Origin of the sequence: Bradyrhizobium arachidis, from assembly GCF_015291705.1 — a bacterium.
GTDB lineage: Bacteria > Pseudomonadota > Alphaproteobacteria > Rhizobiales > Xanthobacteraceae > Bradyrhizobium > Bradyrhizobium arachidis.
The window spans coordinates 7,823,678-7,880,322 of sequence record NZ_CP030050.1 but is presented as its reverse complement, the minus strand read 5'-3'; the positions used below and the strand labels follow the sequence as shown (position 1 = coordinate 7,880,322).

The 56,645-nt window shown below is 65.5% G+C and carries 50 protein-coding genes (2 of these 50 running past the window's edge); 34 read left to right on the top strand and 16 right to left on the bottom strand.

From position 1 onward, the window contains the following. The 18 genes from rsmH to recN form a co-directional block, all read left to right on the top strand. Nucleotides 1-544: the 3' portion of a 16S rRNA (cytosine(1402)-N(4))-methyltransferase RsmH gene (rsmH, locus tag WN72_RS37115; RefSeq protein WP_027560637.1), read on the top strand. Its footprint begins 446 nt before the window's first position; only the last 544 of its 990 coding nucleotides appear in the window; the start codon falls outside the window, past its left edge; its stop codon occupies nt 542-544. A gap of 3 nt (nt 545-547) precedes the next feature. Continuing rightward, nucleotides 548-940: a cell division protein FtsL gene (ftsL, locus tag WN72_RS37110; RefSeq protein WP_027560636.1), complete on the top strand. Its 393-nt coding sequence runs from the start codon at nt 548-550 to the stop codon at nt 938-940. Then, nucleotides 937-2,688 (top strand): peptidoglycan D,D-transpeptidase FtsI family protein, encoded by a 1,752-nt coding sequence (locus WN72_RS37105; RefSeq protein ID WP_027560635.1) that lies wholly within the window; start codon nt 937-939, stop codon nt 2,686-2,688. Before ftsL ends, WN72_RS37105 begins: the two co-directional genes overlap by 4 nt. A gap of 83 nt (nt 2,689-2,771) precedes the next feature. Then, nucleotides 2,772-4,226, top strand: a complete 1,455-nt coding sequence (locus WN72_RS37100) for a UDP-N-acetylmuramoyl-L-alanyl-D-glutamate--2,6-diaminopimelate ligase (protein ID WP_092212681.1) — start codon at nt 2,772-2,774, stop codon at nt 4,224-4,226. After that, nucleotides 4,223-5,602 carry a UDP-N-acetylmuramoyl-tripeptide--D-alanyl-D-alanine ligase gene (locus tag WN72_RS37095; protein WP_092212679.1) on the top strand — a complete coding sequence of 460 codons (1,380 nt, stop codon included), beginning with the start codon at nt 4,223-4,225 and terminating at the stop codon, nt 5,600-5,602. Before WN72_RS37100 ends, WN72_RS37095 begins: the two co-directional genes overlap by 4 nt. 171 nt (nt 5,603-5,773) lie before the next feature. Next, nucleotides 5,774-6,877, top strand: a complete 1,104-nt coding sequence (mraY, locus tag WN72_RS37090; RefSeq protein WP_027560632.1) for a phospho-N-acetylmuramoyl-pentapeptide-transferase — start codon at nt 5,774-5,776, stop codon at nt 6,875-6,877. Between the two features lie 10 nt (nt 6,878-6,887). Then, the gene (gene murD, locus WN72_RS37085) at nt 6,888-8,285 is read left to right on the top strand and encodes a UDP-N-acetylmuramoyl-L-alanine--D-glutamate ligase (RefSeq protein ID WP_092212677.1); all 1,398 of its coding nucleotides are present in this window, start codon (nt 6,888-6,890) and stop codon (nt 8,283-8,285) included. A 166-nt stretch (nt 8,286-8,451) separates the two neighbouring features. After that, nucleotides 8,452-9,603, top strand: a complete 1,152-nt coding sequence (gene ftsW / locus WN72_RS37080; protein ID WP_027560630.1) for a putative lipid II flippase FtsW — start codon at nt 8,452-8,454, stop codon at nt 9,601-9,603. Between the two features lie 183 nt (nt 9,604-9,786). After that, nucleotides 9,787-10,887, top strand: coding sequence for an undecaprenyldiphospho-muramoylpentapeptide beta-N-acetylglucosaminyltransferase (gene murG / locus WN72_RS37075; RefSeq protein WP_092212675.1), 1,101 nt, complete (start codon nt 9,787-9,789; stop codon nt 10,885-10,887). Nucleotides 10,888-11,037: 150 nt separating this feature from the next. Continuing rightward, nucleotides 11,038-12,441 (top strand): UDP-N-acetylmuramate--L-alanine ligase, encoded by a 1,404-nt coding sequence (gene murC / locus WN72_RS37070; RefSeq protein ID WP_092212673.1) that lies wholly within the window; start codon nt 11,038-11,040, stop codon nt 12,439-12,441. A gap of 263 nt (nt 12,442-12,704) precedes the next feature. Next, complete coding sequence (gene murB, locus WN72_RS37065) at nt 12,705-13,622, top strand: UDP-N-acetylmuramate dehydrogenase (protein WP_092212671.1); 918 nt, start codon at nt 12,705-12,707, stop codon at nt 13,620-13,622. Between the two features lie 125 nt (nt 13,623-13,747). Further along, the gene (locus WN72_RS37060) at nt 13,748-14,734 is read left to right on the top strand and encodes a D-alanine--D-alanine ligase family protein (RefSeq protein WP_027560626.1); all 987 of its coding nucleotides are present in this window, start codon (nt 13,748-13,750) and stop codon (nt 14,732-14,734) included. Nucleotides 14,735-15,082: 348 nt separating this feature from the next. After that, nucleotides 15,083-16,111: a cell division protein FtsQ/DivIB gene (locus tag WN72_RS37055; RefSeq protein ID WP_027560625.1), complete on the top strand. Its 1,029-nt coding sequence runs from the start codon at nt 15,083-15,085 to the stop codon at nt 16,109-16,111. Then, nucleotides 16,108-17,430 carry a cell division protein FtsA gene (gene ftsA, locus WN72_RS37050; protein WP_027560624.1) on the top strand — a complete coding sequence of 441 codons (1,323 nt, stop codon included), beginning with the start codon at nt 16,108-16,110 and terminating at the stop codon, nt 17,428-17,430. The genes WN72_RS37055 and ftsA overlap by 4 nt, the downstream gene beginning before the upstream one ends. A gap of 87 nt (nt 17,431-17,517) precedes the next feature. Continuing rightward, the gene (ftsZ, locus tag WN72_RS37045) at nt 17,518-19,308 is read left to right on the top strand and encodes a cell division protein FtsZ (protein WP_027560623.1); all 1,791 of its coding nucleotides are present in this window, start codon (nt 17,518-17,520) and stop codon (nt 19,306-19,308) included. A gap of 364 nt (nt 19,309-19,672) precedes the next feature. After that, on the top strand, nt 19,673-20,635 hold the full coding sequence (lpxC, locus tag WN72_RS37040; protein ID WP_027560622.1) for a UDP-3-O-acyl-N-acetylglucosamine deacetylase: 963 nt from the start codon (nt 19,673-19,675) through the stop codon (nt 20,633-20,635). 245 nt (nt 20,636-20,880) lie between these two features. Next, the gene (locus WN72_RS37035) at nt 20,881-21,768 is read left to right on the top strand and encodes an outer membrane protein assembly factor BamD (RefSeq protein ID WP_027560621.1); all 888 of its coding nucleotides are present in this window, start codon (nt 20,881-20,883) and stop codon (nt 21,766-21,768) included. 25 nt (nt 21,769-21,793) lie between these two features. Next, nucleotides 21,794-23,467 carry a DNA repair protein RecN gene (gene recN, locus WN72_RS37030; protein WP_092212669.1) on the top strand — a complete coding sequence of 558 codons (1,674 nt, stop codon included), beginning with the start codon at nt 21,794-21,796 and terminating at the stop codon, nt 23,465-23,467. Nucleotides 23,468-23,562: 95 nt separating this feature from the next. On the opposite strand, the gene WN72_RS37025 is transcribed toward recN, so the two are convergent. Then, nucleotides 23,563-23,850, bottom strand: coding sequence for a GIY-YIG nuclease family protein (locus WN72_RS37025; protein WP_027560619.1), 288 nt, complete (start codon nt 23,848-23,850; stop codon nt 23,563-23,565). A gap of 117 nt (nt 23,851-23,967) precedes the next feature. Between WN72_RS37025 and ligA the strand changes: the two genes are divergently transcribed. Further along, complete coding sequence (gene ligA / locus WN72_RS37020) at nt 23,968-26,121, top strand: NAD-dependent DNA ligase LigA (protein WP_092212667.1); 2,154 nt, start codon at nt 23,968-23,970, stop codon at nt 26,119-26,121. Nucleotides 26,122-26,289: 168 nt separating this feature from the next. Here the strand turns inward: ligA and WN72_RS37015 are convergent, their stop codons facing one another. Both WN72_RS37015 and WN72_RS37010 read right to left on the bottom strand, forming a co-directional pair. Further along, on the bottom strand, nt 26,290-27,570 hold the full coding sequence (locus WN72_RS37015; RefSeq protein ID WP_092212665.1) for a multidrug effflux MFS transporter: 1,281 nt from the start codon (nt 27,568-27,570) through the stop codon (nt 26,290-26,292). A gap of 342 nt (nt 27,571-27,912) precedes the next feature. Beyond that, on the bottom strand, nt 27,913-29,742 hold the full coding sequence (locus WN72_RS37010) for an aminopeptidase P family protein (protein ID WP_092212663.1): 1,830 nt from the start codon (nt 29,740-29,742) through the stop codon (nt 27,913-27,915). A gap of 188 nt (nt 29,743-29,930) precedes the next feature. Here WN72_RS37010 and WN72_RS37005 point away from each other — a divergent pair, with 188 nt between their 5' ends. After that, on the top strand, nt 29,931-30,116 hold the full coding sequence (locus WN72_RS37005; protein WP_027560615.1) for a hypothetical protein: 186 nt from the start codon (nt 29,931-29,933) through the stop codon (nt 30,114-30,116). 96 nt (nt 30,117-30,212) lie between these two features. Here WN72_RS37005 and WN72_RS37000 read toward each other — a convergent pair whose 3' ends face one another. Beyond that, nucleotides 30,213-31,100 carry a 50S ribosomal protein L11 methyltransferase gene (locus WN72_RS37000; protein ID WP_027560614.1) on the bottom strand — a complete coding sequence of 296 codons (888 nt, stop codon included), beginning with the start codon at nt 31,098-31,100 and terminating at the stop codon, nt 30,213-30,215. Between the two features lie 163 nt (nt 31,101-31,263). Between WN72_RS37000 and WN72_RS36995 the strand changes: the two genes are divergently transcribed. Then, entirely contained in the window at nt 31,264-31,419 is a 156-nt protein-coding gene (locus tag WN72_RS36995; protein WP_092212661.1) for a Flp family type IVb pilin, read from the top strand. A gap of 291 nt (nt 31,420-31,710) precedes the next feature. Here WN72_RS36995 and WN72_RS36990 read toward each other — a convergent pair whose 3' ends face one another. After that, nucleotides 31,711-33,321: a phytoene desaturase family protein gene (locus WN72_RS36990; RefSeq protein ID WP_092212659.1), complete on the bottom strand. Its 1,611-nt coding sequence runs from the start codon at nt 33,319-33,321 to the stop codon at nt 31,711-31,713. A gap of 283 nt (nt 33,322-33,604) precedes the next feature. Between WN72_RS36990 and WN72_RS36985 the strand changes: the two genes are divergently transcribed. Continuing rightward, complete coding sequence (locus WN72_RS36985; RefSeq protein ID WP_092212657.1) at nt 33,605-35,884, top strand: fused MFS/spermidine synthase; 2,280 nt, start codon at nt 33,605-33,607, stop codon at nt 35,882-35,884. A gap of 142 nt (nt 35,885-36,026) precedes the next feature. On the opposite strand, the gene WN72_RS36980 is transcribed toward WN72_RS36985, so the two are convergent. Continuing rightward, a complete protein-coding gene (locus WN72_RS36980) occupies nt 36,027-36,884 on the bottom strand; it encodes an alpha/beta fold hydrolase (RefSeq protein WP_143130530.1) in 858 nt (285 codons plus the stop codon). Between the two features lie 327 nt (nt 36,885-37,211). Here WN72_RS36980 and WN72_RS36975 point away from each other — a divergent pair, with 327 nt between their 5' ends. The 3 genes from WN72_RS36975 to WN72_RS36965 are packed head-to-tail and all read left to right on the top strand — an operon-like array spanning nt 37,212 to nt 40,586. Beyond that, a complete protein-coding gene (locus WN72_RS36975; RefSeq protein WP_231164105.1) occupies nt 37,212-38,171 on the top strand; it encodes an acyl-CoA desaturase in 960 nt (319 codons plus the stop codon). 47 nt (nt 38,172-38,218) lie between these two features. Further along, the gene (locus WN72_RS36970; RefSeq protein ID WP_092212655.1) at nt 38,219-39,601 is read left to right on the top strand and encodes an MBOAT family O-acyltransferase; all 1,383 of its coding nucleotides are present in this window, start codon (nt 38,219-38,221) and stop codon (nt 39,599-39,601) included. A 28-nt stretch (nt 39,602-39,629) separates the two neighbouring features. Next, entirely contained in the window at nt 39,630-40,586 is a 957-nt protein-coding gene (locus WN72_RS36965; protein ID WP_051377664.1) for a hypothetical protein, read from the top strand. Between the two features lie 6 nt (nt 40,587-40,592). Here WN72_RS36965 and WN72_RS36960 read toward each other — a convergent pair whose 3' ends face one another. After that, nucleotides 40,593-42,287 (bottom strand): fatty acyl-AMP ligase, encoded by a 1,695-nt coding sequence (locus WN72_RS36960; protein WP_092212653.1) that lies wholly within the window; start codon nt 42,285-42,287, stop codon nt 40,593-40,595. A 25-nt stretch (nt 42,288-42,312) separates the two neighbouring features. Continuing rightward, a complete protein-coding gene (locus WN72_RS36955) occupies nt 42,313-42,567 on the bottom strand; it encodes an acyl carrier protein (protein WP_027560604.1) in 255 nt (84 codons plus the stop codon). A 247-nt stretch (nt 42,568-42,814) separates the two neighbouring features. Between WN72_RS36955 and WN72_RS36950 the strand changes: the two genes are divergently transcribed. Next, a complete protein-coding gene (locus tag WN72_RS36950) occupies nt 42,815-44,071 on the top strand; it encodes a hypothetical protein (protein ID WP_092212651.1) in 1,257 nt (418 codons plus the stop codon). Nucleotides 44,072-44,109: 38 nt separating this feature from the next. On the opposite strand, the gene WN72_RS36945 is transcribed toward WN72_RS36950, so the two are convergent. Beyond that, nucleotides 44,110-44,889, bottom strand: a complete 780-nt coding sequence (locus tag WN72_RS36945) for a L,D-transpeptidase (RefSeq protein ID WP_027560602.1) — start codon at nt 44,887-44,889, stop codon at nt 44,110-44,112. A 360-nt stretch (nt 44,890-45,249) separates the two neighbouring features. Here WN72_RS36945 and WN72_RS36940 point away from each other — a divergent pair, with 360 nt between their 5' ends. Further along, nucleotides 45,250-45,573 carry a hypothetical protein gene (locus tag WN72_RS36940; protein WP_027560601.1) on the top strand — a complete coding sequence of 108 codons (324 nt, stop codon included), beginning with the start codon at nt 45,250-45,252 and terminating at the stop codon, nt 45,571-45,573. Nucleotides 45,574-45,630: 57 nt separating this feature from the next. On the opposite strand, the gene WN72_RS36935 is transcribed toward WN72_RS36940, so the two are convergent. Continuing rightward, nucleotides 45,631-46,392 carry an ABC transporter permease gene (locus WN72_RS36935; RefSeq protein WP_027560600.1) on the bottom strand — a complete coding sequence of 254 codons (762 nt, stop codon included), beginning with the start codon at nt 46,390-46,392 and terminating at the stop codon, nt 45,631-45,633. Then, a complete protein-coding gene (locus WN72_RS36930) occupies nt 46,389-47,312 on the bottom strand; it encodes an ABC transporter ATP-binding protein (RefSeq protein WP_092212645.1) in 924 nt (307 codons plus the stop codon). Before WN72_RS36930 ends, WN72_RS36935 begins: the two co-directional genes overlap by 4 nt. A gap of 287 nt (nt 47,313-47,599) precedes the next feature. On the opposite strand from WN72_RS36930, the gene WN72_RS36925 reads away from it, so the two are divergent. Next, on the top strand, nt 47,600-48,319 hold the full coding sequence (locus tag WN72_RS36925; RefSeq protein WP_027560598.1) for a hypothetical protein: 720 nt from the start codon (nt 47,600-47,602) through the stop codon (nt 48,317-48,319). A gap of 31 nt (nt 48,320-48,350) precedes the next feature. On the opposite strand, the gene WN72_RS36920 is transcribed toward WN72_RS36925, so the two are convergent. Then, nucleotides 48,351-49,529 (bottom strand): cytochrome P450, encoded by a 1,179-nt coding sequence (locus WN72_RS36920; protein ID WP_092212643.1) that lies wholly within the window; start codon nt 49,527-49,529, stop codon nt 48,351-48,353. Nucleotides 49,530-49,543: 14 nt separating this feature from the next. After that, a complete protein-coding gene (locus tag WN72_RS36915) occupies nt 49,544-50,752 on the bottom strand; it encodes an ABC transporter substrate-binding protein (protein WP_027560596.1) in 1,209 nt (402 codons plus the stop codon). A 113-nt stretch (nt 50,753-50,865) separates the two neighbouring features. Between WN72_RS36915 and WN72_RS36910 the strand changes: the two genes are divergently transcribed. After that, a complete protein-coding gene (locus WN72_RS36910) occupies nt 50,866-51,345 on the top strand; it encodes a MarR family winged helix-turn-helix transcriptional regulator (RefSeq protein ID WP_027560595.1) in 480 nt (159 codons plus the stop codon). 44 nt (nt 51,346-51,389) lie between these two features. Here WN72_RS36910 and WN72_RS36905 read toward each other — a convergent pair whose 3' ends face one another. Further along, nucleotides 51,390-52,241, bottom strand: a complete 852-nt coding sequence (locus WN72_RS36905) for an alpha/beta fold hydrolase (RefSeq protein ID WP_092212641.1) — start codon at nt 52,239-52,241, stop codon at nt 51,390-51,392. 128 nt (nt 52,242-52,369) lie between these two features. Here WN72_RS36905 and WN72_RS36900 point away from each other — a divergent pair, with 128 nt between their 5' ends. Further along, nucleotides 52,370-52,984 (top strand): CGNR zinc finger domain-containing protein, encoded by a 615-nt coding sequence (locus WN72_RS36900; protein WP_092212639.1) that lies wholly within the window; start codon nt 52,370-52,372, stop codon nt 52,982-52,984. Between the two features lie 42 nt (nt 52,985-53,026). On the opposite strand, the gene WN72_RS36895 is transcribed toward WN72_RS36900, so the two are convergent. Further along, complete coding sequence (locus WN72_RS36895) at nt 53,027-53,707, bottom strand: TetR/AcrR family transcriptional regulator (protein WP_027560592.1); 681 nt, start codon at nt 53,705-53,707, stop codon at nt 53,027-53,029. A gap of 172 nt (nt 53,708-53,879) precedes the next feature. On the opposite strand from WN72_RS36895, the gene WN72_RS36890 reads away from it, so the two are divergent. From WN72_RS36890 to WN72_RS36875, 4 genes are all read left to right on the top strand, one after another. Beyond that, nucleotides 53,880-54,743 carry a DUF3313 domain-containing protein gene (locus WN72_RS36890; RefSeq protein WP_027560591.1) on the top strand — a complete coding sequence of 288 codons (864 nt, stop codon included), beginning with the start codon at nt 53,880-53,882 and terminating at the stop codon, nt 54,741-54,743. A gap of 57 nt (nt 54,744-54,800) precedes the next feature. Then, the gene (locus WN72_RS36885; RefSeq protein WP_092212637.1) at nt 54,801-55,055 is read left to right on the top strand and encodes a hypothetical protein; all 255 of its coding nucleotides are present in this window, start codon (nt 54,801-54,803) and stop codon (nt 55,053-55,055) included. Beyond that, nucleotides 55,052-55,414: a hypothetical protein gene (locus WN72_RS36880; RefSeq protein ID WP_244553660.1), complete on the top strand. Its 363-nt coding sequence runs from the start codon at nt 55,052-55,054 to the stop codon at nt 55,412-55,414. The genes WN72_RS36885 and WN72_RS36880 overlap by 4 nt, the downstream gene beginning before the upstream one ends. Nucleotides 55,415-55,504: 90 nt before the next feature. Continuing rightward, on the top strand, nt 55,505-56,440 hold the full coding sequence (locus WN72_RS36875) for a LysM peptidoglycan-binding domain-containing protein (protein WP_167380611.1): 936 nt from the start codon (nt 55,505-55,507) through the stop codon (nt 56,438-56,440). Nucleotides 56,441-56,477: 37 nt separating this feature from the next. On the opposite strand, the gene WN72_RS36870 is transcribed toward WN72_RS36875, so the two are convergent. Continuing rightward, nucleotides 56,478-56,645, bottom strand: partial view of a VCBS domain-containing protein gene (locus WN72_RS36870; protein WP_244553659.1) — the 3' end only. Its footprint extends 3,153 nt past the window's final position; 168 of the gene's 3,321 nt are visible here — the last part of the coding sequence; the start codon falls outside the window, past its right edge; the stop codon is at nt 56,478-56,480.

Below are 56,645 nucleotides of genomic sequence, written 5' to 3'. Positions count from 1 at the left end.
CATCTATCTGTTCGGCGAGGAGCGGCATTCGCGCCGCGTCGCCCGCGCCATCGTCGCTGACAGGCAGGAGACGCCGTTCACGACCACGCGCGCGCTCGCCGATCTCGTCGGCAGGGTGGTGCGCTCAAAACCCGGCGACATTCATCCGGCGACGCGGACGTTCCAGGCGCTGCGCATCTTCGTCAACGAGGAGCTCGAGGAGCTCCAGACCGCGCTCGCCGCGGCTGAGCACGTTCTCAAGCCCGGCGGCCGACTCGTGGTGGTCTCGTTCCATTCGCTCGAAGACCGCATCGTCAAGAATTTCCTCGCCGAACGTTCGAAGACCGGCGGCGGCTCGCGGCATCTGCCGGAGGTGGCGCAAACCGCGCCGAGCTTCCAGCTGCTGACGCGGCGTCCCGTGGTCGCCGGCGAGGAAGAAGTCGCGAATAATCCGCGCGCGCGTTCGGCAAAGCTGCGCGCCGCCGAGCGCACTTCGGCGCCGGCACATCACGATAGCGAGCCGTCGTCCTGGCCAAAGCTCTCCGACGTGATGAGGGGCGGCTAGCGCATGCGCATCATCCACCTCCTCGTCATCGGCGCGCTGATCTTCGCGGCGGCCTATGTCTACCGGATCAAGATGGACTCCACGGCGCGCACCGAGAGGGTGCTGCGGCTGCATGCTGAGATCCGCGAGCAGCGCGACGCGATCGCAGCGCTCCGCTCCGAATGGGCCAAGCTCGATGCGCCCTTGCGCCTGCAGGGCCTCGCCGAGCGGCATCTGCCGCTCAAACCCGTCAACGGTACGCAATATGACTCCCTGAAGAACCTGCCGGAGCGTCCGCCGCGGATGTTCAGGCCGGGCGAGCCGGATCCGATCGGCGCCATGCTCAACACCATCGAAGCCGCGAGCGACCCCGATACCGTGACGGGCTCCGTGCCTCGCCGCGAGGACAAGCAATGAGCCCGGCGACGCCCGCAAAACCAATGCAAAAGACCGAGCCTTGGCGGCAGCGGTTGATCCGCAGCCTGCTCTACGGGCGCAATGTCGACCGTGCCGCGAAAGCGCGCGCGCGCGTCGGCCTTGCGATGCTCGCCTTTACCTCGGTCTATCTCCTGATCGGCGGCCGGCTCGTGATGTTCGCGATCGGCGCCGACGCCCACAGCGCGCGCCGGGCCGCCGCACAGGAGGTGGTCGCGACCGCACGCCCCGACATCGTCGACCGCAACGGCGCGATCCTCGCGACCGACGTCAAGGCCGCGAGCCTGTTCGGCGAGCCGCGCCGCATCATCGACAAGGACGAGGCGATCGAGCTTCTGACCGCCACCGTGCCCGACCTCGACGACGCCGAGGTGCGCGAGCGCCTGTCGGGACGAAAGGGCTTCGTCTGGCTCAAGCGCGAGGTCACGGCGAAGCAGCAGCAGGACATCCACAAGCTCGGCATTCCCGGCATCGGCTTCCTGCGCGAGAACAAGCGCGTCTATCCGACCGGCAACGAGGTCGCCCACCTCATTGGTCTCGTCAACATCGACAACCAGGGCATCGCCGGCATGGAGAAGTGGCTCGACAACCAGGGCCTCGCCGATCTCCACCGCGCCGGCTTTGCCACCGACCGGCTGCAAAAGCCGATCGAGCTCTCGATCGACCTGCGCGTCGAGCACGCGCTGCGCGACGAGCTGTTGAAGGCCAAGGAGAAGTACCACGCCAAGGCGGCGTCCGGCATCGTCTCCAACGTCAAGACCGGCGAGCTCGTGGCCATGGTCTCGCTGCCGGATTTCGATCCCAACAACCCGAAGGAAGCGCACGACCCCGACCGCATCAACCGCCTGACCACTGGCGTCTACGAGATGGGCTCGACCTTCAAGGCGTTCACGCTGGCGATGGCGCTCGATTCCGGAAAGATCAATCTGAACTCGTCGTGGGACGCGCGCGGCAATCTGCACTACGGCAAGTTCACCATCCACGACAGCCATCCGCTCGGCCGTTTCATCAACACCAAGGAAGTGTTCACCTACTCGTCCAACATCGGTGCGGCGCGGATCGCGCTCGGCCAGGGCGTCGAGGCGCACAGGGCGTTCCTCGCCAAGATGGGGCAGTTGACGCGGCTGCGCACCGAGCTGCCGGAGAGCGCGGCGCCGCTAGTGCCGCGGCGCTGGGGTGAACTGAACACGGTGACGATCGCGTTCGGCCAGGGCATCTCGGTGGCGCCGCTGCAGGCGGTGATGGGCATCAATGCGCTGGTGAACGGCGGCTACCTCATTCCACCGACCTTCATGAAGCGCACCGAAGAGGAAGCGGCGGCGATGGCCAAGCGCGTCATCAAGCCGGAGACCAGCGACAAGATGCGGTTCCTGATGCGGCTCAATGCCGAAATCGGCACCGCCAAGACCGCCGACGTCAAGGGCTACTATGTCGGCGGCAAGACCGGCACGTCCGAAAAGGTCATCAACGGCCGCTATGCCAAGAAGCGGGTGCTGAACTCCTTCACCGCGATCATGCCCTGCGACGATCCGAAATATCAGATCCTGATCATGCTGGACGAGCCGCAGGCGATCCCTGAAACGAAGGGTTTCATCACCTCGGGCTGGAACGCGGTGCCGACCGGCGGCAAGGTGATCGAGCGGATCGCCCCGCTTCTGGGCGTCGAGCCGCGGTTCGACCTGCCGCCGTCCGACCGCCTTATTCTTGCAGCATCCAGGACAACCCAGTAATCAACTGGGGTGGCCATCGCCGGTGCTGATTCGGCTTTTCCTGACGATTCGGCTCTCCGGCGCGGCATGTCGACTGGACGACCATGAAGCTGCGTGAACTTCTAGGCAATGACGCCGCAATCGAGCCCGCCGTTGCGGCGCTGGATGTGACCGGCGTTGCGCTGGACAGCCGCGCGGTCAGGCCCGGCGATCTCTTCTTTGCACTCGCGGGCAGCAAGACCGACGGCGCGCGCTTCATCGATGCCGCGATTGCCGCGGGCGCGGTGGCGGTGGTCGGGGAACATGCACCCGATGGCAGCAAGGTGCCGTTCATTGCGGTCGCCAATCCGCGCCGCGCACTGGCGCTGGCCGCGGCAAGATTCTTCCCTGCACAGCCCGCGACCATTGCCGCGGTGACCGGCACCAGCGGCAAGACTTCGGTCGCCGCCTTCACGCGCCAGATCTGGGAGCGGCTGGGTCATGCCTCCGCCAGCATTGGAACCATCGGTCTTGTCTCGCCGAAGCGCACCGTCTATGGCTCGCTGACGACGCCGGATCCGATCGCGCTGCACCGGCAGTTGGACGAGATCGCGCGCGAGGGCGTGACGCATCTTGCCTTCGAGGCTTCCTCGCACGGGCTCGACCAGTATCGCCTCGACGGCGTGCGCGTCGCCGCCGGCGGTTTCACCAATCTCTCGCGCGACCACATGGATTACCATCCGACCGTCGCGCACTATCTCGCCGCAAAACTCCGCCTGTTCCGCGAGCTCGTTCAGCCTGGCGGCGCTGCGGTGATCTCCGCGGATCATGATTGCTCGGCGGAGGTGATCGATGCTGCGAACTCGCGCGGCCTGCGCGTGATGGCGGTCGGCCGCAACGGCGACGGTGGTGAGGGCATTCGTCTCGTGGATGCGAAGGTCGAGGGTTTCTCACAGACGCTCGCGCTCGAGCATCGCGGCAAGCGCTACGCGGTTCGCCTACCGCTGGTCGGCGAATTCCAGATCGAGAACGCACTGGTGTCGGCCGGTCTCGCCATCGGCACCGGCAGCGACGCGTCCAATGTGCTCGCGAGCCTCGAGCATCTCGAAGGCGCCAAGGGCCGGCTCGAGCGCGTCGGCGAGCGCAATGGCGCGCCGATCTTCGTCGACTATGCCCACAAGCCCGATGCGCTGGCGAAGGCGCTGCAGGCGCTGCGGCCCTATGCGAAACGCAAGTTGATCGTGGTGTTCGGCGCCGGCGGCGATCGCGACGCCGGCAAGCGGCCGATCATGGGCGAGATTGCGGCCGAGAACGCCGACGGGGTCATCATCACCGACGACAATCCGCGCAGCGAGAAGCCTGAAGCCATTCGTGCCGAGATCCTCGCCGCGGCCAAGGGCGCCCGCGAGATCGGCGACCGCGCCGCTGCGATCCGCGCCGCGATCGAGGAGCTGCAGGATGGCGATGCGCTGCTGATCGCCGGCAAGGGCCACGAGACCGGACAGATCGTCGGCGGCGAGGTGCTGCCCTTCAGTGATCACGAGGCGGTCGCCGCCGCATTGACGTCGAGGACAGCATGAGCGCGCCAATCTGGACGGTGGCCGAGGTCGCGCGCGCGCTGGGCGTTGCCGGATCATTCCCGGACACGCCGATCGGCTTCGTCACGCAGGACAGCCGCCTGGTGAAGCCGGGCAGCCTGTTTGTCGCGCTGAGCGGCACGCCGAGCGGCGGCTTCGTCTCGGCCTTCGCCAGCGGGCGCGACGGCTGGGAGTTCGCCGACAAGGCGGAAGCTTCCGGCGCGGTGGCGATGATCGTGCCGCACGAGATCGCGGGCATCCGCATTCCGCAGATCATCGTGAAGGACACGCTGATCGACGGCCTCTGGGGCCTCGCGCGTGCCGCCCGCGCACGCTTCAATGGGCCCGTGATCGGCCTCACCGGCAGCGCCGGCAAGACCAGCACCAAGGAATTTCTGGCAGCTTATCCCAATGCCTATGCGAGCCCGGCGAGCTTCAACAATTTCTGGGGCGTGCCGCTGACGCTGTGCAACGCGCGGCCAGATGCCAGCCTCTGGGTCGTCGAGATGGGCATGAACCAGACCGGCGAGATCGCGCGGCTCAGCGAGCTGACGCGGCCGACGGTCGCGCTCGTCGTCAACGTCCAGCCGGTGCATCTGGAGAAGCTCGGCTCGCTCGAAGCCATCCGCCGCGAGAAGGTGTCGATCGCGCTCGGCCTGCCCGAGGACGGCGTGCTGGTGCTGCCTGCCGGGCTCAAGGCGTCCGAATGGAAGGGCAAGGTGGTGCGCTTCGGCGAGCATGCCGAGGTGCACGAGGTCGCGCACGCGCCGCATGGCGAGAGCTGGCAGATCGTCGCCATGATCGGCAAGAAGGAGATCGCCTTCAGCCTGACGCCGGGCGCGCCGCACCGCGTGCACAATGCGCTCGCCGCGCTCGCTGCGATCCGCGCCGCGAACCTCGATGCGGCGACGCTTGCGATCAAGCTCGACCGGGTCGGCATCATGACCGGCCGCGGCGTCGAGCAAATGGTCGGCGGCGTCACCGTGATCGACGACAGCTTCAACGGCAATCCGGCCAGCGTTGCTGCTGCGCTGCAAAGCCTGCAGGCGCGCAGCATGACCGGCGGCCGCCGCATTGCGGTGCTCGGCGACATGCTCGAGCTCGGCGATGACGCACCTCGCTATCACACCGGCCTTGCCGAGCATCTCGAAGGCATCGACGGCGTCTATTGCGTCGGCCCCTTGATGCGCCACCTCTACGAGCTGCTGCCGGCAGGAAAAAACCTGGGCTGGCACGACGATCCCGCCACGCTGAAGCCGGCCGAGGTCGCGAACCTGCTGAAGGCAGGCGATGTCGTGGTTGTCAAGGGCAGCAAGAAGATGTTCTGGGTCAACAAGTTTGTGCCGGGCCTAGTGGCCGCCTTGCAGGCAAAGGCGTAAACTGCTTGGAAGGCGCTGTTCCCGAATCCCACCTTTTGCGGCGCGGATCGTTTTCCCAGAGGTCGCCCGACCCATGAAGACCAGCGAATACGCGTGAGGCACGGTGAGTCGAGGTGAAGGGCCGAGAACAAGCTCAAGATCGCGTGCGCAAGGCCCCATAGGACCGTCTGAATGTTTTACTGGCTGATCGAGCTCTCCAACACATTTCCGAGTTTCGGTGCGGTGCGCACCGTCCTGAACGTCTTCCGCTACATCACCTTCCGCACCGGCGGCGCCATCGTCACCGGCGCGCTGTTCGTGTTCCTGTTCGGGCCGTGGATCATCGATCATTTGCGCATCCGCCAGGGCAAGGGCCAGCCGATCCGCACCGACGGCCCGCAATCGCATCTCAGCAAGAAGGGCACGCCCACCATGGGCGGGCTGATGATCCTGTCCGGCCTCACGGTCGGCACCGTGCTGTGGGCCAATCCGCTCAACCCCTATGTCTGGATCGTGCTGGCGGTGACGCTCGGCTTCGGCTTCGTCGGCTTCTATGACGACTACCTCAAGGTGACCAAGCAGACCACGACCGGGTTCGGCGGCAAGCTGCGCCTGCTGATCGAGGCGGCGATCGCGCTGGTCGCCTGCTATGCCTTGGTGCGGCTGAACCGCGATCCCGCCTCGACCGCGCTGACGATTCCGTTCCTGAAGGACACCGTACTGCATTTCGGCTGGTTCTTCGTCGTGTTCGGCGCCTTCGTCATCGTCGGCGCCGGCAATGCGGTGAACCTCACCGACGGCCTCGACGGCCTCGCCATCGTGCCCGTGATGATCGCGACCGCGAGCTTCGCGATGATCGCCTATCTCGCCGGCAACGCGGTGTTCGCCGACTATCTCCAGATCAAATATGTCGCGGGCACCGGCGAGCTCGCGGTGCTGTGCGGTGCGCTACTCGGCGCCGGTCTCGGTTTCCTCTGGTTCAATGCCCCACCAGCTTCGATCTTCATGGGCGACACCGGCTCGCTCGCGCTTGGCGGCATGCTGGGCGCGATCGCGGTCGCGGTGAAGCACGAGATCGTGCTCGCGGTGATCGGCGGCCTGTTCGTGCTGGAGGCGGTCTCCGTCATCGTCCAGGTGGTGTCGTTCAAGCTCACCGGAAAGCGCATCTTCCGGATGGCGCCGATCCATCACCATTTCGAGCAGCTCGGCTGGACCGAGCCGCAGATCGTGATCCGGTTCTGGATCATCTCCGTGATGCTGGCGCTCGCCGGTCTCTCGACGCTGAAGCTGCGGTGATGGAACCGCGATGATCCCCGCCACATCCTTCGCCGGCAAGACGGTCGCGGTGTTCGGCCTCGGCGGCTCGGGGCTCGCCTCCTGCCATGCGCTGAAAGCGGGCGGCGCCGAGGTGATCGCCGCCGACGACAATGCCGAGAACGTCGCCAAGGCGGCGCAGGCCGGTTTCATCACCGCGGACTTGCGCAACGTGTCCTGGGCGAATTTTGCCGCGCTGGTGCTCGCGCCCGGCGTGCCGCTAACTCATCCGGTGCCGCACTGGAGCGTGCTGAAGGCGCAAGAGGCAGGCTGCGAGGTGATCGGCGACATCGAGCTGTTCTGCCGCGAGCGCCGCCGCCATGCGCCGAACGCGCCGTTCGTCGCCATCACCGGCACCAACGGCAAGTCGACCACGACGGCGCTGATCGCGCATCTGACCAAGGTCGCGGGCTACGACACCCAGATGGGCGGCAACATCGGCACCGCGATCCTGTCGCTGGAACCGCCGCGCATGGGCCGCGTCCACGTCATCGAGATGTCGTCCTACCAGATCGACCTCACGCCCTCGCTCGATCCCTCCGTCGGCATTCTGCTGAATGTCAGCGAGGATCATATCGACCGTCATGGCACCATCGAGCACTACGCTGCGGTGAAAGAGCGTCTCGTTGCGGGCGTGCAGTCCGGTGGCACGTCGATCGTCGGCGTCGACGACGGCTATTGCCGCGACATCGCCGACCGGCTCGACCGTGCCGGCAAGAACGTCGTGCGCATCTCCGTCAGGAATCCGCTCGCCTCGGGCATCCATGTCGAGCACGGCACCATCGTGCGCACCGCGGGCGGCGCGCGCAGCGAAGTCGCAAAGCTCGGCGGCATCGGATCGCTGCGCGGCCAGCACAACGCGCAGAACGCGGCTTGCGCGGCCGCTGCTGCGCTCGCAATGGGCATCAGCCTCGATGTGCTGCAAAAGGGCCTGCGCAGCTTTCCGGGCCTTGCGCATCGCATGGAGCAGGTCGGCCGCCGCGGCAATGTGCTGTTCGTCAACGATTCCAAGGGCACCAACGCTGACGCCACCGCGCATGCGCTGTCGTCTTTCGCCGACATCTTTTGGATCGCGGGCGGAAAGCCGAAGGCGGGCGGCATCACCAGCTTGACCGGCTATTTCCCGCGCATCCGAAAAGCCTATCTGATCGGCGAGGCCGCGCAGGAGTTTTCCGGCACGCTCGGCTCGGTCGCGCACGAGATCAGCCAGACCCTTGACGTTGCCGTCGAGCACGCCGCGCGCGATGCGGAGGCATCGGGCCTTAACGATGCAGTCGTGCTGCTGTCGCCGGCTTGCGCCTCCTTCGACCAGTACCGCAACTTCGAGATCCGCGGCACCAAGTTCCGCGAGCTCGTGCAGGCGCTGCCGGGTGTGAAGCCGGTGGTGTGAGGCGCGTAGGATGGGTAGAGCAAAGCGAAACCCATCGCTCCAGCGGAATTGATGGGTTTCGCTTCGCTCTACCCATCCTACAATTCCAATCATCCGCGTTTCCTTAACCCCCCGGTAACCAACCTCGGCGACCAATGGGCGGACCTCTGTCCGAAAGCGGCCGCCCATGCTCTCCCGTGAAGAACGCACCCCCTTCTCCGAGTGGTGGTGGACCGTCGACAAGCCGCTGATGGGCGCCATCCTGGCCTTGATGCTCACCGGCGTGATCCTGTCGCTGGCGGCGAGCCCGCCGGTTGCGACCCGCATCGGGCTCGATCCGTTCCATTTCTTCAGCCGCCATGTGATGTTCCTGCTCCCGTCCTGCCTGGTGCTGCTCGGGGTGTCCTTCCTGTCGCCGCGGTCGATCCGCCGCAGTGCGCTGATCATCTTCGCGGCCAGCATCATCCTGATCGTGCTGACGCTGGCGATCGGCCCGGAGGTCAAGGGCTCGCGGCGCTGGATCACGCTGCTCGGCGTCAACATCCAGGCCTCCGAGATCGCAAAGCCGTCCTTCGTCGTCATCGCCGCCTGGCTGTTCGCGGAATCGACCAAGCGGCCGGAGATGCCGGCGACCTCGATGGCGCTGGTGCTGCTGCTGATGCTGGTGTCGCTGCTGGTGATGGAGCCCGACTTCGGTCAGACCATGCTGATCCTGATGGTGTGGGGCTCGCTGTTCTTCATCGCGGGCATGCGCATGATCTGGGTGTTCGGCCTTGCGGGTGCTGCCGCGGCCGGCCTGTTCAGCGCCTATCTGTTCGTTCCTCACGTGGCGGGGCGCATCAAGCGCTTCATGAACCCGGCCTCCGGCGACACCTTCCAGGTCGATACCGCCATGGAAGCCTTCTACAACGGCGGCTGGTTCGGCCTCGGGCCGGGCGAGGGCATTGCCAAGCGCAGCCTGCCGGACAGCCACACCGACTTCGTGTTCGCGGTCGCAGCCGAAGAGTTCGGCATCATCCTGTGCCTTGCGATGCTGGCGCTGTTCGCCTTCGTCGTCATCCGCACGCTGTCGCGCGCCTATGCCAATGAGGACATGTTCTCGCGCTTCGCGGCGTCTGGCCTTGCGATCCTGTTCGGCGTGCAGGCGGCGATCAACATGTCGGTGAACCTGCAGCTCATCCCCGCCAAGGGCATGACGCTGCCGTTCATCTCGTATGGCGGTTCCTCGATCGTGTCGCTCGCCTATGGCGTCGGCATGATGCTCGCGTTGACGCGGCTGCGCCCGCGCACCGAGGTCGAGGCCAGCGGCCGCGCCGAGGCGATGCGCAGCTACGCGTGACAGGTCTCGTGTCCCGGACCAGCGCAGCGGAGCGCAGAGCCGGGACCCAGAAATGTGGCAGCCATGGGCCCCGGTTCAGCAGCGCACCACGCCGCAAGATGCGGCGCGCTGCGCTGCGCCCGGGGCACGTGCACCGTGTAGCCGGCTCGCAATGACGAAAAAGTCCTTGTAAGACTATTTGCCATGGACACCTCCCCCCTGATTCTTCTCGCCGCGGGCGGCACCGGCGGCCATCTGTTTCCGGCTGAGGCGCTCGGCGTCGAGTTGATCCGGCGCGGCTTTCGCGTCCGTCTCGTCACCGACGAGCGCGCGCTGCGCTATAGCGGGCTGTTCAGCAAGGACATGATCGACGTCGTGGCCAGCGAGACCGCGCGCGGCCGCAATCCGTTTCAGCTCGCTTATGCCGGCCTCACCCTCGCCACCGGCACGCTGTCTGCGTATCGCCTGATCAAGCGCCTGAAGCCGGTCGCCGTCGTCGGTTTCGGCGGCTATCCGACACTGCCGCCGTTGGTCGCTGCAAAGCTCGCAGGCGTGCCCGGCATCATCCACGACGCCAACGCCGTGCTCGGCCGCGCCAACCGGTTTCTGTCGAGCCGCGTCCGTGCCATCGCGACGTCCTTGCCCGGCGTGCTCGATCGCGATCCGGCTCTGGCGGGCAAGACCACGACGGTCGGCACGCCGATGCGGCCGGCGATCCTCGCCGCGGCCGCCGTGCCGTATGTCGCGCCTGAACCGAACGGCCCGCTGCGGCTGCTCGTCGTCGGCGGCAGCCAGGGCGCGCGCATCATGGCCGACATCGTGCCGGGTGCGATCGAACGGCTGGAGTCGTCGTTGTGGAGCCGGCTGATCCTGACCCAGCAGGTTCGCGACGAGGACATGACCCGCGTGCGCGCGGTCTACGACAAGCTCAAGATCAAGGTGGAGCTCGCGCCGTTCTTCACCGATCTGCCGGCGCGGCTCGCGTCCAACCATCTGGTGGTGTCGCGCTCCGGCGCCGGCACCGTGGCCGAGCTCGCCGCGATCGGTCGGCCCTCGATCCTGGTGCCGCTGCCGGGCTCGATCGACCAGGACCAGTTCGCCAATGCCGGCGTGCTGGCCAATGTCGACGGCGCGATCCGCATCCCGCAGACCGAGTTCACCTCGGACCGGCTGGCATCCGAGATCTCCGCCTTCGGCGCCGAGCCCGCGCGTCTTGCCGCCATGGCTGCCGCGGCGAAAGGGGCAGGCCGGCTCGATGCCGCCGAGCGGCTGGCCGATCTGGTGGTCAAAGTCGCAGGAATCTGACGCCCGTTCCGCCCCGGAATGGCCAAAAAAGCCCCTTGTCATGCCCCGCGAAAGCGGGGCATCCAGTATACGACGCAGCTGATTTGAATCTCAGGCGTCGCGGAATACTGGATCGCCCGCCTTCGCGGACGATGACCCCAAGGAAACCATATGAGACTGCCGCGCGAGATCGGACCCATCCACTTCGTCGGGATCGGCGGGATCGGCATGAGCGGCATCGCCGAGGTGCTGGTCAATCTCGGTTATACCGTGCAGGGCTCTGATGCCGCCGACAATTACAATCTCGACCGGCTGCGCAAGAAGGGCGCGAAGGTCTCGGTCGGCCACAAGGCCGAGAATGTCGATGGCGCCGAGGTCGTCGTGGTCTCCACCGCGATCAAGCGCGACAATCCGGAACTGATGGCGGCGCGCGAGCGGCGCATCCCCGTGGTGCGCCGCGCGGAGATGCTGGCCGAGCTGATGCGGCTGAAGAGCTGCGTCGCAATTGCAGGCACGCATGGCAAGACCACGACGACCACGATGGTCGCAACTCTGCTCGATGCCGGCGGGCTCGATCCCACCGTGATCAATGGCGGCATCATCAATGCGTATGGCTCCAACGCCCGGCTTGGCGCCGGCGACTGGATGGTGGTGGAAGCCGACGAGAGCGACGGCACATTTTTGAAGCTGCCGACTGATGTCGCCATCGTCACCAATGTCGATCCCGAGCATCTCGATCACTTCAAGACGTTCGACGCCGTGCAGGACGCGTTCCGAAACTTCGTCGAGAACCTGCCGTTCTACGGCTTTGCCGTGATGTGCATCGATCATCCCGTCGTACAAAACCTCGTCGGCAAGATCGAGGATCGCCGGATCATTACTTACGGCGAGAATCCGCAGGCCGATGCGCGGCTGCTCGACCTGACCCCGATGGGCGGTGGCTCCAAGTTCAAGGTCGCGTTTCGTGATCGCAAGACAGGGGCGGTGCATGAGATAGCCGATCTCATGCTGCCGATGCCCGGCCGCCACAATGCTTCAAATGCGACCGCTGCCATTGCCGTCGCGCGCGAGCTCGGCGTGTCGGACGAGGAGATCCGCAAGGCGATCGCCGGCTTCGGCGGCGTCAAGCGCCGCTTCACCAAGACCGGCGAGTGGAACGGCGTCACCGTGATCGACGATTACGGGCATCATCCGGTCGAGATCGCAGCTGTGCTGAAGGCGGCGCGGGAATCCAGCAACGGCAAGGTCATCGCCGTGGTGCAGCCGCATCGCTACACCCGCCTGCAATCGCTGTTCGAGGAATTCTGCACCTGCTTCAATGATGCGGACGCCGTGGTGGTTGCCGACGTCTATGCCGCGGGCGAAGCGCCGATCGAAGGCATCGATCGCGATCATTTCGTCGCGGGCCTGCGTGCGCATGGGCATCGCGAGGTGGTGCCGCTGCCGGGAGCGCCGGAGCTCGCGGGTATCGTCAAGGGACTGGCGAAGTCCGGCGATCTCGTCGTGTGCCTTGGCGCGGGCAACATCACGCAATGGGCGTATGCATTGCCGGACCAGTTGAAGGCGCTGGAGTAGGGCGCGCGGATGTCGAGCCATCATCGATCACCGCCCGTGTGGCCACCCCTCTCCCTAACCCTCCCCCGCAAGGGGGGAGGGAACCCATCCGCCGATGCCTCCCTGACTCTCACAAAAGCTCAGAGGGCAGCTGCGGCGCCAGGTGAGGTGAGCACGCTGGTCGGGCTCCCTCCCCCCGTTGGGGAGAGGGGTAGGTCGCGGGCGCTGACGGACAATGTTGCCCGACGCAGTCTCATCGCAGCTCGCACGTCGGTCAGCACGCCATGAGCTTTCCCGACATCACCCCCTCGCTCAAAGCCGCGATGCCGGACCTCCGCGGTCGGCTGCTCGCCAACCAGTCGCTCGCCGAGCTGACCTGGTTTCGCGTCGGCGGTCCGGCGCAGGTGCTGTTCACGCCCGCCGACGAGGACGATCTCGCTTACTTCCTCGCGCATCTTCCGTCCGACATTCCCGTCTATGTCGTCGGCGTCGGCTCCAACCTGATCGTGCGCGACGGCGGCATTGCCGGCGTGGTGATCCGTCTCGCGCCGCGTGCCTTTGGCGAGGCGACTGCGGATGGCGACATCGTCACCGCGGGCGCTGCCGCGCTCGACAAGCGCGTGGCGGAAGTTGCAGCAAGCGCCAATATCGGCGGACTCGAATTCTACTTCGGTATTCCCGGCACGATTGGCGGTGCGCTGCGCATGAACGCGGGCGCCAATGGCGGCGAGACCAAGGACGTGCTGATCGAGGCGCGCGGCGTCGGGCGCGACGGCACCAAGCACACCTTCTCCAACGCCGAGATGAAGTTCGTCTACCGCAACAGCGGTGTCGATCCCTCCATCATCTTCACCTCCGCGCGCTTCCGCGGCGAGATCAACGACGCCGAAGCGATCCGCGCGCGGATGGCGGAGGTGCAGACCCACCGCGAGACCGCGCAGCCGATCCGCGAGAAGACCGGCGGGTCGACCTTCAAGAACCCGCCCGGCCATTCCGCCTGGAAGCTGGTGGACGCCGCCGGCTGCCGCGGCTTGCGCGTCGGCGGCGCGCAGGTCTCGGAGATGCACTGCAATTTCCTGATCAACACCGGCGATGCCACCGCGCACGACATCGAGACGCTGGGCGAGACCGTGCGCGAACGCGTGAAGGCGAATTCCGGAATTGAGCTACACTGGGAAATCAAGCGGATCGGGGTTTCATGATCATCGTCATTCCGGGGCTCGCGAAGCGAGAGCCCGGAATCCATACTCACGATCGTGGTTATGGATTCCGGGCCTGCGCCTTGCGGCGCATCCCGGAATGACGAAGCAGATAGGTAACTGAGAACATGCGCATCACCATCCTCTTCGGCGGCTCCAACCGCGAGCGTCTGGTTTCGGTCGCCTCGGCCCAGGCGCTGCATCAGGCGCTGCCCGAGGCCGATCTCTGGTGGTGGGACGTCGAGGACAAGGTGCATGTGGTGCAGTCCAAGCAGCTGCTCGAACATGCCCGTCCGTTCGAGGACGAGTTCAAGCCCGGCACGCGGGGCATCCCGCTGGCGCAGGCGCTCGACCAGGCCAAGGCCGAAGGCCGCGTGCTGGTGCTCGGCCTGCATGGCGGGCGCGCGGAGAACGGCGAATTGCAGGTGATGTGCGAGGCGCGCGGCGTGCCGTTCACCGGCTCGGGCTCGGCCTCCTCGCATCTCGCCTTCGACAAGATCGCGGCCAAGCATTTCGCCGCGCTCGGCGGCGTGACGCCGCCGGCCAACATTGCGCTCGAGACCATCGACGAAGCCTTTGCCGAATATGGTCGGCTGATCGCAAAACCCGCCCGAGATGGCTCGAGCTACGGCCTGATCTTCGTCAACGCCAAACAGGACCTCGTCGCCGTCCGCAACGCCGCCAAGCACGAAGAATATGTGATCGAGCCCTACATCGCCGGCGTCGAGGCGACGTGCGGCGTGCTGGAGCGCCCCGATGGGTCGATCATCTCGCTGCCGCCGATCGAGATCATTCCGGGCGAGGGCAATTTCGACTACGCGGCAAAATATCTTTTGAAGTCGACCCAGGAGATCTGTCCCGGCCGATTCGCGCCCGAGATCACCGCCGCGCTGAAGGAGCAGGCGATGCTGGCGCACCGGGCGATGTCCTGCACCGGCTACTCCCGCTCGGACTTCATCGTCTCGGAGAGGGGCCTCGTCTATCTCGAAACCAACACGCTGCCCGGGCTGACCAAGTCCTCGCTCTACCCCAAGGCGCTGAAAGCCGAAGGCATCGCGTTCGTCGACTTCCTGCGCGGCCTGGTCGAGCTCGCGGAGCGGGGTGCGCGAAAATAATTAGGACTGGTTAACGGCCGAACGGCCGAAATGGCCCGGTTTGGGGTCCGAATCCGGTAAAATGCCGGACATCGCGGCATAAATGCCAGATATCGTGGGGCAAAAAGCATCCCGCGTTAACGAAGTTTACCTTTTGTTTACCAGGACATCCGAAGGTTAACGCTGGCGGCGCATATGGCGTTTTGGCTGCCGGCGCGTGAGCTGTCCTGGTGATGTCACCTCCAGCGAACGCTTTGAACGGGAGAGGTTTCTTCTGCTGAAGACCAGCACCCGGCCCGGCAAGTCCGAGACGTCATGTTCGCCAGGACCCGCGCGATGTCGCGGGCTAACTGTTGACGAGCTCGTGCAATGGATGGTGCAGGAAGCCTCACCCGGTCGCTTTTCAGATCGCTGAGGCCCCAAGCTGACCTGAAGGCGGCCGCTATCGGAGCGGTCGTGCTTCTGCGCGAGTGGGTGCAGGACAAGCGGGCCGAAGCTCGCGCTGCCGCCCAGGACAAGATCAGGACCAAGGCCAAGTCCAAGCCGGTCGTCGAGCGCGAGCCCCCGCCGCGTGTGGTCGCGCTGGTCGAGCGCTATCTGCCGCGCCGGGTCGGGCTCACCATGACCGTGGTGCTGTTGCTCGGAAGCTGCGGCTTCGGCATCGTCAAGGGCGGCCATCTCCAGGATTTCATCACCGCGGTCAGCGATGCCCGCAACGCGCTGGCCAATTCCGCCGGCTTCCGCATCACCTCGGTCGCGATCAACGGCCGCAAGCAGCTCACCCAGGACGAGATCCTCGCGATCGGCGGCGTCAGCGGCCGTTCCTCGCTGCTGTTCCTCGATGCCGACGCGGTGCGCGACAAGCTCAAGGCCAATCCCTGGATCGCTGATGCGACCGTGCTGAAGCTCTATCCGGGCCGGCTGATGATCGACATCACCGAGCGCCAGGCGTTCGCGCTGTGGCAGGAGGCCGGCCGGCTCTCCGTGATCGCCGACGACGGCGCCGTGCTCGAACCCTATGTCTCGCGCCGCTTCCTGGCGCTGCCGCTCGTGGTCGGCAAGGGCGCCGACACCCAGGCGCGCGATTTCCTGGCGCTGCTGGCGCGCTATCCGCAGATCAATTCGGTGACCAAGGCCGCGATCTATGTCGGCGAGCGGCGCTGGAATTTGAGGCTCAAGGACGGCCTCGACATCCGCCTGCCCGAGCAGGACGTCGGCAACGCGCTGGCGATGCTGTCCCGGCTCGACAAGGAGGACAGGCTGTTCTCCCGCGACATCGTCGCCGTCGACATGCGCCTGCCCGATCGCCTGGTAGTGCAGCTGTCCGACGACGCCGCCAAGGCGCGCGAGGAGCAGTTCAAGGACAAGAAGAAGAAAAAGGCCGGGGACGCCGCATGACCGGTCTTGATCGCAACCAGACGCCGAAGACGCGCCCGATGCCGCACAAACGCGGCGGCCTCGTCGCCTGCCTCGACATCGGCACCAGCAAGATCGCCTGCATGATCGCGCGGCTGAAGCCGTCGCCGCCGAGCGACGCGCTGCGCGGCCGCACCCATGCGGTGGAGCTGATCGGCTACAGCCAGATCCAGTCGCGCGGCATGAAGGCCGGCGCGGTGATCGATCTCGGCGAATGCGAGCAGGCGGTGCGCCAGGCCGTCGGGCTCGCCGAGAAAATGGCCAAGGTGCGGGTGGACTCCGTGCTGCTGTCGGTCTCCGGCGGCCGGCTCTCCGGCCAGCTGGTCGAAGCCGCCGCCGACATCCGCGGCGGCGCCGTGACGCCGGCCGATGTCAGCCGCGTCACCTCCACCGGCATGCGCCACGCCACCGGCGAAGGCCGCACCGTGCTGCACGCGCTGCCGGTCGGCTACACGCTCGACGGCGTCAAGGGCATCCGTGATCCCCGCGGCATGGTCGCGCATCAGTTCGGCGTCGACATGAACGTCGTCACCTGCGACGCCACCGTGGCGCGGAACCTGATGCTGGCGGTGGAGCGCTGCCACATCAACGTCGAAGCCATGGCGGCGAGCTCCTATGTGGCCGGTCTTTCCGTGCTGACCGACGACGAGGCCGATCTCGGCGCCGCCGTGGTCGAGATGGGCGCGGGCACCACCACCATCGCGGTCTATTCCGGCGGACGTTTCGTGCATGCGGCCGGTTTTGCGGTCGGCGGGCAACACATCACGATGGATCTCGCGCGCGGACTCTCCGCGACCATTGCCGATGCCGAGCGAATCAAGACGTTATACGGGACCGTCATCACCGGCGGATCGGACTCGCGTGAGCTGATGTCTGTACCGACAGCCGGTGACGAGCAGGATCTGCCGCAGATCGTCTCCCGCGCCACCATCGCCAACATCGTCAAGCACCGTGCCGAGGAAGTCTTCGAAATGGTTCGGGACAAGCTGAAGGATTCGCCCTTCGCCTCAGAGCCCAACGGTCGCGTCGTGCTCTCGGGCGGCGCCTCGCAGCTCACCGGTCTTGTCGAACTCGGCACCCAGATTCTCGGCCGGCCCGTGCGGGTCGGTCGTCCGCTCGGTTTCGGCCGGCTGCCCAACGAGGCGAAGAACGCCGCGTTCGCGGTGCCGGCCGGACTTCTCGTCTACCCTCAATATGTTCACCTCGAACATGTCGAACCGCGGCATACGCGGCAGCAGGTCAAGACAGGGACCGGCGGTTATTTCGGAAAGGTCGGACGATGGCTACGCGAGGGCTTTTGATGACTCATTTCCGCAATTCCCGATTTTCACCAACTCCCGCGGCCACCGGCCGGGGCGAACCCACGCGCGCGTGATCGAGAGGCAACCATGACCATCAGCATCAATGTTCCTGATATTCACGAACTGAAGCCCCGGATCACCGTGTTCGGCGTCGGTGGCGCCGGTGGCAACGCCGTCAACAACATGATCACGGCGGGCCTGCAGGGCGTCGACTTCGTGGTCGCCAACACCGACGCGCAGGCGCTGACGATGTCGAAGGCGCAGCGCATCGTGCAGATGGGCACTGCGGTCACCCAAGGCCTCGGCGCAGGTTCGCAGCCGAACGTCGGCGCCGCGGCGGCGGAAGAGGTGATCGACGAGCTGCGCGACCATCTCTCGGGCGCCAACATGGTGTTCGTCACCGCCGGCATGGGCGGCGGCACTGGCACGGGTGCTGCTCCGGTGATCGCCAAGACCGCGCGCGACATGGGCATCCTCACCGTCGGCGTCGTGACCAAGCCGTTCCACTTCGAAGGCGGCCGCCGCATGCGCACCGCCGAAGCCGGCATCAACGAGCTGCACAAGGTCGTCGACACGCTCCTGATCATCCCGAACCAGAACCTGTTCCGGGTCGCCAACGAGAAGACCACCTTCGCCGACGCCTTCGCGATGGCCGACCAGGTGCTCTACTCCGGCGTTGCCTGCATCACCGACCTGATGGTCAAGGAAGGCCTGATCAACCTCGACTTCGCCGACGTGAGGGCGGTGATGAGGGAAATGGGCAAGGCGATGATGGGCACGGGCGAAGCGTCCGGCGACAAGCGCGCGCTGACCGCCGCGGAAGCCGCGATCGCCAACCCGCTGATCGACGACTCATCGATGAAGGGCGCCAAGGGCCTCCTGATCTCCATCACCGGCGGCAAGGACCTCACGCTGTTCGAGGTGGACGAAGCCGCGACCCGCATCCGCGAGGAAGTCGACCAGGACGCCAACATCATCGTCGGCGCCACCTTCGACGAAGCGCTCGACGGCCTGATCCGCGTCTCGGTCGTCGCCACCGGCATCGAGCAAGCCGCGATCGCCCGCAACAGCCAGGCGACCTCCGCTCCCGTCGCGAACGCCGCGCCGCAGGTGCAGCAGGCTCCTGCCGCTCCGGCCGCCGCTGCCGAGAGCCGTCTCGCCGACCTCACCGCGCGGCTCCGCGCCGACAACCAGCGCCTGGCCGAACGCGCCCAGAAGCTGGAAGCGCAGATCCCGGCCGCCGCTCCGGTTGCGGCCGCCCCGGCCGCGCCGCGTGCGAATGTCGAGCGCGCCGCGCTCGCCGCCATCGCCGCCGCCGTCTCCGATGTGCCGCAGGCGCCGCAGACCTATGGTGACGTCACAGTGCGCCCGATCGCGCAGAAGCCGACCCTGTTCCCGGAGCCTGAGCAGGCCCCGATGGCGATGCAGGAGCCGATGACGCCGGAAAACTTCATCCCGCCGCAGGCCGAGCGCCCGCCGGTCCGTGCGCCGCGGATGCCGCGCCTCGAGGAACTGCCGATGCCGGCCCAGGCCGAGCTTCGCCAGGCCCGCGGCGAGGTCGAGGAGGAGACCCCGCAGAAGAGCCGCCTGTCGCTGCTCCAGCGACTCGCCAATGTCGGCCTCGGCCGCCGCGACGAGGAGAGCGAGCCGCCGGTCGCCGCCCGCACCGCCGGTCCCGCGATGCCGCCGCTGCCCGATCGCCGTTCGCAGAAGAGCGTGGCGCAGCAGATCGCGGCCAGCGAGCCGGTATCGGAGTATGCGCGCCGTCCCGCGCCGCAGGGTCTGGACATGCATGGCCGCCCGGCGCCTGTTGCGCCGGCGCCACAGGGTGACGACCATCTTGATATCCCGGCCTTCCTGCGGCGGCAGGCGACCTGAGGATTGTTACAATAGGGCAGACGAAAAAAGGTCCCGGCAGCAAGCTTGCCGGGACCTTTCCTTTTCTCCCGTGCATGCCCGGATTGCGCAGCCAAACAACTGATTTTAAATCATTAATTACTTATTCGGTGGTTCAGTAAAACTGCCGATATCGGCTCGAAACTCCGGCGCAATTTGGTTAAGCCTTGGCGCGAATACGGCAGGTTTGGGGTAACAATCGGTAAAAAAGCGTGAGTTGGCGCTGTTTGAGGCAGCAACTATGGTTTGCCGTGACTTGGGGATACGGAGATTCGCAACCGTCGGCACTGGCCGGCCAAGTGGGTCTAGTATAAGTCGCAGTGGGTCGTAGTGGGGCGGATTCCTGATGAAATTTAGCCGGCAAACAACGCTTCGCGCGCAAGCCACCGTGGCAGGCGTAGGCGTTCACTCCGGTCTTCCCGTGACTCTCACGCTCGGGCCTGCGCCTGTCGACGCGGGTTTTATTTTTGTCCGTACCGGCCTTGAGGGAAGTGACCGCGAAGTTCAGGCGACCGCCGAGCAGGTGATCGCAACCGATTTCGCCACCGTCCTCGGCGACCGCAGCGGTCCTTTGGTGTCCACCGCCGAGCATGTGCTTGCTGCGCTGCGGGGCATGGGCGTCGACAACGCCACCATCGAGATCGACGGACCGGAAGTGCCGATCATGGACGGCAGCGCGGCGGCCTTCATTGCGGCGATCGACCAGGCCGGCATCGTCACCCAGCCGGCGCAGCGCCGCTTCATCCAGGTTCTGAAGCCGATCTCGGTCAAGATCGGCGACTCCTTCGGCGAGATCCGGCCCTATGCCAACGGATTCCGTGCCGAAGTCGAGATCGACTTCACCAATCCCGTCATCGGCCAGCAGAGCTATTCCTTCGAGCTCAGCACGGAACGTTTCCGCCGCGAAGTCGGCCGCGCCCGCACCTTCGGCCTGATGTGCGATGTCGCCCGTCTCTGGAGCGCGGGCTACGCCCTCGGCGCCTCCTTCGACAACACCGTCGTGTTCGACGAGGAGCGGCTGCTCAACACCGAAGGCCTGCGCTACGCCGACGAATGCGCCCGCCACAAGGTGCTGGACGTGATCGGCGACCTCGCGCTGGCCGGCCTGCCGCTGCTCGGCGCCTACCGTTCGGTTCGCGGCGGCCACAAGCTCAACCATGCCGTCCTGACCGCGCTGCTTGCCGACCGTACGGCCTGGCGCGTCGTCGAGGGCGAGGCGGCTCGCCGCACCGCGCGTCCCCTGGGCGAAGTCGGCCGCGGCATCGTCGGCGGCCGGATCGCTGCGGCCTACGGGCCGGACGTGTCCTGAACAGACCTGTTGTCGCGGGTGCGCGGCGGCCTTTTCCCCGGGAAACTCCTGGTAACCATGATCCGCTAGCATTGCGGCAATTTCGCCTTAATCCGGGCGGAATGCCTGCCTATCGGGTGGGTTAGCGATCGTTTTTCGGTTACTCCTGCGTGGTCGCATGGCAGGCACCACGGTCACATTTCGCGCCCATGACCGGGTTCATGGGCTGGCGGGCACCGCATCACAGGGCGTCAGGTCTTAAATTCATGTCGGCACAGCGTATGACGCGCGGATATCTCTCGGTCTCGTCTGGCGCCCGCGGGCTGCTTCACGCCGCCACCTTCATCCTGCTCGCGCTGCCGCTGGCCGGCTGCGGCACCGGCGCACTCTGGGACAAGTTCACCGCCAAGGACGACACCTTCGTCGAGGAGCCCGCCGACAAGATCTACAATGAGGGCTTGTACCTCATGAACGAAAAGAAGGACATGAAGGCGGCGAACAAGAAGTTCGAAGAGGTCGACCGCCAGCATCCTTATTCCGACTGGGCCCGCAAATCGCTGCTGATGTCGGCCTACGCCTCCTACCAGGGCGGCGACTTTGACGGCTGCATCGGTGCCGCCACCCGCTACGTCACGCTGCATCCCGGCAGCCCGGACGCGGCCTATGCGCAGTACCTGATCGCCGCCTCCCATTACGACCAGATTCCGGACGTCAGCCGCGACCAAGCCCGCACCGAGAAGGCGATCGCCGCGCTCGAAGAGGTGGTGCGCAAATATCCGAACTCGGAATATGCGACCTCGGCCAAGGCCAAGATCGAGGGTGCGCGCGACCAGCTCGCCGGCAAGGAAATGAATGTCGGCCGTTACTACGCGCAGAAGCGCGACTACACCGCGGCGATCAACCGCTACAAGACCGTCGTGACGCAGTACCAGACCACGCGCCACGTCGAGGAGGCGCTATTCCGCCTCACCGAGGCCTATATGGCGATCGGCATCGTCGGCGAGGCGCAGACCGCGGCCGCCGTGCTCGGCCACAATTTTCCTGACAGCCGCTGGTACAAGGACGCCTATAATCTTGTAAAATCGGGCGGTCTCGAACCGAGCGAGAATCAGGGGTCCTGGATCAGCCGGACCTTCAAGAAGATAGGTCTGTAGGTCCTCGGCTAGGAAATCTGGTTCCATGCTGGCGCGTCTGTCGATCCGTGACATCGTCCTGATCGAACGGCTCGATATCGAATTCGCCACTGGCCTTGCGGTTTTGACCGGCGAGACCGGTGCGGGCAAATCCATCCTGCTCGATGCCTTTGCGCTGGCGCTCGGCGGCCGCGGCGATGCCGGCCTCGTGCGTCACGGCGCGGAGCAGGGGCAGGTCACCGCCGTGTTCGATGTCCCCAAGAATCACCCCGCAGCAAAGATCCTCGCCGAGAACGGCCTGGAAGACACCGGCGAGATGATTCTCCGCCGGGTGCAGCTCGCCGACGGCCGCACCCGCGCCTTCATCAACGACCAGTCGATCAGCGTGCAGACGCTGAAGGCGGTCGGTGCCGCCCTGGTCGAGATCCACGGCCAGCACGACGAGCGTGCGCTGGTCGATGCCGCCACCCACCGCCGCCTGCTCGATGCCTTCGCCGGTCTGGAGAAGGACGTCGCCGCAGTCGAAGCGCTCTGGGAGGCCCGCCGCACCGCCAACACCACGCTGGAAGTGCACCGCGCCGGCATGGAGCGCGCCGCGCGCGAGGCCGACTATCTGCGCCATGCCTCCGACGAATTGAAGCAGCTCGCGCCCAAGGACGGCGAGGAGACAGCGCTGGCCTCGCGCCGCACCACCATGATGCAGGGCGAGAAGATCGCCTCCGATCTGCGCGAGGCGCAGGAGGCCGTCGGTGGCAATCATTCGCCGGTTGCGGCACTGTCGGCCGCGGTGCGCCGGCTGGAACGTCGCGGCGTGAACTCGCCGGCGCTGGTCGAGCCTGCCGTGCGGGCGATCGACACCGCGATCAACGCGTTGGAGGAAGCCGACCAGCATCTCCAGGCTGCGCTTGCCGCAACCGATTTCGATCCGGCCGAGCTCGAACGCATCGAGGAGCGGCTGTTCGCACTCCGCGCCGCATCCCGCAAATATTCGACGCCGGTCGATGGGCTCGCTGCGCTGGCCGCCAAATATGCCGCCGACGTCGTGCTGATCGATGCCGGCGCCTCGCAGCTCAAGAAGCTGGAGCAGGCCGCGATCGAGGCCGATTCGCGTTATGCGGCTGCCGCCAAGAAGCTGTCGCTGGCGCGGCAGAAATCCGCGGAGAAGCTCAACAAGGCCGTCAACGCTGAGCTCGCCCCGCTCAAGCTCGAGCGCGCCAAGTTCATGACCCAGGTCGAGACCGACGAGGCGGCGCCAGGCCCGCAAGGCTTCGACCGCGTCGAGTTCTGGGTACAGACCAATCCGGGCACGAGGCCGGGGCCGTTGATGAAGGTCGCCTCCGGTGGCGAGCTGTCGCGCTTCCTGCTGGCGCTCAAGGTCGTGCTGTCCGACCGCGGCTCGGCGCCGACGCTCGTCTTCGACGAGATCGACACCGGCGTCGGCGGTGCGGTCGCGGACGCCATCGGCGCGCGGCTGGCGCGCCTCGCCGGCAAGGTGCAGGTGATGGCCGTGACCCACGCCCCGCAGGTCGCCGCCCGCGCCGACCAGCATTTGCTGATCTCCAAGGACGCCCTCGACAAGGGCAAGCGCGTCGCCACCCGCGTCAATGCGCTCGCCGCCGACCACCGCCGCGAGGAGATCGCGCGGATGCTGGCGGGAGCGGAGATCACCGCGGAGGCGAGGGCCGCCGCGGAGAGGTTGCTCAAGGCAGCGACGGCGTAGTCTGTTTCCACCGTCATTCCGGGGCGATGCAAAGCATCGAACCCGGAATCTTGAGATTCCGGGTCTGGTCCTTCGGACCATCCCGGAAGGACTCCTTATTTGCAGATCGACTCGTACAGATCATTCCAGTCTGGATTGTCCTTCTCGATCAGCTGGATTTTCCAGGCCCGCTTCCACTTCTTGAGTTCTTTCTCGCGTGAGATCGCCGAGATCGGATCGTCGTAGACCTCGAACCAAACTAGCTGCGTGATGTTGTATTTGGCCGTGAAGCCCCGGACGGCCTTGATTCGATGCTCGTAGACGCGACGCACGAGGTCATTGGTGATGCCGACATAGATTGCCCCATCTCGTCGGCTTGCTAGAATATAGACGTAATACGCCATGAGCCCCTCCCACGACTTCGTCATTCCGGGGCGCACGAAGTGCGAACCCGGAATCTCGAGGTTCCGGGTCTGGTCCTTCGGACCATCCCGGAACGACGGAGCACAACTCTAAGTACAATGGCAAGAGCAGCAAAATCCAAAGCAAGGCCGCTTCGCGACGTCACCGAGCTCACCAAGGCGCAGGCCAAGGTCGAGCACATGCGGCTCGCGCTCGAGCTCGAAGAGCACGATCGCCGCTATTATCAAGAGGACGCGCCCAGCGTCACCGACGCCGAATACGACGCGCTGCGCCAACGCTTCAACGCGATCGAGAAACGCTTTCCGGAATTCGTCAGCGCGGACTCGCCCTCGCAGAAGGTCGGCGCTGCGCCGTCGGGACGCTTCAGGAAGGTGCGTCACTCCCTTCCCATGCTGTCGCTCGACAACGCCTTTGCCGAAGAGGACGTGCGCGACTTCGTCGGCCGCATCGTGCGCTTCCTGAAGCTCGACGACGGCAAGGTCGATTTCTCCGCCGAGCCGAAGATCGACGGCCTGTCGATGTCGCTGCGCTACGAGGGCGGCGATCTCGTCACCGCGGCGACGCGCGGCGACGGCGCGGAAGGCGAGGACGTCACCGCCAACATCCGCACGCTCGAAGACGTGCCGCAGAAGCTGAAGGGCCGCAACATCCCCGACATCTGCGAGGTGCGCGGCGAGGTCTACATGACCAAGAAGGCGTTCCTGGCGCTCAACGAGCGGCAGAAGGCGGCGGGCGACACCATCTTCGCCAACCCGCGCAACTCGGCCGCGGGCTCGCTGCGGCAGAAGGACCCGACCATCACCGCCTCGCGTCCCCTGGGCTTCTTCGCCTATGCCTGGGGCGAGATGAGCGCGATGCCCGAGGGCACGCAGAGCGGCATGATCGGCTGGTTCGAGCGCTGCGGCTTCAAGACCAATCCGCTGACCAAGCTGTGTCACTCGGTCGAGGAACTGCTCGCCTTCCATCATTCCATCGAGGAGCAACGCGCGCGGCTCGACTACGACATCGACGGCGTCGTCTACAAGGTCGACCGCATCGACTGGCAGGAGCGGCTCGGCTTCGTCTCGCGCACGCCCCGTTGGGGCATCGCGCACAAATTCCCGGCCGAGCGCGCCATGACGGTGCTGCGCGACATCGAGATCCAGGTCGGGCGTACCGGCTCGTTCACGCCGGTCGGCAAGCTCGAACCGGTCGGCGTCGGCGGCGTGATCGTGCAGAACGTCACCCTGCACAACGAGGACTACATCAAGGGCATCGGCAACAAGGGCGAGGTGCTGCGCGAGGGCCGCGACATCCGGATCGGCGACACCGTCGTGATCCAGCGCGCCGGCGACGTCATTCCGCAGGTGGTCGATGTCGTCCTCGACAAGCGGCCGAAGACCGCCAGGGAATTTCACTTCCCCAAGAAGTGCCCGTGCCCGCTGCACACCGACGTCACGCGCGAGGAGACGGCGGCGGGCGAAGAGGGCTCGCGGGCCCGCTGCACCGGTGAGTTCGCCTGCCCCTATCAGAAGATCGAGCATCTCAAGCTGTTCGTCTCGCGGCGCGCGTTCGACATCGATGGGCTCGGGGAGAAGCAGCTCCAGTATTTCTTTGATGAAGGATGGGTCAAGGAGCCCGCCGACATCTTCACGCTGGAGAAGCGCAATTCGAAGCTGAAGCTCGAGGAGATCGAAGGCTACGGCGCGACCTCGGTGCGCAATCTGTTCGGCGCGATCGAGAGCCGGCGCAAAATCGCGCTGGAGCGTTTCGTCTATGCCCTCGGCATGCGCCATGTCGGCGAGACCACGGCGCTGGCGCTGGCACGCGGCTACGGCTCCTGGGATGCCTTCCACGACGCCTGCCTCAAGGTCGCCAAGGGCGACGAGGAGGCGATGACGGACATGGACGCGCTCGACCAGATCGGCGACACCGTGATCAAGAGCATCGCCGATTATTTCGGCGAGAGCCACAACCGCGGCATCGTCGAGCGGCTGACCAAAGAGGTCGAAATCGTCGACGCCGAGAAGCCGAAGAGCAACTCCGCCGTCGCCGGCAAGACAGTGGTGTTCACCGGCTCGCTGGAGAAGATGACGCGCGACGAGGCCAAGGCCACCGCGGAGCGTCTGGGCGCGAAAGTGTCGGGCTCGGTGTCGAAGAAGACCGATCTCGTCGTCGCCGGCCCCGGCGCCGGCTCGAAGCTCGCGGAGGCCAACAAGCACGGCGTCAAGGTGCTGACCGAGGACGAGTGGCTGAAGCTGATCGGGGAGTGAGTGCAATTCACTCTCCACCTACTCCGATGTCATCGCCCGGCTTGACCGGGCGATCCAGTATTCCAAAGACAGCGCGAGGATGCGGACAAGCCGCGGCGTACTGGATCCCCCCGCCTTCGCGGGGGATGACACCGAGGGTGTTGGGACTGCCGTCGCCCACAGCGACGGCTACATCATTCCGCTTTCTTCCTCTTCCGCCTGCTCGATCAGCGTCTCGCTCACCACCACCTCGCGGCGGGGGACGACGAAGATCATCATGCAAGCACAGAGCAGCGAGATCGCCAGCACTGCCGAGGTCAGCGGTAGCGTCGTTGTTGAATGGCCGCCGAGATAGGCGCCGAATTGCGACATCAGCGCGCCGATGCCCTGCTGGAGGAAGCCCATCGCGCCTGATGCGGTGCCGGCTGCTTCGGGGCGGATGCTGATGGCACCTGCGGCCGAGTTCGCCATCACGAAGGCATTGCCGACCATCACGATCATCTGCGTGCCGAATAGCCAGGCCGGTGCCTCGTTCCAGCCGGTGAAACTGAACAGCAGGTTCAGCAGGCTGCCGCACAGCTGCAGGCCGAGACCGAACCAGATCAGTTTCTCCAGCGAGTGCCGCGGCGCAAAGCGCACGCAGAGCAAATTGCCGACGAGATACGCAAAGCCGGTCGTAGCGAACCAGGCGCCGTATTCTGCGCTGGTCCGGCCCATCTGCGTGACCACGATATATGGGCCGCCACCGGCGAAGGTGAAGATGATCTGCGACGCCAGTACCTGGCACATCACATAGCCGATGAATGCGCGGCTCTTGATCAGGGTGCCGACGTCGCTGCGAAAGCCGCCGCTGCCGACTGCGCGGTCGCGGCGCGTCTCCGGCAATGCGATCGCGATGCCGACGGCGACCGCGATCGCGCCGATCGTGACGGCGTAGAAGATGGCGCGCCAGCCGAACGCGGTCTCGATCAGGCCGCCGGTGAGCGGCGAGACCATCTGGCCGATCATCAGGGCGGCAACCACGAGGCTGATCATGGAGGCAACGCGGTCGCGCTCGTAGACGTCGCGGATGATGGCGCGGCTGATCACCATGCCGGAGGCGCCGCCCAGCGCCTGGAAGAAGCGCGCTGCGATCAGTTGCGGCAGGGTCTCGGCGAAGATGCAGGCGATGCTCGCTGCGACCATCAGCGCGAGGCCTCCAAGCAGCACCGGACGCCGGCCGAACTTGTCGGACAGCGGCCCCATGATGAGCTGCGACATCGCGATGCCGACCATGTAGAGCGACACCGTCATCTGCGCGATCGAGATGTCGCGCCCGAACGTCGTCGCCAGCACCGGCAGTGCCGGAACCAGGATGTAGAGCGATATCGGCGCGATCCCGGTCATGACGACCAGCAACAGCAACACCACGCGCGAGGTCGCGATGTTCTTCGTTGCCGCATCCGGCGGCCTGCTGATCATGCCGTGCATTGTCGTCCGTCTTTCGAAGTCGAATCGACTGTAGCGTGCTCACGCAAGACGGATATCGGCGTTTCGGAATGCGGCTATTCGGATTTCGGGACGGTGGTGATGAGACCGTGCGCAGGCCGTTATTCTACGGGGCGCGCGTGTCGAGATGTTGTGCGTTCGTGCCGCATCTTCGCTGTCATTCCCCGCGAAGGCGGGGAATCCAGTATTCCAGAGGCAGTCGTGATTGAATCGAGCGGCCGCAGAGTACTGGATGCCCCCGCCTTCGCGGGGCATGACAGCTGTGGTGAAGCGGGAGCGTTGCGCAAATCGCGTAGAGCTATGCGTCGTGCTCCGGCACGCGCGCTACGCCTTCAGCTCCGCCGTCGCCTGGTCGAGCCACGCCTTCGTCGCCTCGTCCAGTGCCGGCCGCACCTCGGCCCGCACGCGCGCATGATAGGCGTTGAGCCAGTCGAGCTCGTCACGGCTCAGCATCGCCACATCGATCAGCCGGCGATCGATCGGCGCCAGCGTCAGCGTCTCGAACGCGTTCATCGGCTTCTCGGCGCCCTTGATGTCGGCGGCGACGACGAGCTCGAGGTTCTCGATGCGGATGCCGAAGCCGTCGGTCTTGTAGTAGCCGGGCTCGTTGGAGAGGATCATGCCGCGCTTCAGCGGCGTCGTGCCGAGCTTGGAAATGCGCGCCGGCCCTTCATGCACACTGAGATAGCTGCCGACGCCGTGGCCGGTGCCGTGCTCGAAATCGACGCCGGCGGACCAGAGATATTGCCGCGCCAGCGTGTCGAGCTGCGCGCCGGTGGTGCCATCGGGAAACACGGCGCGCGCGATCGCGATATGGCCGCGCAGCACGCGGGTGAAGCGGTCGCGCATCTCGGCGGTCGGCTCGCCCACCGCCATGGTGCGGGTGACATCGGTGGTGCCGTCTTCATATTGCGCGCCGGAATCGATCAGCAGGAGATCGCCCGGCGCGATGCGCCGGTTGCTCTTGCGGGTGACGCGGTAATGCACGATGGCGCCGTTCGGCCCCGTTCCGGAGATGGTTGGGAACGACACGTCCTTCAGCGCGCCGGTGTCGCGCCGGAAGGTCTCCAGCGCCTCGACGGCGTCGATCTCGGTGAGCTTGCCGCTTCCGGCCTCCCGGTCGACCCAGGCGAGGAAGCGTGCCAGCGCCACGGCGTCGCGGACATGGGCCGTTTTCGTGCCGGTAATCTCGGTCGCGTTCTTGACTGCCTTGAGCAGCGCGATCGGATCGTTGCCGCGCACCGGCTTGCCGCCGGCGCTCGCGATCAATCGGCTCAGCGCGTCAGCTGCGGTGGCATTGTCGAGCGCGATCGCCGCGCCGCTCTTGGCGAGCGCCATCAGCGTCGGCGCCATCGCGTCGGGCTCGCGCACATCGGCGGACTGCTCGAGATGATCGCGCGAGAGATTCGAGAGCTTGCGGTGGTCGATGAAGATGGTGGGACGGCCGTCCTTCGGCACCAGCGCATAGGACAGCGGCAGCGGCGTATGGGCGACGTCGGCGCCGCGGATGTTGAAGGTCCAGGCCACCGCATGGCTGTCGGACAGCACCAGCGCGTCGACCCCGAGCTTGTCGATCTCGCTCCTGATCTGCGCGAGCTTCGCAGCCTCGGCGGTCCCCGCATATTGCAGGCCGTGGACGGCGACGGGCGCGAGCGGCGGCTGCGGCCGGTCCTGCCAGATCGCATCGACCGGATTGCTGTCGACGGCGACCAGCTCGGCGCCGGCCTTGGCGCAGGCCGCCGCGAGGCGCTCGGCTGCCGCAGAAGTGTGCAGCCACGGATCAAATCCTAGGCGATCGCCCGCCTTCAGGTGCGCCGACACCCAGCTCTCCGGGGGCGGATCGACCAGAGACTCCACCGCCCAGGCTTTGGCGTCGACCTGCTTGGCGGCCTGGATGGTGTAGCGGCCGTCGACGAACACCGCGGCCTCGTGCGTCAGCACCACGGCCAAGCCTGCCGAGCCGGTAAAGCCGGTCAGCCAGGCGAGGCGCTCCTCCGACGGGGCCACATATTCGTTCTGCTGCTGGTCAGCGCGCGGAACGATGAAGCCGGTCAGCTTGCGGCGGGCGAGCTCTTCACGGAGCGCGGCCAGGCGCGCCGTCAATGCGACGCCGGCTTCAGGTTCCTCGAATGTCTGGAAGTGTGCTTCGAACATGATGGGCTCAATCTAGGACCATGGGGATCGGTCCGCAATGCGGACGCAATTGCGCCGCATCTGGCATGGACTGTGCTTGAAAATCTGCCATTCGAATTGAGTGGAGTACAGGATGCAGCAGTTGCGCTTCGTCCGGATAACAGGGAAATTCGAGCAAGTGGTTCATCTCAACGGCGAGGGGACACACGATGCCAGCGTTCACGTTTGAGAAGATCACGCCGCCGGTCCGCCGCGCCCCGGCCGAAACCCAGCCTGAGAAGCCGCGCGGCCTCATCAGCCAATTGATCGATCGTTTCGCCGAACGCCGCGCCAGGCGCGCCTTGCAGGGCGAGGGCGCGATGCAACGGGACGAGAAGCCGGGCGAAGTTTCGTAGGGTGGGCAAAGGCGCGAAGCGCCGTGCCCACGATCTTTCTCCAGCGGCGACAGATGGTGGGCACGCTTTCGCTTTGCCCACCCTACGTCATCTCGCTTACCCCACCTTCCGCAGCAACAAGCTGCTCCAGCCCTCGATCCGTAGATGCCTGAGCGGCACGAGGTCGCGCGCGCGGTAGGCGGCGATCACGGCGGGAGCCTGGTGCGTGAGCAGGCCGGAGAGGATGACGCGGGCGCCGGGCGCCAGGTGCCGCGCCATCGGCCCGGCCAGTTGCCTTAACGGATTGGCAAGGATGTTGGCCAGCACCAGGTCGAACGGGCCGGATTTGGCAAAATCGGGTGCGGCAAAGCCGGTCGCGCGGATCACCCGGACGCAGGTGCCGACTTCGTTCAGCGCCGCGTTCTCGGCCGCCACCCGCACCGAGGGCGGGTCGATATCGGAGGCCAGTACCGCGCGATGCAGCGCCTTCGCCGCCGCGATGGCGAGCACGCCGGTCCCGGTGCCGAGGTCGAGAATGTTCCGTGGCCCGGAACTCTTCAGGACATGGTCAAGCAACAGTAAACAGCCGCGGGTGGTGCCATGGTGGCCGGTGCCGAAGGCGAGCGCCGCCTCGATCTCGATCTTGAGCTTGTTCGGCGCGACGCGGTCGCGGTCGTGGCTGCCGTGCACCACGAAGCGTCCGGCCGGCACCGGGACGAGATCTTCCAGGCTCGCCTTGACCCAGTCCTTGGCTTCGACCGTATCGAAGACGAGAGTCGCGGCGATCTCATTTCCTGCTGAAGTTGCAACGAGTTCGCGCAACAATTCCTGATCCGGCGCGTCGGCGAAATGCAGCGTGACGTCCCATCGTCCGTCCGGCCGCTCGAACGCCGCGACCGCCGCATCGCCCTCGAAGAACACCTCGGTGAGCACATCGACAACGCGCTTTGCCGAGGCCTCGTCGGCAAGCGAAAAGCTAGCGCGGTGGGTGGGGGAAGGCTGCATCCTAGGGTTCCGTCAGGTTCAATTTTTGGAACTTTTGTTCCAAATTTCCGTACAACTTGCAATTCGCCGATTAACCCGACTGCAGGTTGCGCCCCGTAGATTTGCGGATGTTGGGGCTGACCAACACAGCTTGAAATGGAAACGGAGGCGAATCTTGAAGTCCATGGTTTTGAAGTTCTGGTCCGATGAATCGGGTGCGACCGCGATCGAATACGGCCTGATTGCGGCCGGTATTGCGCTCGCGATCATCACCGTGGTGAACGGTCTCGGCACCACGATGAACGAGAAGTTCGGTTCGATTAGCAGCTCCTTGAAGTAATTTCCGCCTCCTATTTCCCAGCGGGGGCACCTATCTTCATAGACAGTCAATTCGACAACCGCCCGCTGGGGGAATTGCCCTCTGGCGGGCGAGGTCGTTTTGGGGGCTGCTTCTCACAGGAAAGCCACAGCCTATCCCGTTCTTATCCTGACGCTGTCAACGCCGTTATCCCGCCGGTCGTCCCCCAGCTTATCCACGGCCTTTCAACAGGGTTTGCCCGACTTGCAGCGAGGGGTGCCTGCCGGTCTGTCACAGCTTTGCCAACGGCCTGTCCACAGCCCATCCACAGGCCTATCCACGGCTTCCGAACAGCGAGCGGTGATCCCTCAGGATCGCCTGCGCCGCGTTGTGGCCGGGGGCGCCGGTGACGCCGCCGCCGGGATGGGCGCCGGAGCCGCAATGATAGAGGCCCTTGAGGGGGCCGCGATAATCGGCATGGCCCAGCATCGGCCGCGCCGAGAACAGCTGGTTCAGGGTCAGCGCGCCGTGGAAGATGTCGCCGCCGAGGAGGCCGAACTGCCGTTCGAGGTCGAGCGGCGACAGGATCTGGCGGCCGAGCACGCTTGCCGCAAAGCCCGGCGCATAGTTATCCACCGTCGCGATCATGAGATCGGCGACCTCGTCGCGATGGTCGTCCCAGGACTTTCCGTCGGGCAGCTCCGGCGCGACATGCTGACAGAACAGGCTGGCGACGTGCTTGCCTTCCGGCGCGAGCGTGTCGTCGAGCGTCGAGGGGATCAGCATCTCGACGACGGGTGACCTGCTCCAGCCCTGCGCGCGCGCATCCAGATACGCGCGGTCCATGTAGGGAAGGCTTGGCGCGATGATGATGCCGGAGGTGAGGTGATCGCCATCATCAGGCAGCGCCGTGAAGGAGGGCAGGCGGTCCAGCGCCACATTCATGCGGAAGGTGCCGGAGCCGTTCTTCCAATGCCTGATACGGGCGAGGAAATCCTGAGGCAGGGCATCGGCCGCGATCAGGTGCGTGTAGAGCAGCTTTGGATTGACGTTGGCCGCGACGTATTTCGCGCGAATGGTCGTGCCGTTCTCCAGCACCACGCCGACGGCCCGATCGCGCTCGACGATCACCTCGCGCACGCCGGCATCAAGGTCGATCACGACACCACGGCTCTGCGCGGCGCGCGCCATCGCCTGCGTGATCGCACCCATGCCGCCGATGGCGTGGCCCCAGACGCCCTTCTTGCCGTTCACCTCGCCAAAGGCGTGGTGCAGCATCACATAGGCCGAGCCGGCGGCGTAGGGGCTGGCGTAATTGCCGACGATGGCATCGAAGCCGAACAGCGCCTTGACCAGATCATGCTCGAAGCGCTCGTCCAGCATCTCGCCGGCCGAGCGGGTGAAGAGGTCAAGCAGGCTGCGGCTCTGTTCCAATGTGAGCCCGCGCAGGATGTTGGCGCTCTGCAATGCGTTGACGGCCTCGCGGATCGCGTTCGGGCCGAAACCGTCGAGCAGGTTCGGCGGTGCGCGCAGCACGAATTGCCTGAGCACGTCGGCGATGTCCTCCAGCTCGCGCGAGAAGCCGTCAAGCGCCTCCGCATCATGCGCGCTCAGCCGTGCGACCGACGCTTTGGTCCGTCCCTCGCCGGTGAGGAGATAGCTGCCATCAGGCGCGGGCAGGAAATTCTGCGCGCGCCGCTCGACGATTCGCAGGCCCTGCTCGGCGAGGCCCAAGTCGCGGATCACCTGCGGATTGAGCAGGCTCACCGTGTAGGCGGCGACCGAATTGCGGAAACCAGGATGAAACTCCTCGGTGACCGCGGCCCCGCCGACCACCTTGCGGTGCTCGACCACGCGCACGCGCAGACCTGTCATCGCGAGATAGGCCGCGCAGGTGAGGCCATTATGGCCAGCGCCGATGATGACGACGTCGGTTTCGGTCATGATGTCTCTGGCGTCATTCCGGGGCGATGCGCAGCATCGAACTATGGTGCGGGCTCCGCACCGGAGAATCTCGAGGTTCCGGGTTCGATGCTGCGCATCGCCCCGGAATGACATCTCTATATCAAGCATTCCACGCTGCAACATCACGTGCCCCTTTATTGCCCGTTCAGGCGCGGTGTGCTCCATTGCGCGCGGTCCGGCGCCCGCCGGGGGAGTTATTCGACGCGTTTTCCAGCGCGAACCGGTGCCCGCTTCGCTGGAAAACGCTTTTGCCGGAGCTTTCATGGATTCGATCGTGCAACCCGCCGCCACGGAGCAGCCGTCGTCGTCGCGCAACCGGCTGCTGCTGACGGTCTACACCGCCGCGATCTTCGTCAGCGCGCTGTTGCTGTTCTCGGTGCAGCCGCTGTTCACGAAGATGGTGCTGCCGCGGCTCGGCGGCTCGCCGGCGGTGTGGTCGGTGGCGATGGTGTTCTTCCAGTCGCTGCTGCTTGCCGGCTATGCCTATGCGCATCTGTTGATGCAGGTCAGGAACCGCATCGTTCCCGTCGTGGTGCATCTGATGCTGCTGATCGCGGCCTTCGCCACCCTGCCGCTCGGCATCGCCTCTGCCTATGGCGAGCCGCCGGCGTCGGGCTACGCATTCTGGCTGCTCGGCCTGTTCGTGGTCTCGATCGGCCTGCCGTTCTTCGCGCTCGCCGCCAACAACCCGCTGCTGCAAGCCTGGTTCGTCCGCACCGGCCATCCTGCCGGCCACGATCCCTATTTCCTCTATGCCTCCTCCAACATCGGCAGCTTCCTCGCGCTGTTGTCCTATCCCTTCCTGCTGGAGCCGATGTTCACGCTGCACACGCAGAACCGGTTCTGGACCGCCGGCTATGGCCTGCTGATCCTGCTGATCGGCGGCTGCGGCGTGTTGCTGCTGCGCTCGCCGAAGCTTCCCGTGGTCGATGCGCAAACCGAGGAGATCAATGCGCCGGCCCCGAGTCTGCTGACGCGGCTGCGCTGGATCTTCCTCGCCGCGGTGCCGTCCGGCCTGCTCATCGCCGTCACCGCGCATATCTCGACCGACGTCGCGGCGGCGCCGCTGCTATGGGTGCTGCCGCTCTCGCTGTATCTGCTCACCTGGGTGGTGGTGTTCCAGTCGCGCCCGCTGTTGCCCCACAAATGGATGCTGATGCTCCAGCCGGTTGCGATCGCGGGCGTCATCGTCCTGCTGGCATTCGGCGGCGAGCAGAACCTGCTGCTGACCCTCGGCGGGCACCAGCTCTGCTTCTTCGTCATCGCCATGGCCTGTCATGGCGAGCTGGCGCGGACCCGGCCGGCGGCCAAATATCTCACCGGCTTCTATGTCGCGCTGTCGTTCGGCGGCATGATCGGCGGGCTGTTTGCCGGTCTCGTTGCTCCCTTCACCTTCTCATGGATCGCCGAATATCCGATCCTGGTCGCGCTTGCCGCGCTGTGCCGGCCGCCCGCCAGCGAGCGTCTCGCCGGTGTCGTCAAATGGTACTGGCTGGTGCTCGCCGCGCTTGCGGTCGCGCTGGTTGTGCCGTCCACCACCACGGGTGATCTGTCGACCTGGTTCGAGGATCACCGCGTCTGGGTCGCCGGCGGCGTCGGCGTGCTCGCCGCGCTGCTGGCGCTGGCATTCAATGCAGACCGCTGGAAGATCTTTGCCACCGTCGCGCTGGCGCTGGCCTTGATCCGCGTTTATCCCGCGGACGAGGGCCGCGTCACCACGGTGCGCAGCTTCTTCGGCGTGCACAAGATCGTGGTGACGCCCGGCGGCTATTTCCACGTGCTGATGCACGGCACCACCATCCACGGCGCCGAGCGCTTCCTCAACAATGACGGCACGCCCGTCGCCGGCCGGCCGGAGCCGATCACTTACTATCACAAGGACGGCGGCATCGGTCAGGCCGTCACCGCGATGCGCGAGCGCAAGGGCGGCCCGCTGAAGGTCGCGGCAATCGGCGTCGGCTCGGGCACGCTCGCCTGCGCCGCCGAACGAGGGGAGGACTGGAAGTTCTTCGAGATCGACCAGTCGATGGTGGATGCGGCGCGGGATCCGAAGAATTTTCGTTACATCTCGAGCTGCCTGCCGGACCTGAAGCCGGTCATCGGCGACGCACGCCTGACCTTCGCGAAGGAGCCCGACGGCGCCTACGATCTCATCATCGTCGATGCCTATTCGTCGGATGCGATCCCGATTCACCTCGCGACCGAAGAGGCGATGAAGATCTACAAGGACAAGCTCGCCCCGCACGGCGCGGTGGTGATGCACGTCTCCAACCGGCATCTCGATCTGGAGCCCGTCGTGGTCGGCATCGCCGACGCCAACGATTTGAAGAGCTGGGTCTACAACGAGGATTCGGGCCGCGATTCCGATTACATCTTCTCCACCGACGTCGTCATTTCCGCGCGCGATGCGGACGACGTCGGCAGGATCGCATCCTCCAAGCAATGGGAGGAAACCGAAGCCGACGACAGGGTGCGGGTCTGGACCGACGATTATTCCAATATTTTGGGCGCGCTGTACCGGCGGATAAGGGACGGGGAGTGATCGAGGCTCTCGTGTCCCGGACGCGGCGCGGCATGAAATGACGCGACGCAGAGCCGGGACCCAGAAAGATGGGCCCCGGCTCTGCAGTGCACCGCTACGCGCTGCGCCGCGTCCGGGGCACGAGAGGCGCAAGGCCGCACGCTCAGCGCTCCGGCACCGCGGCCGCCAGCTGATCGATGGTTGGCCGCGGCTTCCCCAGGCGCGGCAAGTTGAACGGGCTGTCGTCCTCGCCGAGCTCGTTGAGGAAGTCGTGCACCGCGCCTTCGATGAAGCCCTTGACCTGGTCCGAGCCGCGGTCGCTGAGATCGTTGTGCTGGAATTCGGTCTTCACCACCTGGATGCCCGCTTTGGCGCAGGTCTCGTCGTCGGGCACGACTCCGGGATCGGGCTTGAACTGCGGATCCCTGGAGCGGAAGGACAGGATCTTGACCCTGCCGTCGGTGACGAAGGGCACGCGCAGATTGTCGAGCGTGACGACCTTCTTCACCAGCTCCGGATGGAGCTTGGCGAAATACATCGAGATGTCGCCGCCGTTCGAATGCCCCACCAGGGTCAAATGGCGGTAATCCGCATTCGGGTAGAGCTGCTTGAGCCGCTCGATCGTGAACAGGATGTTGGCGATGCCGCGATTGTATTGCGAGCGGCGTCCAACATATTCCTCGCCGGCCTTGGTCACCATGGGATCGTCGGTCGAAAGATCATGCTGGATGCTCACGACCAGATAGCCGCGCGCGGCGAATGTGTTGGTGAGGAACGAATACTCGGTATGCTTGACCGTGTTGCCGTGGCTGAGAATGACGACCGGCAGGTCGATCATTTCGGCCATCGACTGGATCTCGCGGTCGCGGCGAACCGAGACCTCGACGGTCACGTCGCGGTCGCCGCGCAGGATGTCGGCCATCGCAAGGGTCGTGTGGTGGATCGCCCATTTGCCGGCAACGAAATAGGTGAAGGCCATCAGCGCCGCGGCTGAGGCGAAAACGGCAATGCCTCGCTTCATGACAGTCTCCGCATCCGGTGATCTCAATCCTGCGGGCGGGGCCATCGCTTGGATCATGCCCGGCACAAATTCCGGGCGCGCCGCAACACTCCCCGCCAGCCGTCCTGGCTCGATGAATGGGCCGGACGCTATTGCGGGGTTTTTACAGCTGGATGACCGGCCGGTTGCACGCGGCCGGAAGGCGCGATTCTCTCGCAAAAGTGAGGGAATTGCCGGTTTCCGCCGGGGCCCAGGGCCCGATGGGCAGGACCTGTTGAAACTTGAGGCGGCGGCTTGGGTTGCGCCCGCCCGGCTTGTATGTACTCATGATTGCATTGGAATCCGCCCGTGCCACAGAAACGCGATCACCGCATCATCCGCAGCCGGCATTTTCATAAGATGCAGCGGCGGCATTTCATCCTTTTCGATGTGCTGCCCTTCCTCGGCGCGCTGGCTGCGCTGGGGCTGTTGTTCGTCCGGCCGATCGGTGCCATGGAGCTCGGCCTGTTCCTCGGCTTCTGGCTGATCACCGGCCTCGGCCTCACCGTCGGCTATCACCGCCTGTTCACCCACCGCGCCTTTGCGACCTCCACGACGGTGAGCGCGATGCTGATCATCATGGGGTCGATGGCCGGCCGCGGCTCGATGCTGTCCTGGGCGGCGATGCACCGGCGCCACCACGAATTGTCAGATCACGACGGCGACCTGCACTCGCCGCTTCTGCATGGCGACAGCCTGCTCGGCCGCTTGCGCGGTTTCCTGCACGCGCACCTGACCTGGATGATCGCGCACGATTATCCCAACGTGGCGCACTACGTGCCAGACTTGATGGCGGACCGCAGGCTGGTCGCCGTCAACAGCTACTATTACAGCTGGGTCGTGCTCGGCCTGGTGCTGCCGGCGGCGATCGGCGGCCTCGTCACCATGAGCCCGTGGGGCGCGCTGAACGGCTTCCTGTGGGGCGGCGTGGTGCGCATGTTCGTGGTCGAGCAGACCTTTTCGGCCATCAACTCCGTCATGCACACCTTTGGCACGCAGCCCTTCGTCACCCGCGACGACAACAGCCGCAATCTCGGTGTGATGGCCTGGCTCGCCTGGGGTGAGGGCTGGCACAACAACCACCATGCCTTTCCGTATTCCGCGGCCTTTGGCCTGCGCTGGTTCGAGTTCGATCCCGGCTTCATCTTCATCCGCGCGCTGGAAGCGGCGGGGCTCGCCTGGGACGTCAAGGTGCCGAGCGAGGAGAAGATCGCGCGGCGCATGCTGCGGCAGCCGGGCGATGCCGCACCCGATCTGGAAACGGGCTGAGCGTCATCGACCGGCGCGAGCGCCGGTGATGGCGCGGCTTTGACCCGATGCTGTTCAACGACTACCCCTTTCTCCTGGTCTTCCTGCCGGCGGCACTGCTGATCTACCGCCTGGCCGATCCTTATCCGCATTTGCGCATCGGCGTGCAGGTCGCGCTGTCGCTCGCCTTCTATGCCTGGGGCAGTCCGTCCTTCATCCTGCTGCTGATCGCCTCGATCGCGATCAACTGGCTCGCCTCGGTCGTCTATGGGCGGGTGAAGTGGAAGGCCGTGCTGACCTTGGTGATCGTGCTCGATCTTGCGGTGCTGGCGCTGTTCAAATACGCCAACTTCCTGCTCGCCAATGTCGGCCTCGTGCTCGGCACCACGCTGCCGGCGCTCGACATCGGGCTGCCGCTCGGCATCTCCTTCTTCACTTTCCACCACATCATGTACCTGGTCGATCTGAAGCGCGGCAAGGCGCCGCTCTACGCGCTCGACCGCTACGCGCTCTACATCGCCTTCTTCCCGCAGGCGATTGCAGGGCCGCTGGCGCGCTGGTCGGAGGTGATGCACCAGTTCGGAAGGCAGGTTTACGTGCCGGGCTGGCAGCGCCAGTTCTGCATCGCGACCAGCTTCATCGCGCTCGGCCTGTTCGAGAAGATCATGATTGCCGACAGCATCGCGCATCTGCTCGATCCGATCTACGCGGCGGCAGCACATGGGCCGCTTCCAAGCGGCGATGCCTGGCTCGCCTTCTGCTTCTCATTCCAGATCCTGTTCGACTTCTCCGGCTATTCGGACATCGCGATCGGCCTTGGCCTGCTGTTCGGCGTGCAACTGCCGTACAATTTCAACGCGCCGCTGCGCTCGACCAACATCCAGGATTTCTGGCAGCGCTGGCACATCACCCTGATGCTGTTCCTGCGCGACTACGTGTTTTACCCACTGGTCAATTCGCGCCTGTTGCCGCGGCGCTTTCTGCCGGTGCAATTCTTCGGCGCGATGCTGATCACGATGGCGCTGTGCGGCCTGTGGCACGGCGCGAGCTGGACCTTTGTGCTGTGGGGCATGCTGCACGGACTCGCGCAGGTCGTTTGTTCGCTGTGGCGGCGCTATGGTCCGCGCTGCCCGTCATGGCTCGGCTGGGCGCTCACGGTGCTGTTCGTGCTCGCGACCGGCGTGATCTTTCGCGCGGGATCGGTGGAGGCGGCCTGGCATGTCTTCTCCGGGCTGTTGTCGCCGCTGCCGCTCGAACGCGGTGGACAGTTGTGGCCGCTGATCGCAGCGCCGTTGTTCGCGTTCGTGCTGCCGGCGAGCCAGGACATCGTGGCTTTCTTCACCCGCCGTCCGAACGTGGTGCTGGCGGGCCTGCTCGGTGTCGGCATTCTTGCCTTGCTGATTCAGATCGGCGAACGAGGGGGCCATGAGTTCGTCTACTTCCAGTTCTGACGTCTCATCCGGATGGAGCCGTTGCCTCGTGGCCTGCTTTGGCGCGCTCGCGCTGGGCGCGGCGTTGATTGCGACCCTCGTGATCCTTGTCGATCCCTACGATAGCGGCCGTTTTGGTCCCTTCGCCATTCGCGGCGTGGCTGACCGCAATCCCTGGACGGCCAATGTAAGCCGAGCCCGCGACACGCAATTTGATTCCGCCATCCTAGGCAATTCGACCGGGCAGCTGCTCGAACCTGCGCGACTGGACAAGGCGACGGGTCTGCGCTTCGTTCAGCTTGTCGCGCCTGGCGCCGATCCGCGCGGCGATCTCGCGATTCTCGATTTCTTTGCCCGGCACCACCAGACGATCCGCGCCCTCGTCTTCTCGATCGATCAGCCCTGGTGCAGCCAGGCGGTCTTGCCTCTGTCGAAGGACCCATTTCCGTACTGGCTTTATGAGGGCGGCACATTGCGCCAGCTCGGCCATCTCTTCACCTGGGCCGCGCTCGATCGCTCATTCCAACGTATCGCCATCGCTCGCGGCGCCCGCCAGCCGGTCCGCGCCGATGGCTATTGGAATTACGAAGAACTATGGGCGCCCGGCGCGAAGCATCCGACTGCTGCGGAGCCGGCGAACGCGGCGCCGTTCAGAGGCAAAGTCACGGATCATTTTCCGTACGCGGACATGCTGGCCGCCGCGATCGGAAAATTTCCGCGCGAGGTGGCGGTCGTGCTGGTGATGCCCCCGACCTTCTACACGATCGTGCCTGTTCCCGGCACGCGCGACGCCGCAGTTCATGCGGCTTGCAGGGAAGCCTTCCGCTCCATTGTCAGCGGGCGCGCAAACAGCAACCTGGTCGACTATCGCGTCGACAACGCGTTGACGCGTGATCCCGCCAATTTTACGGATCTCGTCCACTACCGCGCGGCCATCGCGCGCAGGATTGAGCAAGGCATCGCCGCGAGCCTGCGAGACGGTCAGGGCGCAAAGATCGATTTCTGAGTCGGCTCAGCCGATCTCCTCCAGCCCGCCGTCGAGCCACAGCCTGCGCGCCAGCTTGCGCTGGATCTTGCCGCTGGTGGTCTTCGGCAGGCTGCCGGGGCGGATCAACGCGATGTGGCGCGCGGAGAGCTCGTGGCTGTCGGCGACGGCCTCGCGGATCCGTCCCTTGATCTCGGCGATGTCGATGGTGTGGCGCGCGGTGCGCTCGACCTCCTGCACGATGACGAGCGTCTCTTCGCCCTCGTCCGGCACCGAGAACGCCGCACCGCAGTTCTCGCGCAAAGCACCGTCGAGCGATTGCACCGTGCGCTCGATGTCCTGCGGATAATGGTTGATGCCGCGGATGATGATGAGGTCCTTGATCCGCCCGGTGACGAACAGCTCGCCATTCGCATCGAGGAAGCCGAGATCGCCGGTGCGCAGCCACGGGCCGTCCTCGCCGAAGATCTCCGCATTGAGCCCGTCGCGGCTCCCTTCGTTGCGCCAATAGGCGCGGGCGACATTGGCGCCGTTCACCCAGATCTCGCCGACGCGGTCGGCGGGCAGACGCGTCCGCTGCTCCGGCTCCACGATCGCGATGCGCTCGCCGGCCAGCGCGCGCCCGCAGCCGACGACGATCTGCGTGTCGTCCGCGCCGGACGGCGCCTCCGCTCCATGCGCCTGGAGCGCGGCGCGGCTCACGCTGCGCGTGACGTGACCGCCGCCGCGGCGTCCGCCGGAGATCAGCAGCGTGGCTTCCGCCATGCCGTAGGCCGGATAGATCGCGCGCGGATCGAATCCGTGGGGCGAGAAAGCCGTGACGAACCGCTCGATGGTGTCCGCATGCACCGGCTCGGCGCCGTTCAGCGCGATCCTGAGCGAGGAGAGATCGACGCCCTCCATCTGGTCGGCGCGATAGCGGCTGACGCAGAGATCGAAGCCGAAATTCGGACTGCACGCCACTTCCGCACGGTAATGCGAGATCGCGCGGAGCCAGCCAAGCGGCCGCTGCATGAAGGCATTCGGCGCTATCAGCACACAAGTAGCTCCGACATAGAACGCCTGCAGCGCGTTCAAGATCAGCCCCATGTCGTGATAGAGCGGCACCCAGTTGACGTAGGTCGACTGTCTGGTGTTGCCGAGCGCGAGCCGGATCATCTCGAGATTGGCGAGCAGGTTGGCGTGGCTCACCATCACGCCCTTGGGCTCCGAGGTTGAACCTGAGGTGTATTGCAGGAACGCAATGTCATCGGCCGTCGGCTCGGGCAGATCGACTGCCGCCGCGGCATCGGCGGCAAGATCAACCTCGATCCAGCGGATGTTGTCCTGCGTAAACCGCGTTTGCAGATCGCCGCGGAGCGCGAAGGCCGAGCTGGTCAGCGCCAGCGCCGGCGTGCAATTGGCGAGGATCGCGGCGCTGGCGTCGCGCGCGCTGTTTCGCCGAGGCATCATCATCGGCACCGCGATGATGCCGGCCATCAGGCAGCCGAAGAACGCCACCATGAATTCGATGCCGGGCGGAAACACCAGGATGGCGCGCTCGCCGGGCCGTGCGGCCGCACCCAGGCGCGCCGCAAGCGCGCTTGCAGCGTTATGCAGTTGGCGGAAGGTGAGGGCGGCTTCTTCCGTCCCGCGATCGGAGACGAAGACATAGGCGCGGTCGTCAGCCTGCTCCGCGGCGCGCCGCGCCAGGAGCGCCACGAGCGAGCGGAAGCTGTCCATTGGGCTGCGCCGGTGTCAGCCGCTCTCAGGCGGCGGTGCGGATCGCGCGCTTGTCGGCGAGAAATCGCGACAGGGCCTCGACGGTCGGATGGTCGTAAAAGTCGTCCGTCGACAGCTCGAGGTCGAGCTTCTCCTCGAGCTCCATCATGAGATAGACCAGCATCGCCGAATCGAGGCCGAGGCGGTTGAACTTGGTGCCGGTGTCGACCCGATCCTTCGAGATGCGCAGGATATTGGCCAAAGCGGTAACGCAGAAATCCGAAATCTGCTCGCGAGTCATGTCATTTCCCAGAAACAATTGGAAAGACAATACGGGCGACCCCAAGGTTGTCAATTTGGTCGAAACGCCGCGGCGTTGAAGGTTGGGGACTGTTGCCTTCCTGCGTCGTTTGGTTGCTCGATTCGTGCCCAGGCTGACCCGGTTTGCTGCCTTAGGCAGCGGCATGTTGGTCGGTGAGGCGGTTGACGACGGCCGCGAAGCAGCGAAACTGGTTCGCAAAAGAAGATCGGTTCCGGGAGGGACAGACATGCGGCGCATCTTGATCGCAGCGATGGCGGTTCTCATGGTTGGGCAGGCGGCAGCCAAGGATGTGCTTTCGGGGGCTCGTCTTTACGAAGACGTCACGCGCTACGCCTCCTTCAGCCTGCACCGCTTCGGCTCGCCCGGCGACCGCGCCACCGCGGACTGGATCGCCGGCGAGATGAAGCAGGCGGGATTTGACGTCAGCTTCCAGCCCGTCGTGCTCGGCCGGCAATATGTCGTCGAGCAGGCCAGCGTCGATGCCGGCGGCACGCGCGTGGAGGCGACGCCATTCTGGTGGCCGCCGGAAGACAAAGCGAGCTTTCATCTCACGGCGCCGCTCGCGCGCGATGGCGATGTCGCCGGGAAGATCCTCTTGCTCGACCTGCCGTTCGATCGCGGCGCCTATCTCGGCCCCGCCCATCGCGCGGCGATCAGCGAGGCGGCGGCGAAGAAGCCCACCGGCATCCTCCTGACGATCGGCAATCCCGCCGACGACCGTTTTGCCTACAACGTCACTCAGGAGGACACGCCCTGGCCGGTGCCGGTGATCGTGGTCGGCGCCAGATCGCGCCCGACCCTCGAGCGCGCGCTGGCGTCGGGCGCGCCTGTCACCCTCGACGTCAAGGGCCACTACGAGCGCGATGTTGCCGGCCGCAACGTCATCGCCGCGATCGGCACCGGCCCGACCATCGTCGTCTCCACGCCGATGACCGGCTGGTACAGCTGCGTCTGCGAGCGCGGCCCCGGCATTGCCAACTTCCTCGCGCTCGCGCGCACCGTCGCTGCGGAAAAATGGCCGGCGCATTTCGTCTTCATCGCCACCGCGGGCCATGAGATCGGCCATGGCGGCATGGAGCTGTTCCTGAAGCACGGCGCACCGGCGACGAAGGAGACGCTGGCGTGGATTCACTTCGGCTCGTCGAACGCCTGCTACGCCTTCGCGGAAGGAGCCCGCACCGATCGGCCCGAGGAGGAGCGCTACCTCGTGCTGAGCAAATCGGCCGTCGCGCTGACCGACGAGGCCTTCGCCAGGGTCGATGCCAAACGTCTGGTGACGGAGAAGCAGGCAGTCGGCGAGCTGCGCGACGTGCATGCAGCGGGCTACGCCAATTTCCTTGGCATGGCCGGCCGCCATCGGACGTTCCACACTCCGTCGGACGATCTCGCTGCGACCGGGGCCGACATCCTCGAGCCGGTCGCCCGTGCCTTCGTCGATGCTGCGCGGAAGATCGTCGAACGCGGCGAGGCCGCGTTCAGATAGAGCATGATCCGAACCCGGATCATGCTCAAATAACAACGTCAGTTCTGATAGTAGCCGCGCGGCTGATAATACTGCCGCGGCTGCTGCTGATAGTAGCCCTGCTGGCCGTAGCCCTGATTGTAATACTGCTGCGGCTGCTGCTGCTGATAAACCTGCGCGTCATAGAGCGGGCGGCCGGCAGAGCGCGGGGCCGGATAGCGTGCGCCGGTGTCGCTGCCGTCGGCCGGATAGATGTAGTTGTCGTCCTGCGGCATGTAGCGGCGGGCGGGTTGCGCCGGCGGCGCCAGATTCACGGGATCGCCTGAGGTGGCGTATTGCTCTTCGGCCGGCTGCTGGGCGCGAGCGACCGCATTGGCATTGCGGCCGCGCGGGTTGCGCGCCAGCGCCACTTGCGCCGAGCCGGTCAACGTCACCGTGGTGTTGAGCACGCCCTGCTGCTGCACCAGCGCGTAGAGCGTCGAGGCGTTCTGGCGCGACAGCCGGACGCAGCCATGCGAGGCCGGCGAGCCGAGACGGCCGACCGAGTCGGTGCCGTGAATGGCGTGTCCGACCTTGGTGAAGAAGATCGAATGCGGCATCGGCGCGTCGTCGAACTCCTTGGAGAAGTGATCCTCTTCCATGCGGAAGGCGCGGAAGGCGCCGCTCGGCGTCTCGCGCGAGGGGATGCCCGTCGACACCGGCCAGTGATAGCGGGTCACGCCGTCGACGACGACGGTCATCTGCTGATTGTCCTTGTCGACGGTGATGTCGACCTTGGCGTGCGCGGTGCCCGCGCTCAAAAGCATCAGGGAAGTGAACGCGATTAAATATGAACGCATCTGACGTCTGGCCTCCGGCCTGTTCACGCTAGAGCATGATCCGGAAAAGTGTGTAGCGGTTTTCCGAAAGATCATGCTCAAACAATAGCACCGCGGCTCTCCGTCCCCCGGCGTGCAATATGCCTGCAATCCGGCTTTCGTTCCAGCGGCCTGCCCAGCCATCGTTAACGTGATGCGTGATGTAAGCAAGGCCGCTTTGTGCCACGTGGTGAGCTGCGATGCTGACATTTTCGCGAGCGGACGGGCATTCACAACGCCGACAATTCGTCACAAAGGCGCAACCATTTGGCCGCTTCGAACGTTGATTGTCGCCTGCCTCGACAGGCGGCGTCCGCCGCCGAACACCCCTTGGGATCGAAGATGAACAAAGCCCGTATCGCCGCCGCAGCCCTGCCGGCCGGTCTGCCTGCCCGCCTGCTGTTCGCAGCTGCCGCCATCCTGCTCGCGCTGTTGGCGCTGCCGCACGCCGGCCACGCCCAGGGCATCGTGCGCGGCGCGCAGGAAGGTTCGTATGAAGGTAACCGCATCGCCGGCCCCGTGGGCGGCGTCGTAGGTGGCGCGGTCGGCGCCGGCGTCGGCGGCGCCGTCGGCGCGGTGGAAGGCGTGTTCGGCATTCCCCACCGTCACTATCGCCACTGCCGCGGCTATTACGACGGCTATCACCGCTTCCACTGCTATCGGTGAGTTCACGGCCGTCATTCCGGGGCTCGCCCTACGGGCGCCCCGGAATGACGGAAGAGGTTAGTTCTTCAGCCGGTAGCCGGTGCGGAAAATCCACCAGATGATGGCGAGGCAGACCACCAGGAACGCCACTGTCATGCCGATGCTGACGGACACGCTGACGTCGGCGATCTCGTAAAAACTCCAGCGGAAGCCCGAGATCAGATAGACGACCGGATTGAGCATCGCGACCGTGCGCCAGCCCGCCGGCAGCATGTCGATGGAATAGAAGCTGCCGCCGAGGAAGGTCAGCGGCGTCACCACCAGCATCGGGATCATCTGCAGCTTCTCGAAGCCGTCGGCCCAGATGCCGATGATGAAGCCGAACAGGCTGAACGTCACCGCCGTCATCACCAGGAAGGCCAGCATCCAGATCGGATGATGGATGTGCAGCGGCACGAACAGGCCGGCTGTCGCCAGGATGATCAGGCCCAGGATGATTGACTTGGTCGCGGCGGCGCCGACATAGCCGAGCACGATCTCGAAATAGGAGATCGGCGCCGACAGGATCTCGTAGATCGTGCCGGTGAATTTCGGGAAGTAGATACCGAACGAAGCGTTGGCGATGCTCTGCGTCAGCACCGAGAGCATGATCAGGCCCGGCACGATGAAGGTGCCGTAGCTGACGCCCTCGACCTGGCTGATGCGCGAGCCGATCGCCGCGCCGAACACCACGAAATAGAGCGAGGTCGAGACCACCGGCGAGACGATGCTTTGCAGCAGCGTGCGCCAGGTGCGCGCCATTTCGAACAGATAGATGGCGCGGATGGCGCGGTGATTCATGACGTCCTCACGAGGTCGACGAAGATGTCCTCGAGCGACGATTGCGTCGTGTCGAGATCGTTGAAGCGGATGCCGGCGGTGCGGAGGTCGCTGAGCAGGCTGGTGATGCCGGTGCGCTCGCCCTTGGTGTCGTAGTCGTAGATCAGCGTCGCGCCATTGTCGCAGAGGTCGAGCTCGTAATGCGCGAGGCTCTCCGGCAGCGAGGCGATCTTGCCTTGCAGATGCACCGTCAGCCGCTTCTTGCCGAGCTTCTGCATCAAGGTCGCCTTGTCCTCGACCAGCACGATCTCGCCCTTGTTGATGACGCCGATGCGGTCGGCCATCTCCTCGGCTTCCTCGATGTAATGGGTGGTCAGGATGATGGTGACGCCGGATTGCTGGAGGGTGCGCACCACCTCCCACATGCCCTTGCGTAGCTCGACGTCGACTCCGGCGGTGGGCTCGTCCAGGAACAGGACCTGGGGCTCGTGCGACAGCGCTTTGGCGATCATCACGCGGCGCTTCATGCCGCCGGAAAGCGTGATGATCTTGTTGTCCTTCTTGTCCCACAGCGAGAGGTCCTTCAGCACCTTCTCGATATGGGCGGGGTTCTTCGGCTTGCCGAACAGGCCGCGGGAGAAGCTCACCGTCGCCCACACGCTCTCGAACGCGTCGGTGTGCAGTTCCTGCGGCACCAGGCCGATCAGCGAGCGCGCCTTGCGGTAGGAGGTCTGGATGTTCTCGCCGCCGACCAGAACCTTGCCTTCGCTGGGATTGGCGATGCCGCAGATGATCGAGATCAGCGTGGTCTTGCCCGCGCCGTTCGGCCCGAGCAGCGCAAAGATCTCGCCGCGCTTGATGTCGAGATTGACGTTCTTGAGCGCCTTGAAGCCGGACCCATAGGTCTTCGACAGATTGGCGACGGAAATGATGGAGGACATGATGGCCGCAAGGCTGAGGGGCAAAGGCTGGGGAAGGGAGGCTGGAACCCGCCGGGAGGCGGGTCAGCGGTGCCCTGAGATAGGAATGCCCTTGCCCGGTCGCAATTGCCCGGAGAAAAATGGCCTCAAAACAGGTGGTTGAGTGGCAGGTTCCGAGCAAGTGTTGCGCGATGGTCACGGCTTGCCGCTAAGATCGCCGCTCACGCGCCTCTTTGTTGCGTCTGCGAGCGGGCCGTGGCTACGATTCCGGCCAATCGCAAAGCGTATCGTCCCCAGGGAAAACATCGATGAGACCGAACGGCCGTCACACCGCCGGCGCCAGCCAATTGTCCGCCCTCCGCGTGTGGGCGCTCTGCCTGCTCCTGCTGTCAGCTGTTGCCATCAGCCCGACCACCGCCCGGGCGGCCCCGAGCCAGGCCCAGGTCGCGACCACGCATGTCTACCTGCTCCGCGGCGTGCTCAACATCTTCTCGCTCGGGCTCGACACCATCGGCGCCCGGCTTCAGGCGCAGGGCATCCCGGTGACCGTCGCCAACTTCGTGTCCTGGTCCTCGCTCGCCGATGAAGCCGCGACCGCCTACAGGGCCGGCCGCCTCAAGACCATCATCCTGGTCGGCCATTCCTCCGGCGCGACCGCGCTGCCCGACATGATCGCCAAGCTCAACCAGCTCGGCGTTCCCGTGAAGCTCGCGATCGGCCTCGACTCCGTGTTCAAGACCAGGCTCTCGACCGGTGCCGAGCGCTACATCAACATCTATATCGGCGACGGTCCCGGCGAGCCGGTTCGGGCCGCGGCGGGCCTGCGCGGCAAGCTCGACAATGTCGACGTCCGCGGCACCGGCGTCGGCCACATCTCGATCGACAAGAGCGAGGCGATCCAGCGCCGCGTCATCGCCGAGATCGATGCCGCGATTGCGCGCTCGCGTGCCCCGGCGGCTCCGGTCGCCGAACCCGGCGGGCCGCGGCCTGCGCGCTCGGCGGCGGCTGCGGCTCCGGCGAGGAACTGACACACGCTCATGCCGGATCGTGTGACGCGGCCTAGGCCGCCGTCACCCGGACCGGCATGCTCTCCAGCCCGCGCAGGGAATTGTTGAGCCTGCGTTTCGGCTCTGCCGTGAGCTCGATGGTCTTCACGCGCCTTGCAAGCTCGCTGAAGATCAATTCGCCCTCCAGGCGCGCGATCATCTGGCCGACGCAGGCGTGGATGCCCGCTCCGAAACCGACATGTCCGGTCGCAACCCGCTCGACGTCGAACTGATCGGGCCTGTCCCATCGCGCAGGATCGCGATTGGCGGAGGCCATGAACAGCAGCACCTTGCGATGCGCCGGAATCACGCCGCCGCCGATCTCGACCTCGCGTGAGGTGCTGCGGAAGAACGTCTGCACCGGTGAATCGTAGCGCAGGCCTTCCTCGAACGCGTTGCGCGCCAGCTCAGGCTTGTGATGAAGCTTGCGGTATTCATCCGGATGCGTTGCGAGCGCGAGCAGGGTGTTGCCGATGCCGTTGACGGTGGTGTCGATCCCTGCGGTGAGGAACGGCCGCACCAGATGCGTTGCCTCGTGCTCGGTGATCTCGCCCTCGTCAGCCGCCTGGTAGATCATCATGCCGAGGCTGTCGGGCCGTAGCGCATCCCGCGCGCAACATTCCATGATCCAGCTCTGCGCGGCGAGGCCTTCCTGCCGTGACGCCGCGGCTATCTCGTTCTCCGGCCCGAAGCTGTTGAACACGAACGTGCTCCACGCCAGGAGCTTCTCGCGGCCGTCCGGCCGGATGCCGATCGCATCCGGAAATACCTTCATCGGATAGGCTTCGGCAAGATCGGTCACGGCATCGAACGTGCCTTTGTCGATCAACTCCGCAACCTTCTTCTCCGCCTCCCGCTGGAACGTCTCGCGCAGCTTCCTTGCGACGCCGGGAGAGAGCGTGCGGCCGAGCACCCGGCGGCCCTTGTCGTGGTCGGGAGGATCGATCTGGAGCGTCAGCGGTCGTGGCAGCGCCGGATTCATCCCGTGGAGCCCGACGCCTTCGCCGCTGATGAACGTCTGCCAGTCCTTCAGGGCCGGCTCGACCTCGGCATATCCGGCCATCGCCCACACGCCGTATCGCTCCAATTCGAACGCAGGTCCGAGCGCGCGCAACTCCTCATAGGCAGGATAGGGCTCCATCAGGAAGTCAGGCGCAAACGGATCGGCCGGACTGGATGCAATGCCGCTCATGGTCAGCCCCGCTGCTATTGCTTCGTCAGAGGGCACTGGCCTTCGCTCTCGGCGCGGAATGCGTCCTCGCCCTTGATCGTGGCGACGACCTTGAGCAGGTCCCAGCTCGACGTCGATTCCTCGGGCGACTTGACCTGGAGCAGGTAGAGCGGATGGATCTTGCGTCCGTCCTTGCGGATATAGCCCTTGCCGAACAGCGGATCGTCGGTCGGCATCTCCTTCATCGCGGCGACGACGGCCTTGCCGTCCTTGGCGCCGCCGGCCTTGTCGACCGCCTTGAGGTAGTGAATGACCGAGGCATAGACGCCGGCCTGCATGTCGTTGGGATAGGCCTTCGACGGAATCCGTTCGGCGAAGCGCTTTGCGAAGGCGCGCGTGCCGTCGTTGAGATCCCAGTAGAACGGATTCATGATCTGCGCGCCCTGCGCAAACTTCAGGCCGAGCGCGGGAAGGCCGTTCATGCCGAGGATCAACCCGACCAGCTTGTGGTCCTTGGTCAGCCCGAACTCGGCGGCTTGCTTCATCGACGTGATGGTGTCGTCGCCGGCATTGGCGAAGCCGACGACGTTCGCGCCGGAAGCCTGCGCCTGCAGCAGGAACGAGGCGTAGTCGGCCGTTCCCAGCGGATGCCGCACGCTGCCGAGCACCTCGCCGCCGGAGGCTTTCACAGCCTCCGCGGCCTGCTTCTCCAGATCATGACCGAAGGCGTAATCGGCGGTGATGAAGAACCACTTCTTGCCGCCCTGCTGTACGATCGCCTTGCCGAGGCCGCGACCGTAGGCATAGGTGTCGTAGGTCCAGTGCACGGTGTTCGGCGTGCACTTCTCGCCGGTCAGGAGCACCGTGCCGGCGCCCGATCCGACGAACACCTTGTTCTTCTCTGCGCTCATGCCGGCTACCGCAAGCGCGATCGACGAGTTCGGAATGTCGAAGATCGCATCGACGCTCTCGTTTTCGTACCAGCGCCGGGCGATGCCGATTCCGATGTCGGTCTTGTTCTGGTGGTCGGCCGCGACGACCTCGACCGGCTTGCCGGCGGCCTTACCGCCGTAGTCCTCGACCGCCATCTTGGCAGCGACGACCGAGCCGATGCCCTGATAGCTCGCGAACGGACCGGACTGGTCGTTGAGGATGCCGATCTTCACCACGTCCTGGGCGAATGCCGGCATGGCGGTCAGCGTCGCGGCCAAAATGCACAATTTGTGCAGGAATTTGCTGTTCATTCTGTCCCTCCCATAGGCGGTCTTGGTGCCGCTGAATAATAGTTATATTTTATAGCTATTTTTGAGAGTGTCAATTCAGCCCAGCCTTGGATTGAGAATTTGGATTGAGAATCATGAGCTCGAAGACTCGGAAACCCGGAGCGAAATCCGCGTCGCAGCCGGAAAGTTCGCTGGACCTGCGCGCGCTGCAGCGCACGCCCGGCTTCATGCTGCGCCTCGCGCAGCTGAAGTTCTTCGAGGGCTTCTATGAAGAGTTCGCCGCACTCGGCCTGACGCCGGCGACCTATGCGATCTTCGCCGTCATCCGCGACAATCCCGGCGTGCCGCCGAGCAGCCTCGCCAGCCTGCTGCGGCTGCGCCTGCCCAACCTGATCAAGATCCTGAACGAGCTGGAATCGTCCGGCTTCATCAAGCGCAACCGCTCGAAGTCCGATCGTCGCGCCGTCGAGCTCGTGCTCACGCCGAAGGGCGCAAAGCTGATTGAGGAGGGGACAAAGCTGACGGAGCCCTACAACAAGAGGATGCTGGTGCCGCTCACCGAGACCGAGCAGCGCACGCTGCTCGAGCTCTTGAACCGGATGCTGCCGCTTTAGGGCGGCGCCGCGATGCTGCTACAGGCCGCGGCGCGCATGTCCCGTCATTTCAAGAACGCGCGAATGCTCTCCGCGATCTCTCGCGCATGCGTTTCCAGCGCGAAATGGCCGGTGTCGAAGAACTGAACCACCGCGTTGGGATTGTCGCGCTTGAAGGCTTCGGCCCCCGGCGGGATGAAGAACGGATCGTTCTTGCCCCACACCGCCAGGAACGGCGGCTTGCGCGTGCGGAAATAGCTCTGGAATAGCGGATAGAGCGCGACGTTGCTCTTGTAGTCGCCGAACAGGTCGAGCTGCACGTCGTCCGAGCCCGGGCGCGCCAAATAGAAATTGTCGAGGTTCTGGCCGTCCGGCGACACCAGGGACGGATCGGGGACGCCATGGGTGTACTGCCAGCGCGTCGCCTCCGGCGTGAGGAAGGCGCGCAGCGCCTCGCGGTTCGCCGGCGAGGGGTCCTGCCAATAGGCCTTGATCGGGGTCCAGCCGTCGCTGAGGCCGTCCTCATAGGCGTTGCCGTTCTGCGAGATGATCGCCGTGATCCGTTCGGGATGGCTGAGCGCGAGCCGGAAGCCGATCGGCGCGCCATAGTCGAAGACGTAGATGGCGAAGCGGTCGAAGCCGATCACCTCGGTGAAGCGCTCGATCACATGCGCGATGTTCTCGAAATTGTAGACGAAGTCCTGGCGCGGCGGCATGTCGGACTGGCCGAAGCCGGGAAGGTCGGGCGCGACGATATGATATTTGTCCGCGAGCAGCGGGATCAGGTCGCGGAACATGTGACCTGCGCTCGGAAAGCCGTGCAGCAGCAAAAGCTTCGGCGCGCCCTTGGGGCCGACCTCGCGATAGAACACCTTGAAGCCGTCGACGTCTGCGGTGCGGTAGGTCGTCGGGGTCATGACCCTCTCCATTTTACGTAACCTGTTAAATCGTCATATTCAGGTTATGAAAGTTGATAGTAACTTGTCAATTGCTATTTTACTGGTTACAACAGGGTTGCCTTCTCACGACGGGCCAAGGACCGCTCATGGACAGACCACCCGCGATGTTCATCGCCGACTCGCTCGGCCTCGATTTCCTCAACTCGGTGGCGACGCCAGTCGATACGCCCGTCGATTGGCTCGACGATGGCGATGGCCTGATCGACTGGCTGGCGCAGGCGAAGCTGGTGCTGCCGGAGGAGCTGGATGCGCTGACGGCGCGCGCCAGACCGGCCGACCTCGACGAGGTCGCCGATCAGGCCCGCGCCTTGCGCGAGTGGTTCAGGGGCTTTGTTCTGGAGCATGCGGGCCGGCCGCTGACGGCGAAGGCGCTGCACGAGCTTGGCCCGTTGAACGGCATCCTGGAGCGCGATGAGACGTTCCTGCAAGTCGGGCCTCGCCATGGTGAGGAAGGCCTTGCGCTGCAGAGGACGCGGCGCTGGCGATCACCGGAGTCCCTGCTGTTGCCTATCGGCGAAGCGATGGCGAAATTCGTCTGCGACGAAGACTTTTCCGACGTGAAGGCGTGCGAGGGCCATAACTGCACGATGCTGTTCGCCGACCACACCCGCAGGCGCGCGCGGCGATGGTGCAGCATGGCGATCTGCGGCAACCGCGCCAAGCAGGCCGCGCATCGCGACAGGCTCAAGAGCCGGCAGTGACGGCGACGCGCAGCTGCGGCAGGCCGCGCCGCAGGGGATGCCCTATGGTCGCTTCCTGACCAGCTTGAGCGGACGACTGGTCCCTTGACTGCGCGGCTTGCTCGCGGTGCTCTGCGCCGCGGCTGGCCGCAGGAAGCGGAGCAGCATCGTGCGCAGATGCGCCGCGCTCTGCTTGATATCCAGCTTGGGATTGCGGATCGGCAGGGCGCGGGATCCGTCGATGAGGGCGATCAGGATGTTCGCCGTCGCATCCGGATCCAGCCCTGGATCGACCCGCCCCTGCTGTTGCGCGTGGCGCAGGAAGTCGCTCCACATGCGGCGGACCGCCGCGGTGTGCCGTTCGATGATCTTGGCGAAGTCCGGATTGCGGCCTGCCTCGGCGAGGCCATCCAGATTGAGGATTTGGGCGGGACGAAAGCGCAGGCTGTTGTCCTCGATGTCGACGAGCAGCGCCTCGATTACGTCGTCGGCCGCGAGAATCCTCTCAAACCGCTCCGCCGCATGCGCAACGCCCAGATCGATCATCGCCTCGATGATCGCCTCCTTGCTCGGAAAGTAATGGTAGAGGTGGCCGGGACTGATGCCGGCCTCGGTGCAGATGTCCGTCGTGCTGGCGCCGCGGAAGCCGTCCCTGATGAAGCAGCGGATCGCCGCGCCGAGGATCTCCTGGCGCTTCTGCTCATGCTTGACGGGATCGACCTTCCTCAAATCGGACATCTCCATTCACACTCGCCCCGTTTAGCACGACGATTTGCCACGAGAAAATCAAAATTAGAGAGTTCCATCTATTTATGTTGACCGGGTGTTGCGGGGCGTGAGAGTGATTATTAGAGCAATCTCTCTAATAAGCCGTCGATGCGGGAATGGGACCATGCGCTTGCCACGGACGGCCCTGATGAGCGTCGCGCTGGCGCTCGGTGGCTGCGCGACCGCGCCGCTCGAACGGGCCGGCTCGCTCAGGAGCTACGACCGGATGTCGGATGCGAACGGACTGGTGACGCGGTCGCAGATCCGGATGAACAAGAAGGACTTGCTCGCGGCGAAGACGATCCGGATCGCATCGACCGCGTTTCCTGCGCGCCCTGGCGTTGCGCTGAACGACAAAGAGCGCCGCCTCGTCGCCAACGCCGTCAGCCGCGAACTTTGTCTCCGCTTGAGCGAGCGCTTCCGTATCGTCTCCAACGATGACGACGCCGACCTCACGGTTCAGGCGACGGTGACGCATGCCACGCCGACCAGCGCGACTGCCTCCGGCGCGTCGAAAGCCCTGTCGATCGCCAAGACCGTCGCGCTTCCCGGCGTACCCGTGCCGGTGCCGCGGCTTCCGGTCGGCCTCGGCAGTCTGTCGGTCGAAGCGGAAGCGCGCGACTTCGCCGGATTTCAGAAAGCAGCCATGGTGTGGGCGCGCAGCGCCAATTCCATCTCGAATTCCGCGCGCGTCGCCAACGAAGGCGATGCCTACGATCTCGCCGCCGATTTCGGCGCGGACTTCGCCAAGCTGGTCACGACCGGAGAGTCGCCGTTCGGTGGTATCGCTGCCCTGCCGCCGATGGAGAGCATTCCCGTGCGGCTCGGCGGCGCACCGAAATACGTCGCGTGCGAGGCGTTCGGGCGCTTTCCAGGCCTGACCGGCCTTGCGGGGCAGGGGCTCGGCCTGCCGCCGGCCTGGACGGATTCCGGCGCCAAGGACAGTCCGGCCAACAGTCCAGACCCGGCGTCGCCGCCCGGGCCGGGTTCAGAGCAGCCGCTGACGCAGTAATGCCGCTGCGCGCCGATCTCCGAGCTCAACACATCGATAGCCGATCAGAGACATCACATGCTGACATCCGGAACGACACGCCCTTCCGAGCGCGCTTTGCGCAAAAGCGCAGCGCGCCGCGATGCGCGAGCGAGGAGCGTCCCCCTGTTCACGGCTGACGAAGCGTGGAGCCGCACGGTCGCGGATCGGCGTGTGGCCGGCGAGACGGATGATCAGGAGGCGATGCTCGAGCCCGGCTTCTGGATGACGGCCCTGGTCGCGTTTCTGCCGACCGTCGCGGGCTGCCTCTATCTCTTCCTGACCCAGGGATGAGGCGCCGGTCTCCGGCGGCCTTGTCCGCCGTCCTGACGCTGTTGCTCGCGGGATGCGCAACGAGCGCGAATCTGCCTCCTGCCTATCATCCTCCGCGTCCGCCGGGCGCCAAGGCGTTGCAGGACGGCGTCAAGAAAGCGGCTGCCGAGGTCAAGCTGACCGGCGGACTCGAGACAACCGACGTCCGCCATAGCGACCACGGGCCGGGATCGTATTTCGTCTGCCTGAGGCAGCGCGGCCCGTCAGGCGACAGGCCGCCCGCCTATTCGGTCTTTTTCGACGATGATGCCTATAAGGGCATCCAGAGTTCGGTGATCCTGGATGCCTGCGAGGCCCAGCCATGGGCTTCGTTCGATTGAGGTTCCGTGCCCCAAAATCCACCCAATCGGTGGTCACTAAGCCCCCGTGGGGAGGGGCGTAATACCTCCTGTGGTGGGACTGCTGATCTGATGATCGATTTGAGGCGAGTTGTCGTGCTGGCAGCGCTTGCGCTGCTCGCCTTGAATCCCGTTGCGGCTGCTGCGTCCCCGGCGAAGTCTAAGCCTGCGGCGGTCCCTGCCGTACCCGTCGCTCCGCCTGCCGCGCCCTTCGAGCCGCTGCCGCCGCCGAAAATCTACCTGTTCCGCGGCGCCATGGGCCCGATCTTCTCGACCGGCATGGACCGGCTCAGCGAGAAGCTGACCAAGGCCGGCTTCTCGGCGGACGTCTACGAATTCACCATCTGCCGGCTGATCGGCAACCGCGCCATCGCCAGCTACAAGGAGAGCCCCGCACCGATCGTGCTGATCGGCCATTCCATGGGCGGGCTGTGCTCGATCGTGATCTCCGAGATGGCGGCCAAGGAGAACATCCCGATCAGCCTCGTGGTCGCCATCGACCCCGCGCATGCGACCGGCGACGTGCCACTCAATGTCGAGCGCTTCATCAACATCTTCATGTCCGACAGCGTGCTCGGCGGCGGCGACGTCGTGGCGGTGCCCGGCTATCGCGGTCACTATGCGAGCTACGACCTTAAGGAAAACGCGCGCGTCTCGCATATCAACATCGAGAAGTCGGACGACATCCATCGCCAGATCATCGAGATGGTGACGCAGCTGCCGCGCATTCCGCCGCAGACCCAGGCCGATGCCGTGCCGCTGCGCTATCTCGTGCCGGGCGATACGCTGGTCGAATTATGGGACAGCGGGGTGCGCGTGCCGGTACGCCGCGGCGACACCCTGGAGAGCATCGCCGCAGCCAACCGCGTGCCGCTGTGGACGCTCGCGCAGAGCAACTCGCTGGCCGAGAACGCGCAGCTCACGCCCGGCCAGACCATCATCGTCCCGCGCCACCTGACGCCGCCCGAGCCTGCCGCTGCCATGGCTGCGCCGCCAGGCCGGCGGTAGCATCGCTGCGGATCCGGGGCTTGCTGCGCGGCCAGCCTCACACGATGAGATCGTGCTGCACGGGATGGTCGACGTGTCCGTTGTGAGCACCATTGTCCGTATGCGAAGCCTCGGTCATTGGCGCCGCGTCAGCATGTCCCTTGGTCTCTCCCGCGTGTCCGTGCTGATCGGACGGTGACGGAAGATCGTCCACGACGGCGGTGCT

Excerpts from the sequence above, each read along its gene's own strand:
- ftsL (WP_027560636.1), top strand. The coding sequence starts at position 548 with ATGCGCATCATCCACCTCCTCGTCATCGGCGCGCTGATCTTCGCGGCG.
- WN72_RS37105 (WP_027560635.1), top strand. The coding sequence starts at position 937 with ATGAGCCCGGCGACGCCCGCAAAACCAATGCAAAAGACCGAGCCTTGG.
- WN72_RS37100 (WP_092212681.1), top strand. The coding sequence starts at position 2,772 with ATGAAGCTGCGTGAACTTCTAGGCAATGACGCCGCAATCGAGCCCGCC.
- WN72_RS37095 (WP_092212679.1), top strand. The coding sequence starts at position 4,223 with ATGAGCGCGCCAATCTGGACGGTGGCCGAGGTCGCGCGCGCGCTGGGC.
- mraY (WP_027560632.1), top strand. The coding sequence starts at position 5,774 with ATGTTTTACTGGCTGATCGAGCTCTCCAACACATTTCCGAGTTTCGGT.
- murD (WP_092212677.1), top strand. The coding sequence starts at position 6,888 with ATGATCCCCGCCACATCCTTCGCCGGCAAGACGGTCGCGGTGTTCGGC.
- ftsW (WP_027560630.1), top strand. The coding sequence starts at position 8,452 with ATGCTCTCCCGTGAAGAACGCACCCCCTTCTCCGAGTGGTGGTGGACC.
- murG (WP_092212675.1), top strand. The coding sequence starts at position 9,787 with ATGGACACCTCCCCCCTGATTCTTCTCGCCGCGGGCGGCACCGGCGGC.
- murC (WP_092212673.1), top strand. The coding sequence starts at position 11,038 with ATGAGACTGCCGCGCGAGATCGGACCCATCCACTTCGTCGGGATCGGC.
- murB (WP_092212671.1), top strand. The coding sequence starts at position 12,705 with ATGAGCTTTCCCGACATCACCCCCTCGCTCAAAGCCGCGATGCCGGAC.
- WN72_RS37060 (WP_027560626.1), top strand. The coding sequence starts at position 13,748 with ATGCGCATCACCATCCTCTTCGGCGGCTCCAACCGCGAGCGTCTGGTT.
- WN72_RS37055 (WP_027560625.1), top strand. The coding sequence starts at position 15,083 with ATGGATGGTGCAGGAAGCCTCACCCGGTCGCTTTTCAGATCGCTGAGG.
- ftsA (WP_027560624.1), top strand. The coding sequence starts at position 16,108 with ATGACCGGTCTTGATCGCAACCAGACGCCGAAGACGCGCCCGATGCCG.
- ftsZ (WP_027560623.1), top strand. The coding sequence starts at position 17,518 with ATGACCATCAGCATCAATGTTCCTGATATTCACGAACTGAAGCCCCGG.
- lpxC (WP_027560622.1), top strand. The coding sequence starts at position 19,673 with ATGAAATTTAGCCGGCAAACAACGCTTCGCGCGCAAGCCACCGTGGCA.
- WN72_RS37035 (WP_027560621.1), top strand. The coding sequence starts at position 20,881 with ATGTCGGCACAGCGTATGACGCGCGGATATCTCTCGGTCTCGTCTGGC.
- recN (WP_092212669.1), top strand. The coding sequence starts at position 21,794 with ATGCTGGCGCGTCTGTCGATCCGTGACATCGTCCTGATCGAACGGCTC.
- WN72_RS37025 (WP_027560619.1), bottom strand. The coding sequence starts at position 23,850 with ATGGCGTATTACGTCTATATTCTAGCAAGCCGACGAGATGGGGCAATC.
- ligA (WP_092212667.1), top strand. The coding sequence starts at position 23,968 with ATGGCAAGAGCAGCAAAATCCAAAGCAAGGCCGCTTCGCGACGTCACC.
- WN72_RS37015 (WP_092212665.1), bottom strand. The coding sequence starts at position 27,570 with ATGCACGGCATGATCAGCAGGCCGCCGGATGCGGCAACGAAGAACATC.
- WN72_RS37010 (WP_092212663.1), bottom strand. The coding sequence starts at position 29,742 with ATGTTCGAAGCACACTTCCAGACATTCGAGGAACCTGAAGCCGGCGTC.
- WN72_RS37005 (WP_027560615.1), top strand. The coding sequence starts at position 29,931 with ATGCCAGCGTTCACGTTTGAGAAGATCACGCCGCCGGTCCGCCGCGCC.
- WN72_RS37000 (WP_027560614.1), bottom strand. The coding sequence starts at position 31,100 with ATGCAGCCTTCCCCCACCCACCGCGCTAGCTTTTCGCTTGCCGACGAG.
- WN72_RS36995 (WP_092212661.1), top strand. The coding sequence starts at position 31,264 with ATGGTTTTGAAGTTCTGGTCCGATGAATCGGGTGCGACCGCGATCGAA.
- WN72_RS36990 (WP_092212659.1), bottom strand. The coding sequence starts at position 33,321 with ATGACCGAAACCGACGTCGTCATCATCGGCGCTGGCCATAATGGCCTC.
- WN72_RS36985 (WP_092212657.1), top strand. The coding sequence starts at position 33,605 with ATGGATTCGATCGTGCAACCCGCCGCCACGGAGCAGCCGTCGTCGTCG.
- WN72_RS36980 (WP_143130530.1), bottom strand. The coding sequence starts at position 36,884 with ATGAAGCGAGGCATTGCCGTTTTCGCCTCAGCCGCGGCGCTGATGGCC.
- WN72_RS36970 (WP_092212655.1), top strand. The coding sequence starts at position 38,219 with ATGCTGTTCAACGACTACCCCTTTCTCCTGGTCTTCCTGCCGGCGGCA.
- WN72_RS36960 (WP_092212653.1), bottom strand. The coding sequence starts at position 42,287 with ATGGACAGCTTCCGCTCGCTCGTGGCGCTCCTGGCGCGGCGCGCCGCG.
- WN72_RS36955 (WP_027560604.1), bottom strand. The coding sequence starts at position 42,567 with ATGACTCGCGAGCAGATTTCGGATTTCTGCGTTACCGCTTTGGCCAAT.
- WN72_RS36950 (WP_092212651.1), top strand. The coding sequence starts at position 42,815 with ATGCGGCGCATCTTGATCGCAGCGATGGCGGTTCTCATGGTTGGGCAG.
- WN72_RS36945 (WP_027560602.1), bottom strand. The coding sequence starts at position 44,889 with ATGCGTTCATATTTAATCGCGTTCACTTCCCTGATGCTTTTGAGCGCG.
- WN72_RS36940 (WP_027560601.1), top strand. The coding sequence starts at position 45,250 with ATGAACAAAGCCCGTATCGCCGCCGCAGCCCTGCCGGCCGGTCTGCCT.
- WN72_RS36935 (WP_027560600.1), bottom strand. The coding sequence starts at position 46,392 with ATGAATCACCGCGCCATCCGCGCCATCTATCTGTTCGAAATGGCGCGC.
- WN72_RS36930 (WP_092212645.1), bottom strand. The coding sequence starts at position 47,312 with ATGTCCTCCATCATTTCCGTCGCCAATCTGTCGAAGACCTATGGGTCC.
- WN72_RS36925 (WP_027560598.1), top strand. The coding sequence starts at position 47,600 with ATGAGACCGAACGGCCGTCACACCGCCGGCGCCAGCCAATTGTCCGCC.
- WN72_RS36920 (WP_092212643.1), bottom strand. The coding sequence starts at position 49,529 with ATGAGCGGCATTGCATCCAGTCCGGCCGATCCGTTTGCGCCTGACTTC.
- WN72_RS36915 (WP_027560596.1), bottom strand. The coding sequence starts at position 50,752 with ATGAACAGCAAATTCCTGCACAAATTGTGCATTTTGGCCGCGACGCTG.
- WN72_RS36910 (WP_027560595.1), top strand. The coding sequence starts at position 50,866 with ATGAGCTCGAAGACTCGGAAACCCGGAGCGAAATCCGCGTCGCAGCCG.
- WN72_RS36905 (WP_092212641.1), bottom strand. The coding sequence starts at position 52,241 with ATGACCCCGACGACCTACCGCACCGCAGACGTCGACGGCTTCAAGGTG.
- WN72_RS36900 (WP_092212639.1), top strand. The coding sequence starts at position 52,370 with ATGGACAGACCACCCGCGATGTTCATCGCCGACTCGCTCGGCCTCGAT.
- WN72_RS36895 (WP_027560592.1), bottom strand. The coding sequence starts at position 53,707 with ATGGAGATGTCCGATTTGAGGAAGGTCGATCCCGTCAAGCATGAGCAG.
- WN72_RS36890 (WP_027560591.1), top strand. The coding sequence starts at position 53,880 with ATGAGCGTCGCGCTGGCGCTCGGTGGCTGCGCGACCGCGCCGCTCGAA.
- WN72_RS36885 (WP_092212637.1), top strand. The coding sequence starts at position 54,801 with ATGCTGACATCCGGAACGACACGCCCTTCCGAGCGCGCTTTGCGCAAA.
- WN72_RS36880 (WP_244553660.1), top strand. The coding sequence starts at position 55,052 with ATGAGGCGCCGGTCTCCGGCGGCCTTGTCCGCCGTCCTGACGCTGTTG.
- WN72_RS36875 (WP_167380611.1), top strand. The coding sequence starts at position 55,505 with ATGATCGATTTGAGGCGAGTTGTCGTGCTGGCAGCGCTTGCGCTGCTC.